The organism is Klebsiella sp. Q11 (assembly GCF_964241505.1).
Classification (GTDB): domain Bacteria; phylum Pseudomonadota; class Gammaproteobacteria; order Enterobacterales; family Enterobacteriaceae; genus Klebsiella; species Klebsiella michiganensis.
Genome location: NZ_CAXSXW010000001.1, coordinates 1 through 47964, shown reverse-complemented (window position 1 = coordinate 47964; position 47964 = coordinate 1). Strand labels below are relative to the sequence as shown.

Sequence of the window (47964 nt, the reverse complement as noted above, 5' to 3'; positions counted from 1 at the left end):
GCGCGAACCGATAACGCACAAAATCACGCCCAGTGTCACGGCCAGCATCAATGGGCTGACGGTTTCGTGCAAAAGCGCCGCCGCCAGGCCAAGCCCGAAGAACTGCTGTAATAGCTGGAGCTGGCCGACAGCGGCGATACCGCCAGCGGCGAGCCCTTTGTACCAGAAAATAAAGCCGATAAGCATGCTAAAGAGCGACACATAGCCGAGCGCGATCCAGGCGGAAGGCGATATAGCGCCCCATGACGCTGGCCGGGTCATCCACGAGGCCACCAGCATAAAAGGCAGCGCCATAATCAGCGCCCAGCTAATCACCTGCCAGCCGCCGAGCTCCCGGGTCAGCTTCGCGCCCTCCGCATAGCCGAGGCCGCAGACGATCACCGCCGCCAGCATCAGCAGATCGCCGCTGAGCGACGCCGCCGCGTTTTGCGTCAGGGCGAATCCCACCACCAGCAGGCTGCCAATAACCGAAAAGATCCAGAAAGCGCGGCGCGGACGTTCTCCGCCGCGCAGTACGCCAAAAATGGCCGTCATCAGCGGCAATAGCCCGATAAAAACGATCGAATGCGCTGACGTGACGTGCCGCAGGGCCAGCGCCGTGAGCAGCGGAAAGCCGATCACCACCCCTGACGAGACGATGGCCAGCGGCACAAGCTGCGACGCGCGCGGCCGTTTCTGGCGAAAGCCTGCCAGCAGCGCGATGGCGAGGAGCCCGGCAATGGAGGCGCGCAGAAAGGTCAGCAGGAACGGGTCCATATCGAGCACAGCCAGACGCGTCGCGGGCAGCGAACCGCTAAAAATGATGACGCCCAGTAAACCATTCAACCATCCGGACCACGGCCCGGGCGCCGTTTTGAGAACCGCTGAATCTACCATGCTAACCTCGCTATATTGACCGTGCCGTGCCCGCTTGAGCAATGTTTCAGGCGATGGTAGTGTGCGTAATCTAATACAATCAAATTATTGTCATAGATACATTTCACGATGAAAGCCCGATACAAAACCATTGTCGACAGCTACGCGCAGGCGATTCATCGCGGACAGCTGGCGGCCGGCACCCGCCTGCCGACGCATCGTACGCTTGCCGCCGCGGAGCGGATCTCGCTGGCCACGGCCACGCGCGTTTATCGTGAACTGGAGGCGATGGGGCTGGTCAGCGGCGAAACCGGGCGCGGCACCTTCGTGCGGGACATCACGCTCCCGCCGGGCCACGGCGTCGATCAGCAGGCGCTGGCGGGGGATGTTGTCGATCTCAACTTCAACTATCCTTCGCTGCCGGCGCAGGGGGATGCGCTGCGCGAGGCGCTCAGGCGACTGGCGATGGCGGGGGATATTGACGCTCATCTGCGCTACCAGCCTCATGCCGGGCGGCTCTCCGAGCGCGAAATTATCGCCCGCTATTTAACCGGCAATCGTTTTGCGCCTGACGCGGAAAATGTTCTGATCGTCAACGGCGCCCAGCACGGGCTGGCGGTGACCGTGATGGGGCTCCTGCGCCCGGGCGATGTGGTGGCGGTGGATGCGCTAACCTACTCGGGCTTTAAAGCCCTGGCCGCGCTCTATCATCTGGAACTGGCGGCGATCCCCTGCCGCGCGGACGGGCCGGATCTGCAGGCGCTTCACGTGCTGTGTCAGCAGCGGCGCGTACGGGCGGTGTATACCATGCCGACGCTACACAATCCGCTGGGCTGGGTGCTCAGCGCCCGCCAGCGGCAGGCGCTGGCGGATCTCGCGCGCCAGCACGACCTGCTGATTATTGAAGATGCCGCCTACGCCAGCCTGATTCGCCATCCGCCGCCGCCGGTGGCCAGCTATGCGCCGGAAAGCACGGTTTATATCACCGGTTTTTCGAAAAACGTCGCCACCGGACTGCGCGTGGGGACGGTTGTCTGCCCGTCCCGCTATCGGCCGGAGATTGAGCGCGCTATACGGGCCACCACGTGGAACACCCCTTCGCTGGTGAGTTCGCTGATCTGCGCCTGGATTGAAGATGGCACGGTGGCGCGTTTTGAAGCGCAGAAACGCCAGGATGCGCGGCGGCGGCAGGGGGTTGCCCGCGAGGTTCTCGGCGCGCTTCCCTTCGTCAGCCATCCGGATTCGTATTTTGTCTGGCTGCCTCTTGGCGAGGAGAGTCGGGCCGATCGGCTGGCGAAAACGCTGATGGAGCGCCATATTTCCGTGTCGACCGCCGAGCCTTTTTGCGTTACAGCGAACGTTCCGCAGGCGATCCGCATCGCCCTCGGCTCCGTTCCCTTCGATAGCCTGCGCGCGGCGCTGAACCAGGTTCGCGAAGCCGTGGAGTATGAGCAATATCGCTAGCGTTTCGGCGGCGAGCGATAGGGTGACTTATTAGTAACTTTTTATGGGGTAAATAGCGGGTTAATAGTCTTAAAATAAATGTTGTTTTTTTATTGTTATGATTTATAGGGTTAATTTTAAATTTAATGACAATATAAAATTGTTACGGTAGTGTACAAAACACATCGAGTACGGTTGTGCTGTTGACGCTGAGCGAGCGCACGTCCTGAAGATACGACGTTGTTAATCATTTCAGGGGCGGAGCCGCGCCCTGTTCTGTACAGGATCCTTTTTCATGCAGCAGCTCTACCTTTATATACTGATTGCCAGCCTGACCATTGCCAGCCCCGGGCCAGGAGTGCTTCTGACGCTGACCAACACCCTGAATTATAATCTGCGTAATGCAATGGCGGGGATTATCGGCGTGGCGGTGGGGATGGGCGTCATATCGATTATTGCTGCCAGCAGCGTTGGCGTGATGATTACCACCTCTCAGCTGACGCTGTTGATAGTCAAGGGGGTTGGGGCGGCCTATCTGATCTATCTGGGCGTAAAGCTCTTTCGCTCGGTGCCCCGCGCGCTGAATCAACCTCTCTCTTCCGCCGATTCAACGATGCCTTCCGCCAGCCAGCGGTTTCGTCAGGGAGTACTGGTGTCGTTGTTTAATCCCAAACCCATTGTGTTTTTTATGGCGCTGTTTCCCCAGTTTATTCATCCGCAGCAGCCCTTTATTCCGCAGTTCAGCGTGCTGTCGATAACCTTCTGTATTCTGGTGGTTGTCATTCATTCACTCTACGGCCTTTTCGCACACAGTGTAAAAACGAAAATGTCGTCCGGGAATGCCTTTGTTAAGCTGAATAAAACCGGTGGCATCGTGTTTGTGTGTTTTGCCGTCGGTCTTATTGTTTCCGCCGTTCATCCTTATTTGTCGCTATCATCGTGAGGCCGCCGCGTTAAGGCAGGGGACCCTGCGTTCAGCCCATCTGCGCCAGCTGGCCGCGCAGTACCTCCACGCCCTGTTCGATGGCGTCAGGGTGAATGGCGTGGAACCCCATCCGGAAGAAGTTAGCCGGCGGCGCGTCGCTGAGAAAATGCCGCGCGCCGGGCTCAATCAGCACCCCGGCGTGGGCGGCGCGCCAGGTCAGCTGCTGGGTGTTGATTTGCTCCGGCGTGGCCAGCCAGAACGCGTTGGCGTGTTCGCTGCCGGGGATGATGCGGCACTCCGGCAGATGCTGCTGTAGCGCGTTGTTGAGACGGTCCCAGCGCTGGGCAGAGTCGTAATGGTAGCGCCGCAGGTGGGTTTCATAGTGGCCCTGGGCGAGGAAATGGGCCATCTGATACTGAATATTGGTCGGCGGATGACGATACACCAGCCGCCGCAGCGCCCGGGCTTCGTCAATCAGATCCGGGTCAGCGACCATAAAGCCCAGCCGCAGGCCCGGCGATAGCGCTTTTGACAGGCTGCTCACGTAGATCACTCTTCCGCAGCGATCGCTGGCCTTCAGCGCCGGCAGCGGGTTGAGCATAAAGTTACTTTCAGAGTCGTAATCGTCCTCAATAATCACCGCATCATGGCGAGCGGCATGCTCCAGCAGCTGGTCGCGCCGCGCTTTGCTCATCGCCACCCCGGTTGGCACCTGGTGTCCGGGAGTGACGTAGTAGTAATCGCAGGGGGCGTCGTTGAGGACGATCCCCTGTTCATCCACCGGATGCGGCACGATATCGGTATCGGCAAGCAGAAAGGTGTTAATAGCCTCGCGAAAGCAGGGATTCTCCACGCCAACGCGCGTGCTGGATGACATCAGCAGGCGCGTCAGCAGGTACAGCGCGTTTTGCGAACCGAGGGTAATCAGAATCTCGTCCGGCGAGGCGACAATGCCGCGTTTAGGCAGCACCCGGGTGCGGATCTGCTCAATCAGCATCGGCACGTCGCGATCGATGTGATCCACCACCCACTCCGGGTCGCGAACCCCGCCGTGCAGCCAGTTTGCCGCCGAGCGCCAGGTCGCCAGCGGGAACTGGCGGGTATCCGGCTGGCCGTAGATAAACGGATAGCGGTAGTTCATCCAGCCGGCCGGCTTCAGAATCGACTCCTGCTGGCTGGGGGTGATTTGCAGCCGCGTGCCCCAGCGTGGTGCAGAACCCTCGTCCTGCGGTGCAGCTTCCGGCGCCGAAGAGGGGCTGGCGTGCTGGTAATCCGGATGCAGATAATAACCGCTGCGCGGGCGACTCACGAGGTATCCCTCGTTAACCAGCCCTTCAAAAACCAGCGCCGTGGTGTTGCGCGAGACCCGCAGCTGGCTGGCCAGCTGGCGGCAGGAGGGGAGCGGCGTGTCGGCGGAAAAAATGCCGCCCAGAATGGCGTTAATCAGCGTCTCGCGCACCTGCTCCTGCAAACCGCGGCGCGGGTCGAAATCAACGTGTAACAGGTGTCGGATCATGCCTGGCTCCTTACTCAAACGCTCAGTACAGACACTGGAGCAAATTCCATACCACCCTGAGAATGACTGACACATCCGCGCGGTGAATCTGGCTCTATCCGGAAATTTAAAACGCTCCCTACAGTAAAAACGTATTCATCAGTCGCGGACCGGAACTTCCGTCGGCACATATTTTGCAAAACCTTTTCATGTTCTGGAGTGAACACGTCTGGCGAATTAATTAGGGGTGAATTAATGAAAAAATCATTAGGTTCAATTTGTCTGGGCGCCATCATGGCGATGGCCTTTTCTTATCACGCAGCCGCCGCGGATCTTCCGGAAATAGAAAAATCCGGCACCCTGAAAGTCGCAACCGAAGATGATTACGCGCCTTTTAACTTTATGAATAACGGCCAGGCGGATGGCTTCAACAAAGATATGCTCGATGAATTACGCAAATACGCGAAATTCAACGTCGACCAGAGCATTTTGCCGTGGACCGGATTACTGGCGGCGGTTTCTACCGGGCAATACGATATGGCCTTAACCGGCGCGGTGATCACCGACGATCGTCTCAAGGTCTTTGATTTCACGCCGCCGTGGGCGTCAGCGCAGCACTATTTTGTCAAACGCGCGGGCGATAATTCATTGAACACCATTGCCGAACTGAGCGGGAAAAAGGTGGGCGTGCAGGCGGGCAGCGCGCTGCTGGCAAGGCTGCCGGAACTGAAAGCGATGCTGGAGAAAACCGGCGGTAAGCTGGGGCCGGTGGTGGAGTATCCCTCCTACCCGGAAGCTTACGCCGATCTTGCCAACAAACGCCTGGACTACGTGATTAACGTGGTTATCTCGGTCAACGACCTGGCGAAGGCCAAGCCGAAGGTGTTCGCCAAAGGTCTGGCGGTATCCGGCCCGGGCTATATGGCCTGGCCGATCCCGAAAAACTCGCCGCAGCTGCTGGCCTATATGACCAAGTTTATGAACCACATGAAGGAGACCGGCAAGCTTGCGGAACTCCAGAAAAAGTGGTTTGGCGAAACCTATGACGATCTTCCGAACGTGCCAATCACCAGCCCGGAACAGTTCCATAAATTGGCCGGTCTGTAATGCGTTCTGCGGCGGGTAACCGCCGCCCGTTGAGTGAAGGAGGGCTTCATGGATGCAATTTCCTGGCAGTTACTGATTGAAGGCGCATGGACGACCCTCTGGATTTCGGCCATCGCCATTGCCTTTGGGGTGGTGATTGGCCTGCTGATTGCGCTGGTGCGCATGCTGCGCATTCCGGTTATCGATCAGCTGCTGGTGGTCTATATCAGCCTCGCCCGCGCGACGCCGCTGGTCACGCTGGTGCTGTTCCTGTTTCTTTCTCTGCCGACCGTCGGGATTAACCTCGACAAAAACGTCGCAGCGATAGTGGCGCTGACGCTCAATACCTCGGCTTTTAACGCCGAAATATGGCGCAACGCCTTTCGCACTTTTCCCCGCGAACAGCGGGAAGCGGCGGAGTCGGTCGGGATGCGCCGCTGGGCCTACTTCCGCTACATCATGCTGCCGCAGATGTGGATTGAAAGCCTGCCCGCGCTGGTTAACGAGATGTCGTTCCTGATTAAGGGCAGTCCGGCCATTGCGGTGATTGGCGTGGTGGATTTGACGCGCGTCACCAACCGGATTTCTTCGGTCACCTATGAACCGCTTTCGCCGATTCTGGCGGCGGGTCTGCTGTACGTGGTGATTATTGGCCTGCTGCTGAAACTGCAGGGAATGGCCGAGCGTAAAGCGAAGCGTCTGGCACGATAAATACGGGAGGTGCTATGAATCAGTGGGCCGTTATCTGGTCGGTGCGCGACAGCTTTATTGCCGGTTTACTCGCCACCCTTGAGCTTTTTATTACCGCGGCAATTGCCGGATTAATTATCGGCATTGTCCTGTGCTATTTAACCGAATATCAAAAGAAAACCCTTAACCGGCTTATTATTGCCTTTGTCAGCTTAATGCGGGCGATTCCCTTTTTGATCCTCGCCTATTTGCTCTATTACGGGCTGCCGCAAGTGGGTATTAGTATGGAGCCCTGGACCGCCGGCTTAATTGCCTTAATTATCTACCACGGCGCCTATTTCTTTGAGATTTTGCGCAGCCAGCGGCGGGTATTTTCCGGTGGCTATATCGAGGCGGCGGTCGCGCAGGGGTTTTCGCGCTACAAAATATTCCGCCGCATTATTCTGCCCAATATTCTCTCTTCCGCGCTCCCGCTGATGGGGAACCAGCTGATTATCTGCCTGAAAGATACCGCTTTCCTCAGTATTATCACCGTCCAGGAGATAACCGCTGCGGCTAACAGCGTGCAGGCCACCTATTTTATCCCGTTTAACGCTTTTATCGTCGCGATTGGGCTCTACTGGGCGATCAGCATCCTGCTGGAGCTGCTGATTAAACGCCTGAGCGCCTGGGGAGTCAGAAGAGGAATGAGTCATGTCTGATACTACTGCTGTAAGCGTCAAAAACGTCTCTAAACAGTTTGATAACGTGGAAGTTCTGCGTGATATCAACCTGACGGTAGAAAAGGGGACCGTGGTGAGCATTCTCGGCTCGTCGGGGTCGGGTAAATCGACGCTGCTGCGCTGCATGAACTGGCTGGAACAGCCGGATCGCGGCGAGATCCGCATCAGCGGCCAGCGGCTGGGGATTGATGAGCATAATGGCCGCGCGATGTCCCATCGCCAGCTGTCGAAAATCCGCGAGCGGGTAGGCATGGTGTTTCAGAGCTTTAACCTGTGGCCGCACCTGACGGTGCAGCAGAACGTCAGCGAAGCGCTGCTGCACGTCAAGGGGATGAAGCGTGATGAAGCGAAGGCTATCGCCATGCAGCAGCTGGAGAAAGTGGGGATGGCGCATAAAGCCGACGTTTACCCGATCACGCTCTCCGGCGGACAGAAGCAGAGGGTGGCTATTGCCCGTTCGCTGGCGATGTCGCCGGAGGTGATTCTGTTTGATGAGCCGACATCGGCGCTGGACCCCGAGCTGGTCAACGAGGTGCTGGGGGTGATGAAGGCACTGGCCGCCGAGGGCTACACGATGGTGGTGGTGACCCACGAGATGGACTTTGCGCGCCAGGTATCGGATGAGGTGGTGTTTCTTGAGAAGGGATTGTTGATTGAGAAAGCGCCGCCGGAGAAGTTTTTCAGCAACCCGGACTCCGAGCGCGTCAGGCAGTTTTTGCAGAGCAGCCGGTAAGCATCAGCGGCCGTTCTCCCCGGTCGCGCTGCGCTTACCGGGGCTACGGGTTTCCAGCCGTCAGCGGGGAGTAGCCCGGGTAAGGCGTTTACGCCGCGACCCGGGATTTCCGGGCCCGGTGTTGGAGGGAGGCAGATCGAGTAGCCCGGACAGGCGCGTCAAGCGCCGCCTCCGGGACGGTGTTCATGCAGGGGCGGTAGCCCGGGTAAGGCGTTTACGCCGCGACCCGGGATTTCCGGGCTCGGTGTTGGAGGGTGGCAGATTGGGTAGCCCTGACAGGCGCGTCAAGCGCCGCCTCCGGGACGCTGTTGAGGGGTTCCGTTCACCGCTATTTCGCAGAAAATGTCTCACCGTGGTACGTGAACGGGTAAAGGGGGAGAAAACCGTCTCCCCCTTTACAATCCCCGCGGTCCCGCAAATAAATCGGTGCTGCGCACTGCGCTCACCTCCCGGTCCTCAGCCCGAGGTCGGCTCAACTCGACATCACTGTCTCGATTCGCCTCTGTCCGCCATCCCTGGCGGCCAGCCCTTGTCTTCGGTCCTCCGGTTCGCCGATTTCAGCGGGGGCCAGGGCATCGCTGCATAACACGTTGTTTCAGAGACATATCCGTAGCTGCATGAAACTCTCCCGGAGGCGGCGCTTACGCGCCTCTCCGCTCTACCAAACCTTAATCCCGATCGATGGCGAACGGCTGCCAGGCCTGACGCACCGGCATCACCTCGACCCGGTTGATATTCATATGGTCTGGCAGCGTGGCGATGTAGAACATCTGTTCGGCAATATCCCGCGCGCTCAGCGGTGTGGTACCGCGATACAGGTTGTCCGACGCCGCCTGGTCGCCTTTGGTGCGCACCAGGGTAAATTCCGTTTCGGCAATGCCCGGTGCGAGATCGGTCACGCGCACCCCGGTCCCGAGCAGATCGCAGCGCAGGTTATAGCTGAACTGCTTCACGAAAGCCTTACTGGCGCCGTAGACGTGGCTGCCGGGATAGGGCCACTGCCCGGCGATAGAGCCGATATTGATGATGCTCGCCCCCGCGCCGTGGTTAATCAGCGTCGGCAGCAGCGCGTGGGTCACGTTGACCAGCCCGGTGACGTTGGTGTCGATCATCGTTTTCCAGTCGTCCAGATCCACTTTCTGCGCGGGCTGCGGCGACAGCGCCAGCCCGGCGTTGTTAATCAGCGTCGTGATATCGGCGAAGCCCGCGGGCAGAGCCGCCACGGCCGCGGCCACCGCATCGCTATCGCGTACGTCGAGTTCGATAATGTGCACCGGCACCTGCGAGGCGAGCTTATCCTGTAGCGTCTTCAGCCGCGCAAAACGGCGTCCGCTCAGCACCAGCGACCAGCCCGCATCGGCGAAGACCTGCGCCGCTGCTTCCCCAAATCCCGAGGTCGCCCCGGTAATAAACACCACTTTGCTCGTTGCCATTTCATTCTCCTGTGCAGGTTGTCGCTCCCACTATAAAAACCGCGCGCGTGCGGGCACAGGGCCAGTCGGCGCGCGGCGATGTGACACGGTGTCACATCATTTTCGCCTGACTGGCTCTATCCGTTTCTCCCCCGCACGGCCAATGATGAGGCCAACAACAACGACATGAGAGAGGGCAGGGTATGAAGCTGGCACTACAGAACGAGGTAGCGATAAGCAATGATGAAGTTCGGCAGCTGGATCGCGCTTATGTGTTTCATTCATGGTCGATGCAGGGCAATTTACATCCACTGGTGATCGCCGGGGCAAAAGGCTGCGAGCTGTGGGATTACGAAGGCAATACTTACCTGGATTTCAGCAGCCAGCTGGTCAACGTCAACATTGGCTATCAGCATCCTCGCGTGCTGGCGGCGATGAAAGCCCAGCTGGAAGAGCTGGTGACCATCGCGCCCGCCACCGCCAACCTCGCCCGCGGCGAAGCGGCGAAGCGGATTGTCGAGCTGGCGCCGGAAGGCTTTAGCAAAGTGTTCTTCACCAACGCCGGCGCCGACGCCAACGAGAACGCCATCCGTATGGCGCGGCTCTATACCGGGCGCGATAAAGTGCTCTCCGCCTATCGCTCCTATCACGGCAATACCGGCAGCGCGATTGCCGCCACCGGCGACTGGCGCCGCGTGCCGAATGAGTATTCACGCGGTCACGTGCACTTCTTTAATCCCTATCTCTACCGCAGCGAATTTAACGCCACGACGGAAGAGGAGGAGTGCCAGCGCGCGCTGGCCCATCTGCGGCGGATGATTGAGTGCGAAGGCCCGAACGCGATAGCCGCGATTCTGCTGGAGTCGATTCCGGGTACCGCCGGGATTCTTGTCCCGCCGGAGGGCTATATGCAGGGCGTGCGGGCGCTGGCCGACGAGTTTGGCATTGTGCTGATCCTCGATGAAGTGATGGCCGGTTTTGGTCGTACCGGGAGCTGGTTCGCCTTCGAGCAGGATGGCGTGGTGCCGGATCTGGTGACTTTCGCCAAAGGGGTTAACGCCGGCTACGTCCCGGCCGGCGGCGTGCTGATTAGCGAGCCAATCGCCCGCTACTTTGATGACCATTTCTTTGCCGGGGGGCTGACCTATTCCGGCCATCCGCTGGCGATGGCGGCGATTGTCGCCACCATTGACGCGATGAAGGAAGAGAAGGTGGTGGAGAACGCGGCGACCATCGGCAACGAAGTGCTGCGTCCGGGGCTGGAAGCGCTGGCGGAGAAGCACGCGATTATCGGCAACGTGCGCGGCCGCGGTCTGTTCCAGGCGCTGGAGCTGGTCAGCAGCCGCGAGCGGAAAACTCCGCTGACCGCTGCCGATATGGCGGCCATTAAAGGCGCGTTAACCGAAGCCGGCCTGCTGGCGTTTGTGGTGGAGAACCGCATTCACGTGGTGCCGCCGTGCACCATCAGCGCCGAACAGGTGGCAAAAGGGCTGGCGATTTTTGATGCGGTATTCGCCCGCTTCGCGAGCCTGGCGAAATAAGGGGATGATTTCCCGGGTCGCGGCGTAAATGCCTTACCCGGGCGACCTTCTCGCAGATGGCGGCGAACCCGTAGCCCCGCTAAGCGTAGCGCGAGCGGGGGCGGGTTTTCAGCCTATCCGATGTTCGCCGTTCACCAGCGCTTCGCGGTCAAAGAAGCGCTGAATCACGCCTTCCGCCATAAACGCCGCCCGGTCCGACATATGGGCAATCACATCGGCATCGTGGCTGACCAGCAGATAGGTCATTCCGTGCTCCTGCTTTAGCCGATTGAGCAGATTCAGTATTTCCGCCTGCACCGACATATCCAGCGCCGACGTTGGCTCATCCAGCAGCAGAATCTTTGGCCGCAGCAGCAGCGCGCGAGCAATCGCCACCCGCTGGCGCTGGCCGCCGGAAAGCTGGTGCGGATAGCGGCGCGCGGCGTCGGCAGGCAGCCCCACCTCTTGCAGGGCGGTGGACACCCGATGTTCGATCTCGCCGATAGCGTGAATTTTCAGCGGCTCCGCCAGCGTGCGCCATAGCGTATGATTGGGATGCAGCGAAGCGTACGGGTCCTGAAACACCATCTGTACGTTGCGCCGCAGCTCGCCCTGAAAACGCAGGCCCGGCGTAATGGCCTTATCAAACAGTTCAACGCGGCCGCGCCAGTCCCGCTGCAGCCCGGCTAATACCCGCAGAATCGTTGATTTTCCGCAGCCGGATGCGCCGATCAGGCTGAACGTTTCTCCCGCGTCAACGGCAAAGCTGGCGGCGGACACCGCGGTTTTTTCGCCAAAAATAACCTGTAAATCCTTGAGATTAACGACCGCCATGCGCCGCCTCCGTCAAGTTCAGGGTTCGGTCGAGGGTCGGCAGCATCTGACCGTAAGTTTGCGCGGCCGGGCGACAGGTCCAGAGCGTACGGGTGTAGGGATGCGTCGCCGTCGGCAGATCTCGCGCCGCCATCTCATCGACCTTTTCCCCTTGATACAGGACCAGCACCCGCTGGCAGTGCTCGGCCACCAGCGGCAGGTCGTGGCTAATCAACAGCATCGCCATCCGCCGCTGTTCGCACTGCTCTACCAACAGTTCGAGGATCTGATTGCGCAGCCGGGCATCGAGGGCTGAAGTGGGCTCATCGGCGATCAGCACCTGCGGATTATTGAGCAGCGCAAGGGCAATCATCACCCGCTGGCCCATCCCCCCGGAGAGTTCGCCTGGATAACGGTTGAGCACCGGTAAATCCAGACCGACGGCGGCAACGGCGGCTTTGACCGCCTCCAGCCGCGCGCGGCGGCTAAGGCGCTGATGCAGAGTTAATGCCTCTTCCAGCTGCGCCTGAATGCTTTTTACCGGATTGAGCGCGTAGCGCGGGTCCTGCAGCACCATCGCTATATCGTTGCCGCGTAGCTCGCGCCAGCCGCGGTCGCGAAGGGTTAATGCGTCGCGCCCCAGCACGTTGAGCGCCTCGGCGCTGACGACGCCGGGCCGGCGTACCAGCCCCATCAGGGCGCGGGCGGTCATGGATTTACCGGAGCCGGATTCGCCGACCAGCGCCAGCCGCTCGTTGCCGAGCGTGAAGCTTAAATGGTCCACCACTCTGGCGGTGGGATAGTCGATGGTCAGTCCCTGAACGATCAGACGAGTATCAGTCATGTTGCGGCTCCAGAACGTCGCGCAGGCCATCGCCCAGCAGGTTAAACGCCAGGCTGGCGATCAGGATGACGGCGCCAGGGGCGGCGGCGATCCACCACTGGTCGAAAATGACCTGCATGCCGTCGGCGATCATCGCGCCCCATTCCGCCATTGGCGGGCGGGCGCCGAGGCCGAGGAAGCCAAGACCGGCAGCGGCGAGAATAATCCCGGCTAAATCCAGCGCCAGCCGGACGATCGCCGAGGGCAGGCAGAGCGGCAGAATATGACCCATCAGCAGACGCCAGCCGCGAATGCCCATCATCTCCGCCGCCGCCAGATAGTCGCTATGGCGCAAGCGCTGAATTTCGCTGCGCGCCTGACGGGCGTAAGCGGGCCAGGTCGTCAGCGCCAGCGCCAGGGCGCCGTTCACCAGGCCCGGGCCGAGCATCGCGACAAACGCGAAGGCCAGAATCAGCCGCGGCATCGACATTACCACGTCGGTAAAACGCATCAGCACGCGCTCCAGCCAGCCGCCGTAATAGCCGGACAGGATCCCCACCAGCAGACCGGCGGGGAGCGTAATCGCCGTCACCAGCGCGACCAGCCCCAGCGCCGGACGGGCGCCGAAAATCAGCCTTGAGAGAAGATCGCGGCCGTAGCTGTCGGTGCCGAGCCAGTGCCGCGGGCCCGGACCCTGCAGCCGCGCGGCGGCGTCCTGCCAGTTCGGGTCGAGAGGAGCCAGCCAGGGTGCAAAGAGCGCAATCAGCAGGAGTAACGTAATGATGATCAGGCCGCAAAAGGCGGCGGGAGAACGGCGCAGGCGGCGTAAAAACAGATAGCCCGGCATCAGCGTATCCTCGGGTCGGTCAGCCGCACCAGCAGGTCGGTGAGGTGATTAATCAGCACAAAGCTCGCGCCGATCAGCAGCGTACCGCCCATGATAGCCGTGGTATCGCCGGCAAAGAGCGCGGTGGTCAGATAGCGGCCAATTCCCGGCCAGGAGAAGACGGTTTCGGTCAACACCGCGCCTTCCAGCATGGAGGTCCAGGCGAGGGCGGTCACCGTCAGCAGGGTGCCGCGGATATTGGGCAGGACGTGACGCAGTAGAATCGTCATCTCGCTGGCCCCTTTGGCGCGCGCCAGCAGGATGTACTCTTTGTTCATTTCGCTCAGGCAGGCGGAACGGGTCAGGCGGGTGATGCTCGCCAGAGAATAATAGGCCAGCAGCAGCACCGGCAGCAGCAGGTGCCCGGCGGCGTTTTTAACCGCCTCTTTATCACCCGAGAGCCAGGTATCAATGAGCGCAAAGCCGGTGCGCGGTTCGACGGTGTACTGATAAATATCGTCCAGCCGCCCCGGCCCCGGCGTCCACTGCAGTTTGGCGTAAAACAGCGCCAGCATCAGCAGACCGAGCCAGAAAATCGGCACCGAGTTGCCGAGCAGCGTAAAGGTGCGCATCGCCAGATCCCACGGCGAGCCGACGTAGCGGGCACAGAGAACGCCTGCGATAACGCCCGACAGCGCGCCGATAATCAGCGCCAGCGTGGCCAGTTCGAGGGTGGCCGGGAACGCGGCAAGCAGGTCGTGCAGCACCGGCTGGCCGGTTGAGCTGGCGATACCGAGATCGCCGTGGGCGAGATTCACCAGATAGCGCCAGAACTGCAGCGGCAACGGCTGGTCGAGGCCGAGCTGGTGACGTACCTGATCATAGGTGGACTGACTGGCGTGGTCGCCGACGATTTGCAGCACCCGATCAACCGGCGACAGCGCCGAGAGCGCAAAGGTCACCAGCAGCAGGCCGAGCAGCGTCAGGGCCAGCGTCAGCAGTCCCTGAAACAGCGCGAGCAGGGGGCGTTTTGCGCGCCGCTCTGCTCGGGGGGGTAACACAGCAGACATGGTTATTCCGTTGGTAAAAAGTACAGTGTTATCAGCTGGCGCGATCTGTTGTTGTAGCCCGGTCAGCGCAGCGCCACCGGGAAAACATAAGGTATCGGGGCCTGCGTTCCCGGAGGCGGCGCGTTGCGCCTGTCCGGGCTACCCGATCGTACCTGCCCCAGGCGTTATTTGGTTACCCGGTCATACCAGACCATATCGGCATTGAGACCCTGCTGATAACCTTTCACGTTATCGCGAACCACAATCTGGGTTTTACCCTGATCGATAAACACGTAAGGCGAACTGCGCTGCAGCGCCTCCTGCATGTTTTTATACAGATCCAGGCGCTTCGCTGCGTCCGGCTCGGCGACTGCCGCCAGGGTCGCTTTATTCAGCTCCGGGATCTGCCAGCCGTTTAGCCCGGCGACGGTACTGGATTTACCGTCGTTGTACGCAAAGGCGCTGGCGTTAGAGTGGGCATCGAAATAGTCAGGGATCCACAGCCGAATCGCCGCCTGATGCTGTTTGGCGCGCACGCGAGCATAGACCTGACTACCCGCGGCCGGCAGCAAATCCACCTTCACGCCGCCCTGGGCGAAGCTCGCCTGCATCGACTGGGCGATGGTGATAAACGGCGGCTTGTTTTCGACGTCGAGGGTGAAATGCGCCTCTTTGATGCCCGCTTTAGCGAGGATATCTTTGGCTTTTTGCGGGTTGAATGTAAATGGGTTATTGTCCAGCGCGCCCGGCAGGCCGACCGGCAGGAAGCTCTGATGGACGAAATATTGCCCCTTCAGCAAATCTTTCGTGATGCCGTTGTAATCCACCAGCCAGCGCGCCGCTTCCCAGAAGGCCGGGTTTTTCAGCAGCGGGTTGGCGCTGTTGCCGGTATTAAAGACCAGATAGTTCTGCTCAGCGGAAGGGATGCTGAGGACCTTGACGCCCGGTTTACCCTGCAGAGCCGCAATCTGGTCGGCGCCGAGATCGCGCGCCACGTCGGCATCACCCTGCTGGATGAGAAGACGACGTGAGGCCGGGTCCGGAACGTTTTTAATAATGATGCTTTTCAGCTTCGGCGCGCCGCCGGGTGCGCTGCTGTTGGCCTCCAGCACGATGGCCTGATGCGGCTGATAGACCCGCATTTTATACGCGCCGCTGCCCGCCGAGTGCATTTTCAGCCAGCCGTTGCCGAAGTCGTTATCTTTGGCGTTCGGGGCGACCTGTTTCTCATCGACGATAGAGGCGATCGGCGTGGAGAGAATATTCAGCGCCACCGCCGGGCTGACGTCGGCGGTCCAGCGGAGCTCCAGGGTATGGTCGTCTAACTTCTTCAGCTGGCTGGCGATGTTATCCGGCTGCCAGCCGAGGACGTTAAGAATAAACGCCGGCGATTTGTTCAGGATGACCGCGCGGGTGTACGAGTAAATGACATCTTCCGGGCGCAGCGGGTTACCGGAGGCGAATTTGGCGTCGGGCTTTAGCTTGATGGTCAGGGTTTTCGCCGCCGGATCGGCCTGCCAGCTTTCGGCCAGGATCGGGGTGATTTTTTCAGGGTTATCGCGGTCCGGCTGCACCAGGCGCTGATAAAGGCTCGGTACCGTCTGGATGCTGGAGAGCTCGTTGGCTTCCGCCGGGTCGAGGCTGACGATATCGTCGAGGCCCTGCGCGACCACCAGGGTCCCCGGCGGCGTGGCGGCGTCAACGGCGGCGGATAACGCGGCGAGCACCAGCAGCGGCAGCAGTTTTTTAGTCATATGCGATCCCTGAAAAAAGTTATTGTGATTATTGATGTTTCGCTACGTTAGGCCGCTTAATTACGGGCGTAAAGTCAAAGATCGGCTAAGTTTATGCTTAAAAAGCATAAGCAAGACCAAGGGGTTATGACGATCGATCGTACCGGGCATCTTCCGGCCATTCGCCTTTCTTGATATAACAATTTGATAACACTACGGGAGAGATAAGCGTGCCGGAAATTAATGAATTTGGTCAGCAGGTCAACGATCGCGTGCCAGGGTGGCAGGGCGCGGGACTTCTGCACCGCACGGCGTTAAATGGCCGCTTTTGCCGGCTGGAGCCGCTGGATACCGAGCGGCACGCGGCGGATCTGTTTGCCGCCTATGCCCTCGGCGACGACAGCGACTGGACCTGGCTTGCCAGCACCTGCCCACAGAGCGTGGAGTCAACGGCGAACTGGATCACCGGTAAGGTTATGGACGACGGGCTGGTACCGTATGCGGTTATCGATTTGCGCGCCGAGCGGGCCGTCGGGCTGGTCAGCTATATGGCGATTGAGCGGGCGATGGGCACGGTGGAGATAGGGCACGTCACCTGGTCGCGGGCGATGAAAAATACGCCGCTCGGGACCGAGGCGGTGTGGCTGCTGCTGCAAAATGGTTTTGCTCACGGCTATCGTCGGCTGGAGTGGAAGTGCGATTCGATGAATCTCGCCTCCCGCCGCGCCGCCGACCGGCTGGGGTTTACCTGGGAGGGGCGTCTTCGTCAGAGGATGGTACGCAAAGGACGCACCCGCGATAGCGATATGCTGTCGATTATCGATAGCGAATGGCCCGCGCGCGACGCGGCGCTGCGGGCGTGGCTGGCGCCGGAGAACTTTGATGCTGATGGACGGCAGCTAAAGCGGCTGGAAGATTTTCGCTAGTTTTTCCTCACCCTAACCCTCTCCCGCAGGGAGAGGGTTAGGGGGCTTACTCTTACCGGCGAACCGGCGCGCCGTTCGCCACGTAATACGCCGCGCTGCTCTTCGGCAGCGGCTGACGGCCGCGAATGGCGTCAGCCATTTTTTCGCCAATCATGATGGTGGTCGCGTTAAGGTTGCCGGTAATAATCTGCGGCATAATTGAGGCGTCGACCACGCGCAGGCCTTCCAGCCCGTGCACCCGACCTTCGCCATCCACCACCGCCATCTCGTCGTAGCCCATTTTACAGGTGCCGCACGGATGGAAGGCGGTTTCCGCATGATTGCGCACAAACTCATCCAGCTCGGCATCGCTCTGGCACTCCGCCCCCGGACTGATCTCCCGGCCGCGATAGTTATCCAGCGCCGGCTGATGCATGATTTCGCGGGTAATGCGAATCGCGTCGCGGAACTCCTGCCAGTCCTGTTCGCTGGACATATAGTTAAACAGAATCGCCGGATGTTCGTGCGGGTCGCGCGACTTCAGACGCACGTGGCCGCGGCTTGGGGAGCGCATGGAGCCGACGTGGCACTGGAATCCGTGCTCTTTCACCGCGTTTGAGCCGTTGTAGTTAATCGCGACCGGCAGGAAGTGGTACTGAATATTTGGCCACGCAAAGGCTTCCCGGCTGCGAATAAATCCGCCCGCTTCAAACTGGTTGCTGGCGCCGATGCCGGTCCCGCCGAACAGCCATTCGGCGCCGATTTTCGGCTGGTTCCACCACTGCAGCGCCGGGTAAAGCGACACCGGCTCTTTACATTCGTACTGCAGATACATCTCCAGATGATCCTGCAGGTTCTCGCCGACGCCGGGCAGGGCGTGAACCAGCGGAATATCGAACTGGCGCAACAGTTCCGGGCTGCCGACGCCGGAGCGCTGCAGGATTTGCGGCGAAGCGATGGCGCCCGCGCAGAGCAGCACTTCTTGATTGGCGGTGGCGTTTAACGGCGCGGTGCTGTCGCCCTCCAGCCACTCGACGCCGACGGCGCGTTTGCCGGCAAAAATAATGCGATCGGTCAGCGCATGGGTGCGAATGGTCAGATTGGGACGCGCGCGCGCCTGGTCGAGATAGCCGCGCGCGGTACTGGCGCGGCGTCCCTGCGGCGTCACGGTACGATCCATGGGGCCAAACCCTTCCTGCTGGTAGCCGTTAAGATCGTCGGTGCGCGGGTAGCCGGCCTGTACGCCGGCTTCAATCATCGCGTGGAACAGCGGATTGTTGCCCTGCTTTGGCGTGGTGACGCTGACCGGGCCGTCGCCGCCGTGGTAGTCGTTGGCGCCAATATCGCGGGTTTCCGCTTTGCGGTAGTAGGGCAGGCAGTCGAGGTAGCTCCAGTGCTCAAGCCCCGGCGCCGAGGCCCAGTTATCGAGATCCATAGCGTTGCCGCGGATATAGCACATGCCGTTGATTAACGAGGACCCGCCGAGGCCCTTACCGCGTCCGCACTCCATGCGGCGATTGTTCATATGCGGTTCAGGCTCGGTCTCGTAGGCCCAGTTATAGCGCCGACCCTGTAGAGGAAAGGCCAGCGCGGCGGGCATCTGGGTGCGGAAGTCGAAACGGTAATCCGGGCCGCCCGCTTCCAGCAGCAGGACGGTGGTCTGGGGATCTTCCGTCAGTCGTGTAGCCAGTACGTTGCCGGCGGAACCGGCACCAATAATAATGTAGTCAAACTGCAAAAATGACCTCCTGGTTAAAATATGGATTGAAACTGACCCATCTCAACCTGGATGGATTTTATCTGGGTGTAGCTGTGCAGCGTCTGCACGCCGTTTTCGCGGCCAATCCCGGAGTGCTTGTAGCCGCCGACCGGCATCTCCGCCGGGGATTCGCCCCAGGTGTTGATCCAGCAGATCCCGGCCTCCAGCCGATGAATCAGGCGATGGGCGCGGTTTAAATCCGGCGTGACGACGCCGGCGGCGAGGCCGTATTCGGTGGCGTTGGCGCGGCGAACCGCTTCTTCCTCATCGTCGTAGCTCAGAATCGACATCACCGGGCCGAAGATCTCTTCGCGGACGATGGTCATCTGGTCATCGCAGTCGGTAAACACCGTCGGGGCGACCCACGCGCCGCGGTCGAAGCCTTCGCCTTTCAGCACCTCGCCGCCGCAGAGCAGGCGCGCGCCTTCTTGCTTGCCGATCGCGATGTAGCGCAGCACGTTATCACGGTGCGGGAAGCTCACCAGCGGCCCGAAGTTGGTGCTTTCAGCAAACAGATCGCCAGGGCGGATACGCGCCACGCGAGCGAGGATTTTCTCTTCAAACGCCGCCTTCAGGCGCGCCGGAACGAATACCCGGGTGCCGTTGGTGCAGACCTGTCCTGAGCTATAGAAGTTAGCCATCATCGCGATGTCGGCGGCGAGGTCGAGGTTGGCGTCTTCGCAGACGATCAGCGGCGATTTACCGCCCAGTTCCATGGTGACTTCCTTCAGCGAGGAGGCGGCGGAGTTGGCCATCACTTTTTTGCCGCTGGCGACGCCGCCGGTAAAGGAGATTTTGGCGATGTCCGGGTGCTCGGTGAGATACTGGCCGGTTTCGGCGCCGGTGCCCGGCAGCACGTTAAATACTCCCGCCGGCAGTCCCGCCTCGCGGTAAATTTCCGCCAGCTTCAGGGCGGTGAGCGGGGTGACTTCACTCGGCTTAAAGATCATCGCGTTACCGGCCGCCAGCGCCGGGGCTGATTTCCACAAGGCGATCTGGATCGGGTAGTTCCAGGCGCCGATCCCGGCGACGACGCCCAGCGGTTCCCGGCGGGTGTAGACGAATGCACTGTCGCGCAGCGGGATCTGGCTCCCTTCCAGCGCCGGGATCAGGCCCGCGTAGTACTCCAGCACATCGGCGCCGGTGACGATATCGACGGCGGCGGTTTCGCTCAGCGGTTTGCCGGTATCGAGAGTCTCCAGACGGGCCAGTTCATCGTTGCGATCGCGCAGAATATCGACCGCTTTACGCAGAATGCGCGAACGTTCCATGGCGCTCATCGCCGCCCAGATTTTTTGCCCTTTTTGGGCGCTCTTTACCGCCCGGTCGACGTCTTCGCGGCCGGCGGCCTGGACGGTCGCCAGCACTTCCCCGCTGGCAGGGTTAATCGTCTCGAAGGTTTTACCGCTGGTGGCGGAAACATAACCACCGTCGATGTAAAGCTGCTGTTCGGCCATTCGGGACATGGGTCCTCCATTAGTGAGAAGTCGGTGGCAGATATTTGCTGATGAAGTGCTCGGCGAGCGTTTCGGCGCGGGCTTTATCCAGCGGTTTACCGCTCAGCGCCGCGCGTAGCCACAGCCCGTCGATCAGCGCGGCGAGACCGTATCCGGCCTCCTGCGCCTCTTCGCGCGGCAGGGCGCGCTGAAACTCATAGACGATATTCGACAGCAGTCGCCGGCTGCTGACCTGCTGCAGGCGATAGAGCATCGGCTGATGCATGCTGCTGGCCCAAAAGGCGAGCCAGGCCTTCATTGCCGCGCTGCTTATCTGGCTGTCGTCGAAGTTTCCCGCCACGATGGCGCGCAGGCGTTCCTGCGGGCCGGCGCCGGGCAGGGCGTGCAGACGGCCCAACACCGCCTGGCGCAGCTGGCCGGTGATATCGCGCATCGTCGCTTCCAGCAGCCCGTTCTTATCCTTGAAATAGTGGCTGATGATGCCGGTTGATACGCCAGCCCTCCGGGCGATCTGCGCGACGGTGGCATCGTGCATTCCCACTTCATTGATGGCGGCCAGGGTGGCGTCAATCAGCTGCCGCTGCCGTATCGGTTGCATCCCCAGTTTGGGCATTTCTCAGACTCCATTCATCAGCTTTGTTTATCTATTAAAGCGGTTTTTGATTGGACGTTCAATATAAAATGTGTCTTAATTGTTGCCGATTTTGGTTCTAATAGTTGCAAAAACAGTAAGGAGAATGGATGACAGACCTTTCGCCGAGCAGAGAAAAGGACAAAATCAATCCGGTGGTTTTTTACACTTCCGCCGGACTGATTTTGTTGTTTTCCCTGATGACTCTCTTCTTCAGCGATTTTTCCGCGGCCTGGATTGGCCGTACCCTGAACTGGGTTTCCCGCACCTTTGGCTGGTACTATTTGCTCGCCGCGACGCTCTATATCGTGTTTGTCGTGTGCATCGCCTGCTCGCGTTTCGGTTCGGTGAAGCTCGGGCCGGAACATTCGAAGCCGGAATTTAGCGTGCTCAGCTGGGCGGCAATGCTGTTCGCCGCCGGTATCGGTATCGACCTGATGTTCTTCTCCGTCGCCGAACCGGTGACCCAGTATATGCAGCCGCCGGAAGGGGCGGGGCAGACCATGGAGGCGGCGCGCCAGGCGATGGTGTGGACGCTGTTTCACTACGGGCTGACCGGCTGGTCGATGTATGCCCTGATGGGGATGGCGCTGGGATACTTTAGCTATCGTTATAATTTACCCCTGACCATCCGCTCCGCGCTCTATCCGATCTTCGGCAAAAAGATTAATGGCCCAATCGGCCACAGCGTGGATATCGCCGCCGTTATCGGCACCATTTTTGGTATTGCCACCACGCTCGGGATTGGCGTGGTGCAGCTAAACTACGGCCTCAACGTGCTGTTTGATATTCCGGACTCGCTGGGCGCGAAAGCGGCGCTGATCGTGCTGTCGGTCATTATCGCCACCATCTCCGTGACCTCCGGGGTGGATAAAGGCATTCGTATTCTTTCCGAGCTTAACGTGGTGCTGGCCCTCGGGCTGATCCTGTTTGTCCTGTTTATGGGCGACACCGAGTTTCTGCTCAACGCGCTGGTGCTCAACGTTGGCGACTATGTGAATCGTTTTATGGGCATGACCCTGAACAGCTTCGCCTTCGATCGTCCGGTAGAGTGGATGAACAACTGGACCCTGTTCTTCTGGGCGTGGTGGGTGGCGTGGTCGCCGTTTGTCGGCCTGTTCCTGGCGCGTATTTCACGTGGACGCACCATTCGTCAGTTTGTGGTAGGAACGCTGATTATCCCGTTCACCTTTACCCTGCTGTGGCTGTCGGTGTTCGGCAATAGCGCGCTGTATGAAATCATCCACGGCAATGCGGCCTTCGCCGCCGAGGCGGTCGCCCACCCGGAGCGCGGCTTCTATAACCTGCTGGCGCAGTATCCCGCGTTTACCTTTAGCGCTTCGGTGGCAACGATTACCGGCCTGCTGTTCTATGTGACCTCCGCGGATTCCGGGGCGCTGGTGCTGGGTAACTTCACCTCGAAGCTGAAGGATATCAACAGCGATGCGCCAAACTGGCTGCGGATCTTCTGGTCGGTGGTTATCGGCCTGCTGACCCTCGGGATGCTGATGACTAACGGCATTTCCGCCCTGCAGAACGCGACGGTGATTATGGGGCTGCCGTTTAGCTTCGTGATCTTCTTCGTGATGGCGGGATTGTACAAGTCGCTGAAGGTTGAGGATTATCGCCGCGAGAGCGCCAACCGCGACACCGCCCCGCGACCGCTCGGCGTGCAGGATCGCCTGAGCTGGAAGAAGCGCCTGTCGCGGCTGATGAACTATCCCGGCACGCGCTATACCCGCCAGATGATGGAGACGGTGTGCTTCCCGGCGATGGAAGAGGTGGCGCAGGAGCTGAAGCTGCGCGGCGCTTACGTCGAGCTGAAAAGCCTGCCGCCGGAAGAGGGAGACAGCCTGGGCCATCTTGACCTGCTGGTGCATATGGGCGACGAGCAGAACTTTGTTTATCAGATCTGGCCGCAGCAGTACTCCATTCCCGGCTTTACCTACCGGGCGCGCAGCGGGAAGTCGACCTACTATCGTCTGGAGACCTTCCTGCTGGAAGGGAGTCAGGGCAACGACCTGATGGACTACAGCAAAGAGCAGGTCATTACCGATATTCTTGACCAGTACGAGCGTCATTTGAACTTTATCCATCTGCATCGCGAAGCGCCGGGCAACAGCGTGACCTTTCCCTGAATGTAGGCTATCTAAACGTTTTCTGAAAAAGGATTATAGCTGGTTAAATATACAGTGAATTGCGCAGGGAAGCGTATGATGGCGGCGGGTGCCTGAGGCTTTCTGCGTTCAGGCTTAGGTGAGGATTCAGAAAGACGAAGCCCCAGGAGATGTTCCCATCAACCTGAGGCCTACAATCCAAACCTAGCACGTTGGATAGTAGCCTCTTCTTCGCATGGAGGCAACGAGATGCTGACAAAATACGCCCTGGTGGCAATCATCGTGCTGTGTCTGACAGCGCTGGGATTGACGTTAATGGTGCGCGACTCGCTGTGCGAGCTGAGCATCAAAGAACGTAGTATGGAGTTCAAGGCCGTTCTCGCTTACGAAACGAAGAAGTAGCCGGTATGCGGGGAGCTATCCCCGCTTATCCGCAGGCTGGGTAAGGAACCTTAAGGCACCTTTTTTCTGCTTATGGGGGCAGGATGGACGGCGAGAGAACATCGACCGGTTAAAACAATCGCGCCGCCACCCTGCATACTGCTTCGCTGACGTCAACCTCACCCTTACCGGCATTTTTCTACGCTAAATCCGTTCTACCAGCAGACAAAACCACCATCAACCACCAGGTCAACGCCGGTGCAGAACGAGGCGGCATCGCTGGCGAGGAACAGCGCCGGGCCGGCCATCTCTTCAACCTTCGCCATGCGCTGGATCGGCGTCTGGCTTTCGAATTCGCGGGTCTGATGAACCATCTCAGGGCGCGTGTTCATCGGCGTGGCGGTATAGCCGGGGCTGATGGAGTTGACCCGAATCCCTTTGCCGATCCACTCCATCGCCAGGCTTTTTGACAGGTGGATAACGCCCGCTTTAGAGCAGTTGTAGTGCGCCTGATCGAGACCGCGGTTAACAATAATGCCGGACATCGAGGCGATATTAATAATCGAACCGCCGCCCGTTTCCTGCATCAGTTCGGCTTCCGCTTTGCAGGAGTTCCACACGCCGGTCAGGTTAATATCGATAACCCGCTGCCACTGCTCGGTTTCCATCTCCAGCGCCGGATTGGCGTTGGCAATCCCGGCGGCGTTGACGGCTATATCGAGGCGGCCAAAGCGGCTTTTCGCTAATGCCACGCCGGCGCGTAGGTCGCTAAGCTGGCGCACATCACCGGTGTAGTAGCAGGCATCTCCGCCGATGGCTTCAATATTTTTGACGGTTTCGGCGAGGCCGCCATCTTCACGGAGATCGAAGCAGACGACCCGAGCCCCCGCGCTGGCGAGCCCGTAAGCAATCATCTGGCCGATGCCGCTGCCCGCGCCGGTGACAAAGGCCACGCGGTCCTGCAGGTTAAACAGCTGTTGGGCAAAATCTTTTGCGATCATAGTCATTTCTCTCTAAAAAATATTCTTTAGCATGCCCGGTGTTGGCGTTCCCGGAGGCGGCGCGTTGCGCCTGTCCGGGCTACGGGGCTTGTGCCGTCGGGTAGCCCGGACAGGTGCGCAGCACCGCCTCCGGGATATGATTTGTGTAGCCTGACCTGAAAAATGCCAGGCTGGCGGCATTACGACATAATCAAGCCGCCATCGATATTGATGGTCTGCCCGGTGAGGTAGCGCGCGTCGTCGGAGGCGAGAAACGCCACCAGCCCGGCAACGTCTTCCGGTTTGCCGGCGCGTTTCATCGGAATGCCTTCGACCCACTCCGCCATCAGCTCGCCTTTACCGTAGCGCTTCTGCTCGGTGCTGAGGATTTCGCCCCAGACGCGGTCGTTGTAGTCCCACATCTCGCTTTCGATAATGCCCGGACAGAAGGCGTTAACCGTGATATTCCACGGCGCCAGCTCGTGCGCCAGGCTTTGGGTGATGCCGATCACGCCCATTTTGCTGGCGGCATAGTGCGGGGTGTAGATAAAGCCCTGACGACCCTGGCCGGAAGAGGTGTTGATCAGGCTGCCGTGGTTCTGCTTGACCATATATTTGGCGGCTTCGCGGCAGCACAGCCAGACGCCGGTGGTGTTAACGGCCAGCACTTTTTCAAAGTCGGCCTTCGGCATGCGATCGTAATAGTCGATGGTGATCACGCCTGCGTTCTGGATAGAGACGTCGATGGTGCCGAAACGCGCTGCCGCCTGCTCGTACAGCGACTGCACCTGCGCTTCGTCGGTCACATCAACCTGTAACGACAGGATGTCGGCCTGGTAGCGCTGGCGGAGGGTTTCCGCCGTTTCGTGGACGCGCTCGGCGTTAGAGACCATCACCAGATTCGCGCCGTCGCGCGCAAAGCGCTCGGCAATACCTGCACCAATTCCGCGGCAGGCGCCGGTGATAACAACCGTTTTGTTGTGGAAATTTCTTTGCATGTTTTTCATCCCTTATTGAAGCCGGACGGCAGAGCATCCGGCGGGGTAATAAAGACGTGATTAACTGGTGGCGCCTGCCGCAGCCAGCTTCTCCTCATGGCGGCGCATCAGAATGACTTTGTTCTGCAGTTTCTGCTGGAACTGGTCGACGACGACGGCGGTGACGATAACCACCCCCTTAATGACCATCTGCCAGAAATCGCTGACCCCCATCATCACCATGCCGTCGGCGAGGAAGACGATGACGAACGCGCCAATGATTGACCCGGTTACCCGGCCGCGACCGCCCGCCAGCGCGGTTCCGCCGAGCACGGTGGCGCCAATGGCGTCCATTTCGAACATATTGCCGGTCATCGGGTGCGCGGTTTGCAGCTGCGAGGCGACGATAAGGCCGACGAACGCTGAGCACAGGCCGGAGAAGGCGTAAACGAAGATTTTTGCCTTGACGATAGGCACGCCGGCCAGGCGTGCGGCGGATTCGTTACCGCCGATAGCGTAGATATAGCGGCCCAGCGGGGTTTTGGTGGTCAGCCAGTAGCCCAGCAGCAGGAAGCCGATCATCAGCCAGATTGGCAGATAGATGCCCAACAGCGTCCCGGATCCCAGGGTGGAGAAACCGGTGTTGCCCAGCGCTTCCATGCCGTTGAGGTTGGGGTAGGTACTGCCGTCGTTGAACAGCAGCGCCGAGCCTCTGGCGACATACATCATGCCCAGGGTGCAGATAAAGGGCGCGACGCCGAAGCGGGTGATGACCGCGCCGTTAACGAAGCCAACCAGCACACCGAAGAGCGCCACGCAGAGGATAACTTCCGGTACGTTGAAGAAGATAACGCTGCCGTTCCATAAGGGCAGGCCGTTGGTTAACAGCGCTCCGGCCACCATGCCGCAGATGCCGGCCACGGCGCCGACGGAGAGGTCGATACCGCCCGTCAGGATAACCAGCGTCATGCCGATGGCCAGCAGGCCGGTGATGGCCACGTGCTGGGTCATAATCAGCAGGTTAGATGTGGTCAGGAAATTCGGTACCATCACGCTGAAGAACGCGATAACCAGCAGCAGAGCGATGAACGTTCTGGCCTTCAGCAGGTACATATAAATCATATATTTCTGGTTCATGATGGGTTCCAGCCTGATTAATCTTGAGGTGTTGAAGCCGCGATTAATTTTTCGCGGGTCACCGCATGACGCGGTAAATCGGCGGTAATCCGACCGTCGGCCATGACCAGGATGCGATCCGCCAGCGCCATCACTTCATCCAGCTCCGATGAAGAGAACATCACTGCCAGACCCTGCTGGGCCATTTTGCCGATCAGATGATAAACGTCGGTTTTCGCGCCGACGTCGATACCGCGAGTGGGCTCATCGAGAAACACCACTTCCGGCTTCGTCATCAACGCCTTGCCGAGCACCACCTTTTGTTGGTTGCCGCCGCTGAGTGAGGTGACAGGCAGATCGGGGTCGCTCACCTTGATTGCCAGTTCGCGAATCATCTCTTTGACGCAGGCGATTTCTTTCTGCGGATTCAGCCATTTCCACGCCCGGCGAAATCCCTGCAGGCTGAAATCGGATAAGGTCATATTCGATTGAATCGACATCATCTGCACCACGCCTTCTCCCTGGCGGTCTTCAGGCACCAGCGCCAGCCCTTTTTTTAGCCGCGCCTGGAACGGGGCCTTTTCGATATTTTCGCCGTTGAGATGGACGTTACCGCTCTGGCAGGGCATCAGGCCGACCAGGCCTTTAAACAGCTCCGTGCGTCCGGCGCCGAGCAGGCCGTAGATGCCGATCACTTCTCCCTTACTTAAGGTAAAGGTCACATCGTTGAGCTTATAGCCGCCGCTGGGGTGCAGCGCCGTCAGACCTTCAACGGCAAGGACCGCTTCGCCTTTCGGCGCCGGCCGGTAGTCGAAATGTTTTTTCTTATCGCCGACCATCTGTTCGATAATCCACGGAATACTGGCGTCGCTGACCTCGCGCTCGCTGATAAAGCGCCCGTCGCGGAAAATAGTGATGTGGTCGCCAATTTCCATCAGCTCTTCCAGACGGTGGGAAATATAGATAATGGTGACGCCGCGGCGTTTAAGCTGTTCGATCACGTTAAACAGGATTTTGACTTCCGACTGGCTGAGCGCGGAAGTGGGTTCATCCATAATTAATACCCGGGTGTCCTTAGAAAGCGCGCGCGCAATTTCCACCAGCTGCTGATGGCCAATGCCTAATTCGCCAAGCTGGGTGTAGGGATCGACATTCAGCTCCAGTCTTTCCAGTAATGATTTGGCTAACTCATATTGATATTTTTCGTTAATCTTCCCTTTTTGAAAGAATTCGTTAGCCATAAAAATATTATCCATGACGTTCATATTCGGGAATAAATTTAATTCCTGAAAAATGATGCTGATTCCCTGCTTTTCAGCCTGGTGCGTTGAGCTAAGGGTCACCGGGGCGCCATCAAGAATAATTTGACCGGAAGAGGGTGTTTCAACGCCAGCAAGCATTTTCATCATGGTGGATTTACCCGCACCATTTTCACCGATCAGAACGTTTACTTTATTTCGATAGACCCGGTAATTCACGCTATCTAAGGCGACAACGCCCGGATAAACGCGAGATAATTCGCGAGTTTCGATAATAACTTCAGAGTCGACTGGTTGGGAATTGACGAGTTCTTGCCGCTGCATGTTATTGCCCTCCCAAACGAACAATTTTGGCTGGCGTAATATCAGGCACGGTCTGCGGAATATCCCAGGCCGAGAACACGCCGTACACCTGTACCGCTTCGCCGGTTTTCACCTGCGCCGTCTGGATCATCTTGACCGCATGTTCGTTAATCGCCCGGCTATATTCGCCAAACAGCACCTGATCGTTAAAGTCCTGATAGCTGGCGCCCTGATAGCCGTCGCGTAATAGTGTGCCGCGCAGCGTTGGGCCAATTTGCACCACCACGTTGCCGCCGCTGATATCCTGAATCGTCATTTTTCCGCTGCGCGAAGCGGAATCAATTTTGCTGATATTGCCTTCGACTTTGACGTAAAACACGCAGGGGTTTTCGTCCTGAGCGCGATAGCCTAAGGTTTTGCAGGCGCTATCGATATCTTTCGCCGCGCGCAGGGCGGTCATCAGCTCGGCAACGGGGCGGGCTTTAGCCACAACCTGGGGAACCAGCTGGTCTTGCCATGTCCGATCGATATCCGCCATATGCGGGTTGGGCGGAGATTTAAGATCGGCCAGCTCCTGCTGAGAGACAATACGACAGCCCCCGAGCGCAAGAATAACCAGCGTCAGCGAGATTTTTTTATACATAATACGCTCCTGTGCGCCCCGGACGGGGCGCAACAACCCGAAATCAGGATTTGATATTGAAGTCCTGCACTTTGTCTGCATTGTCCTGAGTAATCAGAATGCCGCGGAACATCACGCGCTGCTTGGCCGGTTTTTCACCTTTTTGCAGGTAGTTATCGAGGTCGGTCACCCCCTGAGCGGCGATGGCCTGCGCCTGAAGCATTACGGTGGCCTGCAGGGTGCCGGCTTTTACCGCGTCGCGCTCATCGTTGCTGCCATCGATACCGACCACCACCACATCGTTACGATTCGCGGCTTTCAGCGCGGCAATGGCGCCGAGGGCCACAGGACCGTTGCCGCAAATCACGCCTTTCACGTCGGGGTGCGCCTGCAGAATACTGTCCATAATGCGCTTGCCGTCGATTAAGGTGCCTTTCGCGTCCTGCTTAGCGACGCTGACCATATCCGGGTACTGGTCAATCACCTGGTGGAAAGATTTAGAGCGGGTCACGCAGTTATTATCCGCAAGGTTACAGGTCAGTTCGGCATATTTGCCTTTCTCCGCCATTTTCTCGACAAATACGTTGGCGACTTCAGAACCGGCCTGGAAGTTATTATGGGTAATTTGCTCCAGCGCGATATCATCGACAGGAATTTCGCGGTTAATTAAAACCACCGGAATACCCGCTTTCTTCGCTTTTTCAATGGCGGCGACGCTGGCGGTGGAGTCGGCGTTATCCAGAATAATGCCCTGAACTTTTTTACCGATGGCGGTATCGATCAGCTCATTCTGTTTTTTGACATCTTCGCCATGCGACAAAATGGTGGTCTGGTAGCCCAGCTCTTTGGCTTTCTCGCTAGCGCCCTTGGCTTCAGAGGCGTAATAGGGGTTATCCAGCGAGTTAACCATGATCATGATGGTGCCTTTTTCTGCCGCCTGGGCAGCGAAAGAAAAGGCGGTCAGGGTAGCAGCGGTTAAAAGCGTTAAACGTAATTTCATGACAATTTTCTCTCTTGGTTGTTATTGTCGGGTACGGTGAAACAACGTAAGGCCTGTAAATCGAGTTTATGGGCCGGGGTTCTCCTTTTGTTGATGATTAAGAGCCTATCCATTAGGGCTATTTTACTGGCCATTTTGAACCAGGGCAGTGCTCAAAACCCTCACGTACTACGTGTACGCTCCGGGATCGAAGCGCTGTCCGTGTTCAAACTGCCTGCGCCAATAACGCCTACTGGGATAGGCTCTAAGGTGCGTCACGCGTTCGATTCCCTGGTGGGCGTCAGGCGGACGTTGCCGGTTTCCATAATGTTCTGTTCACCGCATGGCGCCACTCCTGCCATCTTTTCTGCAGGCGCTGGTGGCGGGCCATATCGGGGATAAATTCGCTGTGTTCGGTTAAAAACGCGTTCAGGTCGGTTACCGATCCGGGATTCAGGGCTTTGCGCGCGAGCAGGGCCGCGCCAATCGCCGACAGCTCGGCAACGTCGCTGCGCATCACCGGACAGCCGAGCAGGTCAGCCTGATACTGCATTAGCCAGTCGTTCCTGGTTGGGCCGCCGTCGACCATCAGCGCCGTTAAGTGGAAGTCGTCCTGCTGGCGCATCGCTACCACGACATCGGCGATTTGATAGGTAATGGATTCCAGCGCGGCGCGAATCAGATGGGCGCGCTTGACGCCGCGGCTCAGGCCACAAATCACGCCGCGGGCGCTGTCATCCCACCACGGGGCGCCCAGGCCGGTTAACGCCGGCACAAAATAGACGCCCAGCGTGGAGTCCACGGAGGCGGGCAGGGTGTTGAGTTCATGCGCCAGTTCGGCATCGGAAAGTTCGCTCAGACCGGTGCTGTCCGCCATCCACGCCACGGCATCGCCGGTATGCGGAATATTACCTTCGAGTCCGTAGGTGATGCTGTCGCCGTCGTGCCAGGCGATGGTGGTGGCCAGCGCGTCGATATCGCACTGTGCGGATTTTACCGGCGCCATCACCGATGACCCCGTACCGTAGGTGGCTTTTACGCAGCCGAGTTCACCCAGCGCGTGGCCAAACAGCGCGGCGTGGGAATCCCCGACCATCGCCATCACCGGAATACCGTCAGGGATAGCGTTCAACCCCCGGGTATAGCCAAACAATCCGCTGGAGGGCTTGATCTCCGGCAGCGCGGCGCGCGGGATCTGGAACAGCGCCAGCATGTTGTCATCCCACTGGCCGGTTTGCAGGTTCAGCAGCTGGGTACGCGCGGCATTGGAGTAATCGCAGCAGAACGCATCGCCCTGGGTTAAGTTCCACAGCAGCCAGCTGTCGATAGTGCCGAGGCAGATTTCTCCGCGCTCAGCCAGCGCGCGCCCCTCAGGAAGGGATTCCAGCAGCCAGCGCATTTTCGAGGCCGAAAACAGAGGCGCAATCGGCAGGCCGGTCACGGCCTTGATTTGCTGCTCTTTATCGCTGTGGCGCAGTTCATCGCAAAACGCGGCGCTGCGGCTGCACTGCCAGGTGATCGCGGCGTTGATTGGCTTACCGCTCTGGCGATACCAGCCGATCGCGGTCTCGCGCTGGTTACTGATGGCTAACGCCGCGACGTTTTCTGCGCCAACGTGCGCTACCGCTTTCGCGATAACCGCCAGCGAAGCGTCAACCAGGACTTCTCCCGACTGCTCGACCCAGCCTTCACGCGGCGTCTGGATCGCCAGCGGCTGAGAGAATTTCACCACGACCTGGCCGCGGCTATCGAGTACGACGGCTTTGGCATTGGTGGTGCCTTCGTCCAGCGCAATGATGAACTCTTTACGTGTTGCCTGCATTAGGTAGTCTCCTGAGTCACACTTCGTCCTGGCGCGGAGGGGGAAGTCGGCATTCCTCTTTATCGCATTGCTTCTTAGCAGGCCATGATGTGACAATTCGTTTTCACTTTTTTAATCACTGAATATATATTCGATAGTGATTATTTATTTGTTACCTTAGCCAGAAACTTCCCGTCGGGCTACAGGAAAAGTTATCAATTGTGCTGGCAATCACACTTATCCGTTTGGTGAAGCTTGCGGATGTCGGGGGAAAAGAGCGCGGTTGGCTGGTTATATACGATTGAAATATAAAAATTTATTGTCGAAGCCTTTACGCCTGAAGGAAAGCGTAAAGGCTGTGGGAAAGTGTTTGAGTGAGGAAATTACCCGGCGATAAGCAGCCTGGCCGTTGGATAATCGGTGATCAGAACATCGATATAACCGCCTGAAAGCGCGCCTTTGATAGCCGCCACCTTCTCGCTGCCGCCGGCAAGGGCCACCACGTTAGGGCACTTCTTCACTTTCTCCAGCGCCATGCCGATCACAGGATCTTCATCATCGCGTAACACCGCCTTGCCGTTTTTATCGTAGTAGTGCAGGCAAATGTCACCCACGGCGCCGCGTTCCGCCAGCACCTGCAGCATATCTTCGTGATAGTAGTTACCGGACGTTTTGAGCAGCTGCGAAGGTTCAAGGATGCCAATCCCGACGATGGCGATATCGACTTCGTCGAAGCGCGCAATCACATCGGCGACATCTTTGCTGGCCACGAGGCGATTTTTCTCCTCCGTAGAACCTTCGATGCTCTGGGAAGGGAGCAGCCAGGCTTCACAGTTCAGACGCTGCGCCAGGGTCTGGGTCAGGATGGTCGCCTGCACGTTACCGTTAGGACCCACGCCGCCGAGCAGTTGAATCACGCCGTTGGCCTTTAGGTTTTGCGCGTGAACCTCATCAACCATTGCGCGAATAGTCGAACTCCACGACGAGACGCCAATCAGATCTTTCGGCCGCAATCGCGTTTCCAGATAGTGGGCCGCGGCGGATCCGATGGCGCGCTTGATAGTGTGATCGCTGGCGTCCTCTTCGGTATCCACGACGATGGCCTGTTTAATTCCGTAGCGATCCTCGAGGCCTTTTTCAAGATTGAGGAAAATATTCGATGGCTGAACAACGCTGATTTTGACCACGCCTTCTTTTTGGCAGCGGGCGATCGCTCGGGAGATAAATGACTGAGAAAGCGAGAGAAGTTGAGCGATATCGGACTGCTTTCGTCCTTCAAGATAGTAGAGCGTGGCAATCTTAACTAATAGCCGTTGTTCATCCTGCTTAGCCATATATTTCCCCGAAAATCATTTACGTGCAGCCATTATGTTAGAGCTCATTATCATACGCGAAAAGAAAAGACAGTTAAGTGTGATGGATATCTAACTTTCGCCAATCCTCAAAATCAGCTATGGACAAAAACAGAACAGTAGCCGCATAATTGAATAAAGAGTCGTTAGTGAATATATATTCATAGCGATTTCAGGTCAACTGAAAAGTGCCCGGGTGACGTCACGCCCGGTGGTAAGGAGGCAGAATGTTCCTGAGTATGATGCAGCGGCGTAAGCCTTACGATGCGTTGCCTGGGGATGTCTGGTTTTTTTAGTCCCTGACGGAATAAATATTCCAAGTTGAAAATAAATTCAGAGGTATTAAATGAATCCCTATAGCTATGATGTCCAGGCCCTTGAGCGTAAAGCCCGCGCCGTACGTCGCCATATCGTCAGATTGAACGCCAACAGCCCTGCGGGCGGGCACACCGGCGCCGACCTGTCGCAGGTTGAACTGCTCACCGCGCTCTATTTCCGCATTCTGAACGTCGCGCCGGAGCGTCTTGCTGACGACCAGCGCGATATCTACATCCAGTCGAAAGGCCATGCGGTGGGCTGCTACTACTGCGTGCTGGCCGAGGCGGGCTTCTTTCCGGTTGAGTGGCTGGAAACCTATCAGCATGCGAACTCCCATCTTCCGGGTCACCCGGTGCGCCAGAAAACGCCGGGGATTGAGCTCAACACCGGCGCGCTGGGCCACGGTTTGCCTGTTGCGGTGGGGCTGGCGCTGGCTGCGAAAAAAAGCAACAGCTCCCGCCGCATTTTTTTAATTACCGGCGATGGCGAGCTGGCGGAAGGCAGCAACTGGGAAGCGGCGCTGGCCGCGGCGCACTACGGCCTTGATAATCTCATCATTATTAATGACAAGAACAATCTCCAGCTGGCGGGTCCGACGCGCGAAATCATGAATACCGATCCGCTGGCTGATAAATGGAAGGCCTTCGGGATGACGGTCACCGAATGCCAGGGCAACGACATGGCGTCGGTAGTGGCGACCCTGGAAGGGCTGAAGCAGGAAGGTAAACCGAACGTCGTTATCGCCAACACCACGAAAGGTGCCGGTATTTCCTTTATCCAGGGGCGCCCGGAGTGGCACCACCGGGTACCGAAAGGCGAAGAAATTGCACTGGCACTGGAGGAACTGAAAGATGAGTAATGCAGAACACCTGGCGAGCGTGATGGTTCAGGCCTTTATTGATGCGGTCGACCGCGGCGTCGATCTGGTGCCGGTGGTGGCTGATTCCACGTCAACGGCCAAAATCGCGCCGTTTATTAAACAGTTCCCCGGGCGTCTGGTGAACGTGGGTATCGCCGAGCAGAGCATGGTCGGGACGGCGGCGGGTCTGGCGCTGGGGGGAAAAGTGGCGGTCACCTGTAACGCCGCGCCGTTCCTGATTTCCCGCGCCAATGAGCAAATTAAAGTCGACGTTTGCTATAACAACACCAACGTTAAGCTATTTGGCCTTAACGCCGGCGCCAGCTACGGCCCGCTGGCCAGCACCCATCACGCGATTGACGATCTGGCGGTGATGCGCGGCTTCGGTAATATCCAGATTTTCGCTCCGTCTTCGCCGCGCGAATGTCGGCAGATTATCGATTACGCCATCGGCTATCAGGGGCCGGTCTATATTCGCCTCGACGGCAAGGCGCTGCCGGAGCTGCACGATGAAAGCTATCGCTTTGTGCCGGGGGCGGTCATCACCCTGCGTGAAGGCGAGGATATCGCGCTGGTGGCCACCGGCTCGACGGTACATGAAATCGTCGATGCCGCGCAGAGGCTGGCCGACGCGGGGATTCAGGCCAAAGTGGTGAGCGTGCCGTCCATTCGCCCTTGCGATACCGCCGCGCTGCTGGCGGCCCTGAAGCCGTGCAAAGCGGTGATAACGGTGGAGGAGCATAACGTCAACGGCGGGTTGGGGAGCCTGGTGGCGGAAGTGCTGGCCGAAGCCGGCGCGGGAATCCCGCTCAAACGTCTGGGGATCCCGGATGGCGAGTATGCGGCGGCGGCGGACCGCGGCTGGCTGCGCAAACACCACGGCTTCGATGCCGCTTCCGTCGCCGGGCTGGCGCAGAAAATGCGCTGATTTTACGGCGCCGTAAACCGATAACCCGCGCGGTCTGCCGCGCGGGTTTTGTTTTTTACGATGCGCAGAGCGTGATGACGTAGTCACCGGCCTTAATCCATTGCAGCCGATACTCCCCGGCGGAGAGCCGAAGCCGCAGGTTTCCTTCCTTTATATACGTCACCTCAAAATCGCTGAAACCCACGCCGTTCTGTATTTCGGGCGGGCTGGCCTTAAACGCGCTCTCTTTTGCCGAAAACGCCAGCGTCAGCGCCAGCGCCGACGGCAGGCCGCTGGCGTCCAGCAGGCTTTTTTCCGCGCTATTGACGATGCTGCTTTCCAGCTCGGCCGCCAGGGTGGGAGACAGGATGCGCTCAATATCAACGCCGACCGGCCCTGCGGAGACAACCGCCAGCGCGCTGCGTTCGCAGTGGCTGATGCTGCCGTACCACGGCGCGGGCCACAGGGGCTGGCGCCGATCGCCAACGGCAGGCACCTCTTTTTCACCGACTTCCCGCAGCGCGTAAACCGCGGCGATACGCCCCGCGAGGTGCTCGGTCTGCCGCTTGCGGGCGCAGTCGCTTAGCCGGGCATAGTGAGGCAGCCAGAGGAGATCTTCAGGCCGAAAGGTCGCCGGGTCGAAATCGACCCGCTGCAGCGAGTGACCGGCAAGCTGAATGGTAGAACGTTGGGTTTGCATAGGGGGATGTTAACAGATTCTCCCCGCCGCCCTCTATGGCAAGAGGGCGGGGGAACGGTAGACAATCAGAAGTGGGTATTGACGCTCATATACCAGGTTCGGCCAGATTCGTTATAGGTGTTGGCGCCCGCGCCAGCCATATAAGAAACATCGGTCAGGCTACCGGTGGTTTGCGCATTCCCCGCGCGCCAGTGGCGCTTGTCGAAGACGTTATCCACGCCGCCGGTCAGGCTGACGTTTTTGGTCACATCCCAGGTGGCGCTCAGGCCAACGATGCTGTATGGGCTGACTTCATCCGTTTCAGAACCCACCGCGGGCTCACCTTTGTAGTTATATTTCTTCGGCTGCTGCTTGCCGTACCAGGTGAAGGTCGACTGTACGGAAATATCCTGCTGAATCTGCCAGCTCAGGGTGGAGTTCAGGGTATATTCCGGAATAATCGACAGACGATCGCCGGTTTCCTTGTTTTTACTTTGCAGCATATAAGTGATGTTATTGGTCCAGTTCACCGTTTCGCTGACCGGCACGTTCAGGGTGCCTTCGAGACCTTCAACCACCGCTTTCGGCACATTTTCCCACTGATAGATATCAGTTTTCACTTTACCGTTCGTTGTCTGCGAAATCGGCGCGTAGCCGGCTTCGATTTTATCGCGGTAGTCGTTGCGGAACCAGGTCACCCCCGCCAGCCAGCCGTCGCGTTTAAACTCAAGGCCAATCTCTTTGTTGATGCTGGTTTCGGCTTTCAGGTCATCGTTACCCATCATGTAGCAACCGGTACCGGTGCCGCTGGCGTAGCAGCCCTGGCCTTTGCTATAGAGAATATAGTTCGGGTTGGTTTGGTACAGGCTCGGCGCTTTATAGGCGCGGGCGATGCCCATTTTCAACGTGAAGTCATCCCACAAACCCTGAGACAGGTTGAGCGACGGGCTCCAGTTGTTGCCGACGATCGTGTGATGATCGAAACGCAGCGCCGGCGTCAGCATGGTGGTGTCGGTCAGCTCCACGTTGTCTTCGGCAAACAGGGAGAAGATCTCGGCCTTCGAGTATGGGCTACGGCCGGTGCTGTCATAGCCGTCGATATCGCCGCCCATAAAGGTCTGGGTATTTGACGCCAAATCCTTCATCCGCTGCTGATTCCACTCGGAGCCCAGCGTCAGGTTCTGGTTAAACACCAGATCCAGCGGGATGTTAACTTCGCTGTGCAGCATCACGTCGGCGAGGTCGATATCGCTGAACTGGTTGCTGTTGAAGATACCTTCCGTACCGCCCGCCAGACCTTCGCCTTTACGCGAGTTGCGGGTGTGTTCGTACTGGGCCCAGTTGCTGGTGGTCACGCCGTTATCCCAGCCGCCGTTCCAGGTGACGGAGTAAGTCTGGCGATAGAGGCGGTTCGTCTCTTTCCCGTAGTTCTCTTTCACCAGATCGTTGGTATTGGTGTTCTGCGTATCGCCCGCGTAGAGGTTGCCCTGACGGCTGTAGCCGGATTCAAACTCCAGCGACTGCATCGGGGCGAAATCCCAGCGCACGACGCCGTTAATGTTCTTATTTTTAACCCCTTCACGCCCGGCAGGCATGGTATTAGCGTACGCGCCGGTACGCTCTGACTGATGCCCGTCGTTGATATCCCAGGCATCGGCCTGCGTTTTATCGAGGTTGCCCAGCAGGCGGAAGCTGAAATCGCCGCCCAGCGGGCCGCTGAGGCTAAAGTTGGTGCGTTTGGTCGAGCCTTCTTCTTTATGCTCCGGGGCGTTCATGTAGGTGTTCCATGAACCATGCCATTCGCCGTCGCTTTTCTTGGTAATGATATTGACCACGCCGCCCGCCGCGCCGTTGCCGTAGCGCGCGGCCGCCGGGCCGCGAATGACTTCAATACGTTCGATCAGCTCCGGCGGTACCCATGAAGTATCGCCGCGGGTATCGCGCTCGCCGCGCCAGCCCAGACGCACGGAGTTGCGGCTGGTCACGGGCTTGCCGTCAATCAGGATCAGGGTGTTTTCCGGGCCCATGCCGCGAATATCAATCTGGCGATTGTTGCCGCGCTGGCCGCTGGTGGAGTTGCCGGTCAGGTTAACGCCGGGCATGGTACGGATAATTTCCGACACGTCGCGCGCAGGCGGGCGTTTACGAATTTCATCTGCGGTAATGGTTGAAACGCCGGGCGCCTGCAGGTTCTGCTCGGCGGCGGTGACGACCATGGTTTCATCAGCGGTTGCGGTTTTGCTATCGGAGGCGGTTTCCGCCGCGCTCAGCGGAAACGCAGCCCCGTAGATTCCCAGATTGACCAGCAAGGCCAGGGATTTGATCCTGTTATTCATTGTAATTCCTGCTTTTTGTCGCCACCTTCTCCAAAAGACCCTTCCCAGCGGGAGGAGAGGCGGTATCAATGTTGCCGGTAGAGAGCACAGGCACTCCGTCGCTGACCAGAACCCGGCTTTCGGGCTAAATTGTTTCCCCGAAAGTCCCGGCGCTGCATAAGCTCTCTCTGACATGTTTATTTTTTAAAAGACGCGCTTCCCACAGCGCGCTAATACGCTATTGCAAATGAAAATAGTTATCAATAATATTATCAATAAATATTGCGTTTATTAATGCGTTTGTTGATAAATGTCACGATAAACATAGGGTTGAAAAGGAATGCATAAGACAGGAAGTGACGACTGGTGGCAGCATATCTCCGGCCCGCAAATCGAAGCCGTTGACGGCGCGTATCGGGTAGCCTTCTGGTGGCGCGATCCGGCGGGCAACGAAACGTCTTCGGCAACCCGGCGGGTGTGGATTTATATCACCGGCGTGACTGACCATCATAAAAATGCCGTACCGCAAACCCTGCGGCGCATTCCCGGTACCGATGCCTGGTGCTGGCAAACCACGCTTTCTCCGACCTGGCGCGGCAGCTATTGCTTTATCCCTTCCGCCCGCGACGACGACTTTTCCCCCCAGCTTTTTAACGGTGACGGCCCGGACCGCGCGCTGCTGCGCGAAGGCTGGCGTAGGCTGCTGCCGCAGGCGATTGCCGACCCGCTCAATCCGCAAAGCTGGAAGGGCGGGCGCGGCCACGCGGTCTCCGCGCTGGAGCTGCCGCACGCCCCCGAACAGCCCGGCTGGGCGCTGCGTGATGAACCTTATCAGCCGCCGGTCTGCATTGAATGGCAGAGCCAGCGCCTCGGCAACCGGCGACGGATATGGGTTTACGCCACCGGCGACGCGCAGCCGCAGGCGCGCCCGCTGGCGATCCTGCTGGATGGCCAGTTCTGGGCCGAAAGCATGCCGGTATGGGCGCCGCTGGCGGGCTTAACCCGCGAAAAACGGCTCCCGCCGGCGGTTTATCTGCTGATTGACGCGATTGATAATCCGCACCGGGCCGCGGAGCTTCCCTGCAATGAGGCGTTCTGGCTGGCGGTTCAGGAAGAGCTGCTGCCAATGGTTCACCGGCTGGCGCCTTTCAGCGATCGCGCCGATCGCACGGTGGTGGCGGGTCAGAGCTTTGGCGGCCTGGCCTCGATGTTCGCTGCGCTCTACTGGCCCCAGCGCTTTGGCTGCGTGCTCAGCCAGTCCGGCTCTTACTGGTGGCCGCATCGCGGCGGCGCGCAGACGGGTCTGCTGATTGAGCGGCTCAGCCGCGGCGAATTACATCCGCAAGGGCTACGTATCTGGCTGGAAGCCGGTATTCGCGAGCCGATCATTTTTCGCGCCAACCAGGCGCTGCTCGCGCATCTGGAACAGCAGACGATTTTCTGGCGTCAGGTTGACGGCGGGCATGATGCGCTGTGCTGGCGCGGCGGGCTGACAGCCGGGCTTATCCAGCTGTGGCAGCCTTTATGCCGTGATGAGTAACAACGCGCGCTTTACGAGGAATTAGACATGCAATTCAGTAACCCCTTCGACAATCCGCAAGGGCAGTTTTACATCCTGCGCAATGGCCAGCAGCAGTTCAGCCTGTGGCCGCACTCCTGCGCGCTGCCGGAAGGCTGGTCGGTGGAGTGCCCGCCGCAGTCGTTAGCGGCGTGCAATGACTGGCTGGCGGCAAACTGGTCTACCTTGACCCCCGCCCACCATGCATCCTGAGGAGCCCACGATGACCACACGTTTACCGCTGGTTGCGGCGCAGCCGGGGATCTGGATGGCGGAGCGCCTCTCGACGCTGCCCGGCGCCTGGAGCGTCGCCCACTATGTTGAGCTGCGCGGTGATATCGACCCGATACTGCTCGGCCGGGCCATTGTCACCGGGCTGTCGCAGGCCGACACCCTCAGCATGCGTTTTTGCGAAGATAACGGCGAAGCCTGGCAGTGGGTCGATGAACATCGCGCGTTTGCCGAACCGGATTACCGGGATCTGCGTGCCGCGAGCGACCCGCACGCGGCCGCGCTGGCGCTGATGCAGGCCGACCTCGGACAAAACCTGCGGGTGGACGGCGGCAATCCGCTGGTCTGCCATCAGCTGCTGCGGGTGGGTGATAACCGCTGGTACTGGTATCAGCGTTACCACCATTTGCTGGTCGATGGCTTCAGCTTCCCGGCGATTACCCGCCAGATCGCCGCGATCTACCGCGCCTGGCAGCGCGGCGAAGCGACGCCTGATTCCCCGTTTACGCCGTTTGCCGAGGTGGTGGAAGAGTATCAGCGCTACTACGGCAGCGACGCCTGGCAGCGCGACAAACAGTTCTGGCAGGCGCAGCGTCAGGCGCTGCCGGCACCGGCCTCGCTGTCGGACACGCCGCTGGCGGGAAGGGCGACCAGCAGCGATATCTGGCGCATGAAGCTGGAGGTGGATGCCGGGGTCTTTAGCCGGCTGGCGGCAGGCGCGCCGCAGTGCCAGCGCGCCGATCTGGCGCTGGCGCTGACCGCCCTGTGGCTGGGACGGCTGTGCAGCCGAACGGACTACGCCGCGGGCTTTATTTTTATGCGCCGCATGGGCTCTGCGGCGCTCACCGCTACCGGCCCGGTGCTCAACGTTCTGCCGCTGGCGGTCACTATTGACGCCGGGGAAACGCTGCCGGAGCTGGCCACGCGTCTTGCCGGGCAGCTGAAGAAAATGCGCCGCCATCAGCGCTATGATGCCGAACAGATTGTGCGCGATAGCGGCAGAGCGGCGGGCGATGAACCGCTGTTTGGCCCGGTGCTCAATATTAAAGTCTTCGACTATCAGCTGGATATCGACGGCGTGGAGGCCATTACCCACACTCTGGCCACCGGCCCGGTCAATGACCTGGAGCTGGCGCTCTTCCCGGATGAAGCCGGGGGTCTGTCGCTGGAGGTGCTGGCGAATAAGCAGCGATACGAAGAACGGACGCTGCGTAACCATATCTCCCGACTCTCCGCGCTGCTGGCCCAGTTTGCCGATAATCCGACCCTGCGCTGCGGCGAGGCGAATATGCTGTCGGCGGCGGAAACGGAACAGCTGCGGCAGGTCAACGCGACTGCCGTCGACCTGCCGCTCACCACCCTGAGCGCGCTGGTAGCGGAGCAGGCGGCGAAAACCCCGAATGCCCCTGCGCTGGCGGACGGCCGCTGGCAGTTTAGCTACCGCGAGATGCGCCAGCAGGTGGTGGCGCTGGCTGAACAGCTTCGCGCGCGGGGCGTCAAGCCGGGCGATAGCGTCGCGGTCGCGCTGCCGCGTTCGGTATTCCTGACGCTGGCGCTGCACGGTATTGTTGAGGCCGGCGCCGCGTGGCTGCCGCTGGATACCGGCTATCCCGACGATCGTCTGCGGATGATGATGGAAGACGCCCGGCCGTCGCTGCTGATTACTTCTGAAGATCAGCGGGCGCGCTTTAGCGATATTCCCGGACTGGAAAGCCTGTGCTACCAGCAGCCGCTGGCGGCGGCGGATGCCGCGCCGCTGGCGCTCTCACGGCCGGAGCATACTGCCTATATCATCTTTACCTCCGGTTCTACCGGGCGACCGAAAGGGGTGATGGTCGGGCAAACCGCCATCGTCAACCGCCTGCTGTGGATGCAGGACCACTATCCGCTCTGCGCTGACGACGTCGTGGCGCAGAAAACGCCGTGCAGCTTTGATGTGTCGGTCTGGGAGTTCTGGTGGCCATTTATCGCCGGCGCGCAGCTGGTGATGGCCGAGCCGGAAGCCCATCGCGATCCGCTGGCGATGCAGCGGTTCTTTGCCCGCTATGGAGTCACCACCACCCACTTTGTGCCGTCGATGTTGGCGGCGTTCGTTGCCTCGCTGGAGGCGGAGAACGTCGGCGCCTGCCAAACCCTGCGCCGGGTATTTTGCAGCGGAGAGGCGCTGCCGACGGCGCTGTGTCGGGAATGGGAGCAGCTGACCGGCGCGCCGCTGCATAACCTGTATGGCCCGACGGAAGCGGCGGTGGACGTCAGCTGGTATCCGGCCTGCGGTCCCGAACTGGCGGCGGTAAGCGGCACCAGCGTGCCGATTGGCTGGCCGGTGTGGAATACCGGGCTGCGCATTCTTGATGCCGCCATGCGCCCGGTGCCGCCGGGCGTGGCGGGGGATCTCTACCTGACCGGCATTCAGCTGGCGCAGGGCTATCTGGGGCGCCCCGATTTGACAGCCAGCCGCTTTATTGCCGACCCTTACGCGCCGGGCGAGCGCATGTACCGCACCGGGGACGTTGCCCGCTGGCTGGATAACGGCGCCGTCGAGTATCTCGGGCGCAGCGACGACCAGCTAAAAATTCGCGGCCAGCGGATTGAGCTGGGCGAGATTGACCGCGCGATGTCCGCTCTGCCGGACGTTGCGCAGGCGGTGGCTCACGCCTGCGTCTTCAATCAGGCGGCGGCAACCGGCGGCGATGCCCGTCAGCTGGTGGGCTACCTGGTTTCTGACTCCGGCCTGCCGCTGGACGCCGTCGCGCTCAAAGCGCGGCTTGGCGAACAGCTGCCGCCGCATATGGTGCCGGTGGTGCTGATACAGCTGCCGGCGCTGCCGCTGAGCGCTAACGGCAAGCTGGATCGTAAAGCGCTGCCGTTACCCACGTTGAGCAGTGAGCGCAGCGGACGTCCGCCGGAACCTGGCGTGGAAACCACCGTCGCCACGGCCTTTAGCCAGCTGCTCGGCTGCGAGGTGAACGATACCGACGCCGATTTCTTCGCCCTCGGCGGCCATTCGCTGCTGGCGATGCGCCTGGCGGCGACGCTCGGCCGCGAGCTGGAGCGGCAGGTGACGCCGGGGCAGGTGATGGTCGCGTCTACCGTCGGCAAGCTGAGCGCGCTGCTGGCATCGGACCTCAGCGATGAGCAGGCGCAACGGCTGGGCTTCGACGCTCTCCTGCCGCTGCGCGAGAGCGACGGCCCGACGCTATTTTGCTTCCATCCTGCTTCCGGTTTTGCCTGGCAGTTCAGCGTGCTGGCGCGTTATTTAAGCCCGCGCTGGTCGATCGTCGGCATTCAGTCGCCGCGACCGCAGGGACCGATGGCCACGGCGGCGGATCTGGATGCGGTGTGTGAACATCATCTCCACACTCTGCTGACGCAGCAGCCTCACGGCCCCTATTATCTGCTGGGCTATTCGCTCGGCGGTACCCTGGCGCAGGGGATTGCCGCCCGGTTACGCCAGCGCGGCGAAGCGGTGGCCTTCCTCGGTCTGCTGGATACCTGGCCGCCGGAGACGCAGAACTGGGCGGAGAAAGAGGCGAACGGTCTGGATCCTGAGGTGCTGGCGGAGATCGCCCGTGAACGCGAGGCGTTTCTGGCCGCCCAGCAGGGGCAGGCTTCCGGCGAGCTGTTCAGCGTTATCGAAGGCAACTATGCCGATGCGGTGCGCCTGCTGACCACCGCGCACAGCGCGAAGTTTGACGGTAAGGCGACGCTGTTCGTGGCGGAGAAAACCCGTCAGCCGGGGATGGACCCGCAGGTGGTGTGGGGGCCGTGGGTCGGCGAGCTGGAGGTGTTCAGCCAGGATTGCGCCCACGTGGATATTATCTCTCCGCAGGCCTTTGAAGCGATCGGCCCGGTGCTCAGGGAGATATTGGATTAGGGGCAGATGAACTCCCGGGTTGCGGCTAACGCCTTACCCGGGCTACCGTTTGTGCCAGATTGGGTAGCCCGGCTAAGCGCAGCGCGAGCCGGGAAGCATTAGCGCCAATGTATCAGCCCGGCTCATTTACCGGAGGCGGCACCTGACACGGCTGTCCGGGCTACCGGACCGCAGATGGCGGTGAACCTGTAGCCCGGCTAAGCGCAGCGCGAGCCGGGAATCTCTACTTGCGGCCCAGCGGCACCACCAGCGGCGTATGCGCCACCGGATCGTCAATGATCGTACAGCGCAGGCCGTAAATTTCCTCGATCAGCGCCGCGTTGACAATCTCCTTTGGCGCGCCCTCGGCGACGATTTTGCCGTCGCGCAGGGCGATCAAGTGGGTCGCGTAGCGGCAGGCCTGGTTCAGATCGTGCAGCACCGCCGCCAGGGTATAGCCCTTCTCCTGATTCAGCTCGCTTAGCAACTCAAGCAGGTCAATCTGATGGCTGATATCCAGCCAGGTGGTGGGCTCATCGAGCAGCATAATCGCCGTTTCCTGGGCCAGCACCATGGCGATCCACGCCCGCTGGCGCTGGCCGCCGGAGAGCGTATCGACGCTTTGCAGCGCCAGGTCGGTAATGCCGGTGGCCTTCATCGCCCTGCTGACCGCCTCTTCATCCTCTTTGCGCCAGCGGGTAAACAGCGGCTGGTGCGGATAGCGCCCGCGGGCCACCAGCTCCTGAACCGTAATATCTCCCGGCGTAGTGGCGTTCTGCGCCAGCAGGCCGATCCGCTTCGCCACCTCTTTACTGGCGTAACGCTGGATCTGCTCGCCGTCGAGATACACATGACCGGATGTCGGGGTCATCAGGCGGCTCAGGGTGCGCAGCAGCGTCGATTTACCGCAGCCGTTAGGGCCAATAATGGCGGTGAAGTGGCCGTCGGGAATGGTGACGTTCAGCGATTCGGCGATGGTTTTTTTGCCGTACGCCAGGGTCAGCTGGTCGCCGCGCAAACGGGAGGTTACAGCGGTCATTTTTTGCGGGACTCCTGAATTAACAACCCGATAAGGTAGATGCCGCCAAGGCTGACGGTCACCACGCCCACCGGTAACTGATAGGGCATAAACAGACGCTGCGCGCAGTAGTCAGACAGCGCCAGCAGCAGGGCGCCGCACAGCGCCGCCTGGGCCAGCCCCCAGCGCGCGGTGCCGCTGAGGCGGCGCGCGATATGCGGCGCCACCAGGGCGATAAACGAAATCGGCCCGGCGAGCGCGGTGGCGGCGGCGGTCAGCACCACCCCGACCAGCATCAGCAGCAGCCGCGAGCGCTCAACCCGCACGCCCAGGGCGCAGGCGGTATCGTCACCCATCTCCAGCAGCCGCATGCGCCGCGCCAGCAGCGCCCCGCAGACCAGCATCAGCAGAATCAGCGGCGCCGAGGGCCAGGTTTTTCCCCAGGTCAAACCGTTAAGCGAACCGGCATACCACAGCCCGGCGGAGAGGGCGGTTTCCAGCGAAGCGCGCAGCAGCAGCCAGGTATTGAATGCCACCAGCATAGCGCGCACGCCGATGCCGATAATAATCAGGCGAAAGGTTTCAATCCCGTTGCGCCACGCCAGCAGCCAGACCGCCAGCGCGGTAAGGATCCCGCCAGCCATGGCCGCCATGGCGATGGCCGCCAGGTTCTGGCCAAACATCACCATCGCTACCAGCACACCGCTCCAGGCTCCGGTGTTAAACCCCATCACGTCCGGGCTCCCCAGCGGGTTGCGGGTCAGCGACTGGAAAATCGCGCCGCTGACGCCGAGGGCGGCGCCAATCAGCAGCGCCATCAGCACGCGGGGCAGGCGCCACTCGGTCACCACCATAGCGACGTTGCGCGGCGCATCGCCGAGCAGCGCCGAGATAACCTGCTCAACGCTCAATGGCACCAGGCCGGTGCCCAGCCCCCACAGGGAGACCAGCGCGCTGGCGACCAGCAGCAGCAGGCAGCTAAAAATCAGGCGACGAGAAGGCGCAATCACATGCCACCTCCGCGCGGCTGGCGGCGTACCAGCCAGATCAGCACCGGCGCGCCGATAAAGGCGCTGACCACCGAAACCCGCAGTTCGCCGGGCACCAGCAGGCGCCCCAGCACGTCGGCAAACAGCAGCAGGGCAGGGGTAGCCAGCAGGGTGACCGGTAGCGACCAGCGATGATCCGCGCCCACCAGCCAGCGGGCCATATGCGGCATCATCAGGCCGATAAAGGCGATGGGCCCGACCACCGCCGTGGCGCTGCCGCACAGGACGGTAATCGCCAGCAGACCAATAAGCTGAGTACGCGCGACCCGGCTGCCGAGCGCGGTGGCCGTATCGTTGCCGAGGCTCAGGCTGTTTAAGGCCCGGCTCAGCAGCAGCGTCACCAGGCCGGCAATGAGTACCGGGATCAGCACGATTTTCAGGGTTTGCAGGGTGCGCACATCCAATGAGCCCGCCTGCCAGAAGCGCAGCTGGTCGTAGACGTCAGGGTTAAGCAGGGCGATACCGCTGGAAAGCCCTTCCAGCACCGCCGCCAGGGCGACCCCCGCGAGGGTCAGGCGAACCGGGCTCAGCTGGCCGCCGCCCTGGCTGCCGGTAAAGGCTACCAGCAGCGAGGCGCCGAACGCGCCGCAAAAAGCCATCAGCAGCTGCTCCTGCGGTGAGGAGAGACCAAACAGCGCCGCGCCCAGCACGATAGCGAAGCTGGCGCCGGAGTTGACGCCGAGGATCCCCGGGTCCGCCAGCGGGTTGCGGGTCAGCGTTTGCATCAGCGCCCCGGCCAGGCCCAGCGCGGCGCCGGCCAGCAGCCCGGCGAGGGTTCGCGGCAGTCGGGCATCAAGGACGATGGTGCAATCGGCGCTCTGGCAGGTGCCGGTGAAGGCATCAATGACGACGCTAAACGGCAGGGGTTTGGCGCCGACCAGCAGGCTGAGCGCAACGGCGATGATTAAAACGATTAAAAGACCCGGCACGGCAAAGGCGCGCGCCGCGGTCGTGGAAGACGACATGGCTTACATCCCTGACCTGATAATGATAGTAATTATCGTTATCGATTCTATCCGGTTATGTTAGCATGTGCACCCATAAAAATGGTATGGAAAATAATAACAAGGCGCTGTCATGAACCGACAATCCTGGCTGCTGAATCTCAGCTTGCTGAAAACCCACCCGGCCTTTCGCGCCGTCTTTATCGCCCGCTTTATCTCGATCCTGTCGCTTGGCCTGCTGGGCGTGGCGATCCCGGTACAAATCCAGCTGATGACCCATTCCACCTGGCAAGTGGGGCTGTCGGTGACCTTAACCGGCGGGTCGATGTTTGTCGGTCTGATGATCGGCGGCGTGCTTGCCGACCGCTATGAGCGTAAACGTCTGATCCTGCTGGCGCGCGGCACCTGCGGGATTGGCTTCGTCGGCCTGTGTCTCAACGCCATGCTGCCGGAGCCGTCGCTCATCGCCATCTATCTGTTGGGCATCTGGGACGGCCTGTTTGCCTCAATCGGCGTGACCGCGCTGCTGGCGGCGACTCCGGCGCTGGTTGGCCGGGAAAACCTGATGCAGGCCGGGGCGATCACCATGCTGACGGTGCGGCTGGGCTCGGTGATTTCGCCGATGATCGGCGGCCTGCTGCTGGCAACCGGCGGCGTAGCCTGGAACTACGGCCTGGCGGCGGCAGGTACCTTTATTACGACGCTGACGCTGCTGCGTTTGCCGCGGCTGGCGCCGCCGCCGCAGCCGCGCGAGCATCCGCTAAAATCGCTGTACGCGGGACTGAAGTTTCTGTTTAACAGCCCGCTTATCGGCGGCATTGCGCTGCTTGGCGGCCTGATGACCATGGCCAGCGCGGTGCGCGTGCTCTATCCGGCGCTGGCCGGGAGCTGGCAGATGTCGACGTCGCAGATTGGCCTGCTGTACGCCGCGATCCCTCTGGGCGCGGCGTTCGGGGCGTTGACCAGCGGACAGCTGGCGCAGACGGCGAGGCCCGGCGTGCTGATGCTGGCGACTACCGTTGGCTCCTTTGTGGCGATTGCGCTGTTCAGCCTGATGCCGGTGTGGGCGCTGGGCGCCCTGTGCCTGGCGCTGTTTGGCTGGCTGAGCGCGATAAGCTCGCTGCTGCAATATACGCTGATTCAGACGCAAACCCCGGAAAATATGCTCGGGCGTATCAACGGGCTGTGGACCGCGCAGAACGTGACCTGCGATGCGATAGGCGCGGCGCTGCTCGGCGGCCTGGGCGCGATTCTGACGCCGGCCGCTTCGGCGAGCGCCAGCGGCTGGGCGCTGGTCATTGTGGGCGTGGTGCTGGTGGGGCTGCTACGCGAGCTGCGCCGCTTTCAGCGCCCGGAGATGGCGAGCGAAAATTAATTCAGCCGGGTTTTCCCGGAGGCGGCGCGCTGCGCCTGTCCGGGCTACCGGCCCGCAGACGGCGGTGGACCCGTAGCCCGGGTAAGCGCAGCGC

At 60.0% G+C, this 47964-nt stretch carries 40 protein-coding genes; 16 read left to right on the top strand and 24 right to left on the bottom strand.

Going from position 1 to position 47964, the window contains the following annotated elements:
- Window positions 1-876, bottom strand: an 876-nt coding sequence (locus ACESQ2_RS00200; RefSeq protein ID WP_373170081.1) for a DMT family transporter, incomplete at its 3' end; no start/stop codon positions are given.
- Between the two features lie 108 nt (window positions 877-984).
- Between ACESQ2_RS00200 and ACESQ2_RS00195 the strand changes: the two genes are divergently transcribed.
- Both ACESQ2_RS00195 and ACESQ2_RS00190 read left to right on the top strand, forming a co-directional pair.
- Window positions 985-2319 (top strand): PLP-dependent aminotransferase family protein, encoded by a 1335-nt coding sequence (locus ACESQ2_RS00195; protein ID WP_160743374.1) that lies wholly within the window; start codon window positions 985-987, stop codon window positions 2317-2319.
- Window positions 2320-2593: 274 nt separating this feature from the next.
- Window positions 2594-3241 (top strand): LysE family translocator, encoded by a 648-nt coding sequence (locus ACESQ2_RS00190; protein WP_025107060.1) that lies wholly within the window; start codon window positions 2594-2596, stop codon window positions 3239-3241.
- 31 nt (window positions 3242-3272) lie between these two features.
- Here ACESQ2_RS00190 and ACESQ2_RS00185 read toward each other — a convergent pair whose 3' ends face one another.
- Window positions 3273-4739 carry a PLP-dependent aminotransferase family protein gene (locus ACESQ2_RS00185; RefSeq protein WP_014228326.1) on the bottom strand — a complete coding sequence of 489 codons (1467 nt, stop codon included), beginning with the start codon at window positions 4737-4739 and terminating at the stop codon, window positions 3273-3275.
- Window positions 4740-4973: 234 nt separating this feature from the next.
- Here ACESQ2_RS00185 and ACESQ2_RS00180 point away from each other — a divergent pair, with 234 nt between their 5' ends.
- From ACESQ2_RS00180 to ACESQ2_RS00165, 4 genes are read left to right on the top strand one after another with little or no spacing between them, the layout of a single operon-like run.
- Window positions 4974-5825: a transporter substrate-binding domain-containing protein gene (locus ACESQ2_RS00180; RefSeq protein WP_004848610.1), complete on the top strand. Its 852-nt coding sequence runs from the start codon at window positions 4974-4976 to the stop codon at window positions 5823-5825.
- Between the two features lie 48 nt (window positions 5826-5873).
- Complete coding sequence (locus tag ACESQ2_RS00175) at window positions 5874-6515, top strand: amino acid ABC transporter permease (protein ID WP_004100025.1); 642 nt, start codon at window positions 5874-5876, stop codon at window positions 6513-6515.
- A 14-nt stretch (window positions 6516-6529) separates the two neighbouring features.
- Window positions 6530-7195, top strand: a complete 666-nt coding sequence (locus tag ACESQ2_RS00170) for an amino acid ABC transporter permease (protein ID WP_014228327.1) — start codon at window positions 6530-6532, stop codon at window positions 7193-7195.
- The gene (locus ACESQ2_RS00165) at window positions 7188-7949 is read left to right on the top strand and encodes an amino acid ABC transporter ATP-binding protein (RefSeq protein WP_024358860.1); all 762 of its coding nucleotides are present in this window, start codon (window positions 7188-7190) and stop codon (window positions 7947-7949) included. Before ACESQ2_RS00170 ends, ACESQ2_RS00165 begins: the two co-directional genes overlap by 8 nt.
- 668 nt (window positions 7950-8617) lie before the next feature.
- Here ACESQ2_RS00165 and ACESQ2_RS00160 read toward each other — a convergent pair.
- Window positions 8618-9382, bottom strand: coding sequence for an SDR family NAD(P)-dependent oxidoreductase (locus tag ACESQ2_RS00160; RefSeq protein ID WP_014228329.1), 765 nt, complete (start codon window positions 9380-9382; stop codon window positions 8618-8620).
- 182 nt (window positions 9383-9564) lie between these two features.
- Between ACESQ2_RS00160 and ACESQ2_RS00155 the strand changes: the two genes are divergently transcribed.
- Window positions 9565-10902 (top strand): aspartate aminotransferase family protein, encoded by a 1338-nt coding sequence (locus ACESQ2_RS00155; RefSeq protein WP_038424195.1) that lies wholly within the window; start codon window positions 9565-9567, stop codon window positions 10900-10902.
- 108 nt (window positions 10903-11010) lie between these two features.
- Here ACESQ2_RS00155 and ACESQ2_RS00150 read toward each other — a convergent pair whose 3' ends face one another.
- The 5 genes from ACESQ2_RS00150 to ACESQ2_RS00130 all read right to left on the bottom strand — a co-directional run bounded on the left by ACESQ2_RS00150 (window position 11011) and on the right by ACESQ2_RS00130 (window position 16146).
- Window positions 11011-11715 carry an ABC transporter ATP-binding protein gene (locus ACESQ2_RS00150; RefSeq protein ID WP_025107055.1) on the bottom strand — a complete coding sequence of 235 codons (705 nt, stop codon included), beginning with the start codon at window positions 11713-11715 and terminating at the stop codon, window positions 11011-11013.
- Window positions 11702-12538: an ABC transporter ATP-binding protein gene (locus tag ACESQ2_RS00145; RefSeq protein ID WP_046876883.1), complete on the bottom strand. Its 837-nt coding sequence runs from the start codon at window positions 12536-12538 to the stop codon at window positions 11702-11704. The genes ACESQ2_RS00150 and ACESQ2_RS00145 overlap by 14 nt, the downstream gene beginning before the upstream one ends.
- The gene (locus ACESQ2_RS00140) at window positions 12531-13364 is read right to left on the bottom strand and encodes an ABC transporter permease (RefSeq protein ID WP_085521890.1); all 834 of its coding nucleotides are present in this window, start codon (window positions 13362-13364) and stop codon (window positions 12531-12533) included. Before ACESQ2_RS00140 ends, ACESQ2_RS00145 begins: the two co-directional genes overlap by 8 nt.
- Window positions 13364-14413, bottom strand: coding sequence for an ABC transporter permease (locus ACESQ2_RS00135; RefSeq protein WP_373170079.1), 1050 nt, complete (start codon window positions 14411-14413; stop codon window positions 13364-13366). The genes ACESQ2_RS00140 and ACESQ2_RS00135 overlap by 1 nt, the downstream gene beginning before the upstream one ends.
- A gap of 164 nt (window positions 14414-14577) precedes the next feature.
- Window positions 14578-16146, bottom strand: a complete 1569-nt coding sequence (locus tag ACESQ2_RS00130) for an ABC transporter substrate-binding protein (protein WP_064375717.1) — start codon at window positions 16144-16146, stop codon at window positions 14578-14580.
- Between the two features lie 209 nt (window positions 16147-16355).
- Between ACESQ2_RS00130 and ACESQ2_RS00125 the strand changes: the two genes are divergently transcribed.
- Window positions 16356-17051, top strand: a complete 696-nt coding sequence (locus ACESQ2_RS00125) for a GNAT family protein (RefSeq protein WP_345911501.1) — start codon at window positions 16356-16358, stop codon at window positions 17049-17051.
- A 52-nt stretch (window positions 17052-17103) separates the two neighbouring features.
- Here ACESQ2_RS00125 and betA read toward each other — a convergent pair whose 3' ends face one another.
- Genes betA through betI form a run of 3 tightly spaced genes read right to left on the bottom strand, consistent with a single transcriptional unit; the run spans window position 17104 to window position 20859 of the window.
- Window positions 17104-18768 (bottom strand): choline dehydrogenase, encoded by a 1665-nt coding sequence (betA, locus tag ACESQ2_RS00120; RefSeq protein WP_286114485.1) that lies wholly within the window; start codon window positions 18766-18768, stop codon window positions 17104-17106.
- A 14-nt stretch (window positions 18769-18782) separates the two neighbouring features.
- Entirely contained in the window at window positions 18783-20255 is a 1473-nt protein-coding gene (gene betB, locus ACESQ2_RS00115) for a betaine-aldehyde dehydrogenase (protein WP_032719548.1), read from the bottom strand.
- A gap of 10 nt (window positions 20256-20265) precedes the next feature.
- A complete protein-coding gene (gene betI, locus ACESQ2_RS00110; protein ID WP_038424198.1) occupies window positions 20266-20859 on the bottom strand; it encodes a transcriptional regulator BetI in 594 nt (197 codons plus the stop codon).
- A 128-nt stretch (window positions 20860-20987) separates the two neighbouring features.
- Here betI and betT point away from each other — a divergent pair, with 128 nt between their 5' ends.
- Window positions 20988-23015 carry a choline BCCT transporter BetT gene (betT, locus tag ACESQ2_RS00105; protein WP_373170078.1) on the top strand — a complete coding sequence of 676 codons (2028 nt, stop codon included), beginning with the start codon at window positions 20988-20990 and terminating at the stop codon, window positions 23013-23015.
- Window positions 23016-23243: 228 nt separating this feature from the next.
- A complete protein-coding gene (locus ACESQ2_RS00100) occupies window positions 23244-23396 on the top strand; it encodes a Hok/Gef family protein (RefSeq protein ID WP_004130292.1) in 153 nt (50 codons plus the stop codon).
- 194 nt (window positions 23397-23590) lie between these two features.
- Here ACESQ2_RS00100 and ACESQ2_RS00095 read toward each other — a convergent pair whose 3' ends face one another.
- From ACESQ2_RS00095 to ACESQ2_RS00060, 8 genes are all read right to left on the bottom strand, one after another.
- Window positions 23591-24376 carry an SDR family oxidoreductase gene (locus ACESQ2_RS00095; RefSeq protein WP_286114484.1) on the bottom strand — a complete coding sequence of 262 codons (786 nt, stop codon included), beginning with the start codon at window positions 24374-24376 and terminating at the stop codon, window positions 23591-23593.
- 179 nt (window positions 24377-24555) lie between these two features.
- Window positions 24556-25353: an SDR family oxidoreductase gene (locus ACESQ2_RS00090; RefSeq protein WP_014228342.1), complete on the bottom strand. Its 798-nt coding sequence runs from the start codon at window positions 25351-25353 to the stop codon at window positions 24556-24558.
- Between the two features lie 60 nt (window positions 25354-25413).
- Window positions 25414-26469 carry an ABC transporter permease gene (locus ACESQ2_RS00085; protein WP_004848640.1) on the bottom strand — a complete coding sequence of 352 codons (1056 nt, stop codon included), beginning with the start codon at window positions 26467-26469 and terminating at the stop codon, window positions 25414-25416.
- A gap of 17 nt (window positions 26470-26486) precedes the next feature.
- Window positions 26487-28031: a sugar ABC transporter ATP-binding protein gene (locus tag ACESQ2_RS00080; protein WP_014228343.1), complete on the bottom strand. Its 1545-nt coding sequence runs from the start codon at window positions 28029-28031 to the stop codon at window positions 26487-26489.
- Between the two features lies 1 nt (window position 28032).
- Window positions 28033-28653, bottom strand: a complete 621-nt coding sequence (locus ACESQ2_RS00075) for a DUF2291 family protein (RefSeq protein ID WP_032719761.1) — start codon at window positions 28651-28653, stop codon at window positions 28033-28035.
- Between the two features lie 43 nt (window positions 28654-28696).
- Window positions 28697-29632 (bottom strand): D-ribose ABC transporter substrate-binding protein, encoded by a 936-nt coding sequence (locus tag ACESQ2_RS00070; RefSeq protein ID WP_004130307.1) that lies wholly within the window; start codon window positions 29630-29632, stop codon window positions 28697-28699.
- A gap of 280 nt (window positions 29633-29912) precedes the next feature.
- The gene (locus ACESQ2_RS00065) at window positions 29913-31433 is read right to left on the bottom strand and encodes a glycerol kinase GlpK (protein ID WP_224260120.1); all 1521 of its coding nucleotides are present in this window, start codon (window positions 31431-31433) and stop codon (window positions 29913-29915) included.
- Between the two features lie 362 nt (window positions 31434-31795).
- Window positions 31796-32746: a sugar-binding transcriptional regulator gene (locus tag ACESQ2_RS00060; RefSeq protein WP_004848649.1), complete on the bottom strand. Its 951-nt coding sequence runs from the start codon at window positions 32744-32746 to the stop codon at window positions 31796-31798.
- 364 nt (window positions 32747-33110) lie between these two features.
- On the opposite strand from ACESQ2_RS00060, the gene ACESQ2_RS00055 reads away from it, so the two are divergent.
- Both ACESQ2_RS00055 and ACESQ2_RS00050 read left to right on the top strand, forming a co-directional pair.
- Complete coding sequence (locus ACESQ2_RS00055; protein ID WP_004848651.1) at window positions 33111-33941, top strand: transketolase; 831 nt, start codon at window positions 33111-33113, stop codon at window positions 33939-33941.
- On the top strand, window positions 33934-34869 hold the full coding sequence (locus ACESQ2_RS00050) for a transketolase family protein (RefSeq protein ID WP_004848653.1): 936 nt from the start codon (window positions 33934-33936) through the stop codon (window positions 34867-34869). The genes ACESQ2_RS00055 and ACESQ2_RS00050 overlap by 8 nt, the downstream gene beginning before the upstream one ends.
- 55 nt (window positions 34870-34924) lie before the next feature.
- Here ACESQ2_RS00050 and entD read toward each other — a convergent pair whose 3' ends face one another.
- A complete protein-coding gene (entD, locus tag ACESQ2_RS00045) occupies window positions 34925-35548 on the bottom strand; it encodes an enterobactin synthase subunit EntD (RefSeq protein ID WP_224260118.1) in 624 nt (207 codons plus the stop codon).
- 65 nt (window positions 35549-35613) lie between these two features.
- A complete protein-coding gene (locus tag ACESQ2_RS00040) occupies window positions 35614-37863 on the bottom strand; it encodes a TonB-dependent siderophore receptor (protein WP_373170076.1) in 2250 nt (749 codons plus the stop codon).
- A 319-nt stretch (window positions 37864-38182) separates the two neighbouring features.
- On the opposite strand from ACESQ2_RS00040, the gene fes reads away from it, so the two are divergent.
- Genes fes through entF form a run of 3 tightly spaced genes read left to right on the top strand, consistent with a single transcriptional unit; the run spans window position 38183 to window position 43505 of the window.
- Window positions 38183-39382: an enterochelin esterase gene (gene fes, locus ACESQ2_RS00035; protein WP_373170075.1), complete on the top strand. Its 1200-nt coding sequence runs from the start codon at window positions 38183-38185 to the stop codon at window positions 39380-39382.
- A 27-nt stretch (window positions 39383-39409) separates the two neighbouring features.
- Window positions 39410-39613, top strand: coding sequence for an MbtH family NRPS accessory protein (locus ACESQ2_RS00030; RefSeq protein WP_025107039.1), 204 nt, complete (start codon window positions 39410-39412; stop codon window positions 39611-39613).
- Between the two features lie 10 nt (window positions 39614-39623).
- Complete coding sequence (gene entF, locus ACESQ2_RS00025; protein ID WP_373170074.1) at window positions 39624-43505, top strand: enterobactin non-ribosomal peptide synthetase EntF; 3882 nt, start codon at window positions 39624-39626, stop codon at window positions 43503-43505.
- A 223-nt stretch (window positions 43506-43728) separates the two neighbouring features.
- Here entF and fepC read toward each other — a convergent pair whose 3' ends face one another.
- The 3 genes from fepC to fepD are packed head-to-tail and all read right to left on the bottom strand — an operon-like array spanning window position 43729 to window position 46516.
- Complete coding sequence (fepC, locus tag ACESQ2_RS00020) at window positions 43729-44523, bottom strand: iron-enterobactin ABC transporter ATP-binding protein (RefSeq protein ID WP_014228352.1); 795 nt, start codon at window positions 44521-44523, stop codon at window positions 43729-43731.
- On the bottom strand, window positions 44520-45512 hold the full coding sequence (gene fepG / locus ACESQ2_RS00015) for an iron-enterobactin ABC transporter permease (RefSeq protein ID WP_009653197.1): 993 nt from the start codon (window positions 45510-45512) through the stop codon (window positions 44520-44522). Before fepG ends, fepC begins: the two co-directional genes overlap by 4 nt.
- Window positions 45509-46516 carry a Fe(3+)-siderophore ABC transporter permease gene (gene fepD, locus ACESQ2_RS00010; RefSeq protein ID WP_014228353.1) on the bottom strand — a complete coding sequence of 336 codons (1008 nt, stop codon included), beginning with the start codon at window positions 46514-46516 and terminating at the stop codon, window positions 45509-45511. Before fepD ends, fepG begins: the two co-directional genes overlap by 4 nt.
- A gap of 112 nt (window positions 46517-46628) precedes the next feature.
- Between fepD and entS the strand changes: the two genes are divergently transcribed.
- Entirely contained in the window at window positions 46629-47870 is a 1242-nt protein-coding gene (entS, locus tag ACESQ2_RS00005; RefSeq protein ID WP_373170073.1) for an enterobactin transporter EntS, read from the top strand.
- The last annotated feature ends 94 nt before the right edge of the window (window positions 47871-47964 follow it).

What these genes read in the sequence shown, in the direction of transcription:
- ACESQ2_RS00195 (WP_160743374.1), top strand. Translation starts at nt 985, where the DNA reads ATGAAAGCCCGATACAAAACCATTGTCGACAGCTACGCGCAGGCGATT.
- ACESQ2_RS00190 (WP_025107060.1), top strand. Translation starts at nt 2,594, where the DNA reads ATGCAGCAGCTCTACCTTTATATACTGATTGCCAGCCTGACCATTGCC.
- ACESQ2_RS00185 (WP_014228326.1), bottom strand. Translation starts at nt 4,739, where the DNA reads ATGATCCGACACCTGTTACACGTTGATTTCGACCCGCGCCGCGGTTTG.
- ACESQ2_RS00180 (WP_004848610.1), top strand. Translation starts at nt 4,974, where the DNA reads ATGAAAAAATCATTAGGTTCAATTTGTCTGGGCGCCATCATGGCGATG.
- ACESQ2_RS00175 (WP_004100025.1), top strand. Translation starts at nt 5,874, where the DNA reads ATGGATGCAATTTCCTGGCAGTTACTGATTGAAGGCGCATGGACGACC.
- ACESQ2_RS00170 (WP_014228327.1), top strand. Translation starts at nt 6,530, where the DNA reads ATGAATCAGTGGGCCGTTATCTGGTCGGTGCGCGACAGCTTTATTGCC.
- ACESQ2_RS00165 (WP_024358860.1), top strand. Translation starts at nt 7,188, where the DNA reads ATGTCTGATACTACTGCTGTAAGCGTCAAAAACGTCTCTAAACAGTTT.
- ACESQ2_RS00160 (WP_014228329.1), bottom strand. Translation starts at nt 9,382, where the DNA reads ATGGCAACGAGCAAAGTGGTGTTTATTACCGGGGCGACCTCGGGATTT.
- ACESQ2_RS00155 (WP_038424195.1), top strand. Translation starts at nt 9,565, where the DNA reads ATGAAGCTGGCACTACAGAACGAGGTAGCGATAAGCAATGATGAAGTT.
- ACESQ2_RS00150 (WP_025107055.1), bottom strand. Translation starts at nt 11,715, where the DNA reads ATGGCGGTCGTTAATCTCAAGGATTTACAGGTTATTTTTGGCGAAAAA.
- ACESQ2_RS00145 (WP_046876883.1), bottom strand. Translation starts at nt 12,538, where the DNA reads ATGACTGATACTCGTCTGATCGTTCAGGGACTGACCATCGACTATCCC.
- ACESQ2_RS00140 (WP_085521890.1), bottom strand. Translation starts at nt 13,364, where the DNA reads ATGCCGGGCTATCTGTTTTTACGCCGCCTGCGCCGTTCTCCCGCCGCC.
- ACESQ2_RS00135 (WP_373170079.1), bottom strand. Translation starts at nt 14,413, where the DNA reads ATGTCTGCTGTGTTACCCCCCCGAGCAGAGCGGCGCGCAAAACGCCCC.
- ACESQ2_RS00130 (WP_064375717.1), bottom strand. Translation starts at nt 16,146, where the DNA reads ATGACTAAAAAACTGCTGCCGCTGCTGGTGCTCGCCGCGTTATCCGCC.
- betB (WP_032719548.1), bottom strand. Translation starts at nt 20,255, where the DNA reads ATGTCCCGAATGGCCGAACAGCAGCTTTACATCGACGGTGGTTATGTT.
- betI (WP_038424198.1), bottom strand. Translation starts at nt 20,859, where the DNA reads ATGCCCAAACTGGGGATGCAACCGATACGGCAGCGGCAGCTGATTGAC.
- betT (WP_373170078.1), top strand. Translation starts at nt 20,988, where the DNA reads ATGACAGACCTTTCGCCGAGCAGAGAAAAGGACAAAATCAATCCGGTG.
- ACESQ2_RS00100 (WP_004130292.1), top strand. Translation starts at nt 23,244, where the DNA reads ATGCTGACAAAATACGCCCTGGTGGCAATCATCGTGCTGTGTCTGACA.
- ACESQ2_RS00095 (WP_286114484.1), bottom strand. Translation starts at nt 24,376, where the DNA reads ATGATCGCAAAAGATTTTGCCCAACAGCTGTTTAACCTGCAGGACCGC.
- ACESQ2_RS00090 (WP_014228342.1), bottom strand. Translation starts at nt 25,353, where the DNA reads ATGCAAAGAAATTTCCACAACAAAACGGTTGTTATCACCGGCGCCTGC.
- ACESQ2_RS00085 (WP_004848640.1), bottom strand. Translation starts at nt 26,469, where the DNA reads ATGAACCAGAAATATATGATTTATATGTACCTGCTGAAGGCCAGAACG.
- ACESQ2_RS00080 (WP_014228343.1), bottom strand. Translation starts at nt 28,031, where the DNA reads ATGCAGCGGCAAGAACTCGTCAATTCCCAACCAGTCGACTCTGAAGTT.
- ACESQ2_RS00075 (WP_032719761.1), bottom strand. Translation starts at nt 28,653, where the DNA reads ATGTATAAAAAAATCTCGCTGACGCTGGTTATTCTTGCGCTCGGGGGC.
- ACESQ2_RS00070 (WP_004130307.1), bottom strand. Translation starts at nt 29,632, where the DNA reads ATGAAATTACGTTTAACGCTTTTAACCGCTGCTACCCTGACCGCCTTT.
- ACESQ2_RS00065 (WP_224260120.1), bottom strand. Translation starts at nt 31,433, where the DNA reads ATGCAGGCAACACGTAAAGAGTTCATCATTGCGCTGGACGAAGGCACC.
- ACESQ2_RS00060 (WP_004848649.1), bottom strand. Translation starts at nt 32,746, where the DNA reads ATGGCTAAGCAGGATGAACAACGGCTATTAGTTAAGATTGCCACGCTC.
- ACESQ2_RS00055 (WP_004848651.1), top strand. Translation starts at nt 33,111, where the DNA reads ATGAATCCCTATAGCTATGATGTCCAGGCCCTTGAGCGTAAAGCCCGC.
- ACESQ2_RS00050 (WP_004848653.1), top strand. Translation starts at nt 33,934, where the DNA reads ATGAGTAATGCAGAACACCTGGCGAGCGTGATGGTTCAGGCCTTTATT.
- entD (WP_224260118.1), bottom strand. Translation starts at nt 35,548, where the DNA reads ATGCAAACCCAACGTTCTACCATTCAGCTTGCCGGTCACTCGCTGCAG.
- ACESQ2_RS00040 (WP_373170076.1), bottom strand. Translation starts at nt 37,863, where the DNA reads ATGAATAACAGGATCAAATCCCTGGCCTTGCTGGTCAATCTGGGAATC.
- fes (WP_373170075.1), top strand. Translation starts at nt 38,183, where the DNA reads ATGCATAAGACAGGAAGTGACGACTGGTGGCAGCATATCTCCGGCCCG.
- ACESQ2_RS00030 (WP_025107039.1), top strand. Translation starts at nt 39,410, where the DNA reads ATGCAATTCAGTAACCCCTTCGACAATCCGCAAGGGCAGTTTTACATC.
- entF (WP_373170074.1), top strand. Translation starts at nt 39,624, where the DNA reads ATGACCACACGTTTACCGCTGGTTGCGGCGCAGCCGGGGATCTGGATG.
- fepC (WP_014228352.1), bottom strand. Translation starts at nt 44,523, where the DNA reads ATGACCGCTGTAACCTCCCGTTTGCGCGGCGACCAGCTGACCCTGGCG.
- fepD (WP_014228353.1), bottom strand. Translation starts at nt 46,516, where the DNA reads ATGTCGTCTTCCACGACCGCGGCGCGCGCCTTTGCCGTGCCGGGTCTT.
- entS (WP_373170073.1), top strand. Translation starts at nt 46,629, where the DNA reads ATGAACCGACAATCCTGGCTGCTGAATCTCAGCTTGCTGAAAACCCAC.